Source organism: Microcystis sp. LE19-131.1A (assembly GCF_027532015.1).
Lineage (GTDB): Bacteria > Cyanobacteriota > Cyanobacteriia > Cyanobacteriales > Microcystaceae > Microcystis > Microcystis ichthyoblabe_A.
Window position 1 is genome coordinate 1 of the sequence record NZ_JAPZSS010000195.1, and the last position, 46,217, is coordinate 46,217.

At 40.5% G+C, this 46,217-nt stretch carries 42 protein-coding genes and 1 pseudogene; 25 read left to right on the forward strand and 18 right to left on the reverse strand.

Going from position 1 to position 46,217, the window contains the following annotated elements; all coding sequences use genetic code 11:
• Positions 1-394: 394 nt before the first annotated feature.
• The 3 genes from O9323_RS14790 to purC form a co-directional block, all read right to left on the reverse strand.
• Positions 395-1,486: an ISAs1-like element ISMae8 family transposase gene (locus tag O9323_RS14790; RefSeq protein WP_012267222.1), complete on the reverse strand. Its 1,092-nt coding sequence runs from the start codon at positions 1,484-1,486 to the stop codon at positions 395-397.
• Positions 1,487-1,598: 112 nt separating this feature from the next.
• On the reverse strand, positions 1,599-2,198 hold the full coding sequence (coaE, locus tag O9323_RS14795; RefSeq protein ID WP_002750201.1) for a dephospho-CoA kinase: 600 nt from the start codon (positions 2,196-2,198) through the stop codon (positions 1,599-1,601).
• Positions 2,199-2,259: 61 nt separating this feature from the next.
• Entirely contained in the window at positions 2,260-2,985 is a 726-nt protein-coding gene (gene purC, locus O9323_RS14800) for a phosphoribosylaminoimidazolesuccinocarboxamide synthase (RefSeq protein WP_002750199.1), read from the reverse strand.
• 337 nt (positions 2,986-3,322) lie between these two features.
• Between purC and O9323_RS14805 the strand changes: the two genes are divergently transcribed.
• Complete coding sequence (locus tag O9323_RS14805) at positions 3,323-3,619, forward strand: DUF7219 family protein (protein ID WP_002776576.1); 297 nt, start codon at positions 3,323-3,325, stop codon at positions 3,617-3,619.
• Positions 3,620-3,880: 261 nt separating this feature from the next.
• Here O9323_RS14805 and thrS read toward each other — a convergent pair whose 3' ends face one another.
• Positions 3,881-5,680: a threonine--tRNA ligase gene (gene thrS, locus O9323_RS14810; protein WP_002740114.1), complete on the reverse strand. Its 1,800-nt coding sequence runs from the start codon at positions 5,678-5,680 to the stop codon at positions 3,881-3,883.
• A gap of 134 nt (positions 5,681-5,814) precedes the next feature.
• On the opposite strand from thrS, the gene O9323_RS14815 reads away from it, so the two are divergent.
• Positions 5,815-6,735, forward strand: coding sequence for a metal ABC transporter solute-binding protein, Zn/Mn family (locus tag O9323_RS14815; RefSeq protein ID WP_002750195.1), 921 nt, complete (start codon positions 5,815-5,817; stop codon positions 6,733-6,735).
• Between the two features lie 270 nt (positions 6,736-7,005).
• Here the strand turns inward: O9323_RS14815 and O9323_RS14820 are convergent, their stop codons facing one another.
• Both O9323_RS14820 and O9323_RS14825 read right to left on the reverse strand, forming a co-directional pair.
• Complete coding sequence (locus tag O9323_RS14820) at positions 7,006-8,115, reverse strand: CobW family GTP-binding protein (protein ID WP_002750193.1); 1,110 nt, start codon at positions 8,113-8,115, stop codon at positions 7,006-7,008.
• A 102-nt stretch (positions 8,116-8,217) separates the two neighbouring features.
• Positions 8,218-8,655, reverse strand: a complete 438-nt coding sequence (locus tag O9323_RS14825) for a DUF4079 domain-containing protein (protein WP_002739965.1) — start codon at positions 8,653-8,655, stop codon at positions 8,218-8,220.
• A gap of 4 nt (positions 8,656-8,659) precedes the next feature.
• Between O9323_RS14825 and O9323_RS14830 the strand changes: the two genes are divergently transcribed.
• A complete protein-coding gene (locus O9323_RS14830; RefSeq protein ID WP_288125355.1) occupies positions 8,660-11,296 on the forward strand; it encodes a M1 family metallopeptidase in 2,637 nt (878 codons plus the stop codon).
• Between the two features lie 31 nt (positions 11,297-11,327).
• Here O9323_RS14830 and O9323_RS14835 read toward each other — a convergent pair whose 3' ends face one another.
• Positions 11,328-11,945, reverse strand: a complete 618-nt coding sequence (locus tag O9323_RS14835) for a 7-carboxy-7-deazaguanine synthase QueE (protein ID WP_024968899.1) — start codon at positions 11,943-11,945, stop codon at positions 11,328-11,330.
• Between O9323_RS14835 and O9323_RS14840 the strand changes: the two genes are divergently transcribed.
• The 7 genes from O9323_RS14840 to O9323_RS14870 all read left to right on the forward strand — a co-directional run bounded on the left by O9323_RS14840 (position 11,922) and on the right by O9323_RS14870 (position 17,171).
• Positions 11,922-12,479: a Ycf51 family protein gene (locus O9323_RS14840; RefSeq protein WP_002789277.1), complete on the forward strand. Its 558-nt coding sequence runs from the start codon at positions 11,922-11,924 to the stop codon at positions 12,477-12,479. The genes O9323_RS14835 and O9323_RS14840 overlap by 24 nt on opposite strands.
• A 19-nt stretch (positions 12,480-12,498) precedes the next feature.
• Positions 12,499-13,608, forward strand: a complete 1,110-nt coding sequence (locus O9323_RS14845) for an iron-containing alcohol dehydrogenase family protein (RefSeq protein WP_002750186.1) — start codon at positions 12,499-12,501, stop codon at positions 13,606-13,608.
• Positions 13,609-13,779: 171 nt separating this feature from the next.
• Positions 13,780-13,989 carry a type II toxin-antitoxin system HicB family antitoxin gene (locus O9323_RS14850; RefSeq protein WP_002739801.1) on the forward strand — a complete coding sequence of 70 codons (210 nt, stop codon included), beginning with the start codon at positions 13,780-13,782 and terminating at the stop codon, positions 13,987-13,989.
• Positions 13,990-14,029: 40 nt separating this feature from the next.
• Positions 14,030-14,110 carry a type II toxin-antitoxin system HigB family toxin gene (locus tag O9323_RS14855; RefSeq protein WP_370445040.1) on the forward strand — a complete coding sequence of 27 codons (81 nt, stop codon included), beginning with the start codon at positions 14,030-14,032 and terminating at the stop codon, positions 14,108-14,110.
• Between the two features lie 4 nt (positions 14,111-14,114).
• The gene (locus O9323_RS14860) at positions 14,115-14,336 is read left to right on the forward strand and encodes a hypothetical protein (protein ID WP_002802456.1); all 222 of its coding nucleotides are present in this window, start codon (positions 14,115-14,117) and stop codon (positions 14,334-14,336) included.
• A gap of 91 nt (positions 14,337-14,427) precedes the next feature.
• Entirely contained in the window at positions 14,428-14,727 is a 300-nt protein-coding gene (locus O9323_RS14865) for a hypothetical protein (protein ID WP_002740048.1), read from the forward strand.
• A gap of 1,526 nt (positions 14,728-16,253) precedes the next feature.
• The gene (locus O9323_RS14870) at positions 16,254-17,171 is read left to right on the forward strand and encodes a hypothetical protein (RefSeq protein ID WP_002740064.1); all 918 of its coding nucleotides are present in this window, start codon (positions 16,254-16,256) and stop codon (positions 17,169-17,171) included.
• A gap of 67 nt (positions 17,172-17,238) precedes the next feature.
• Here O9323_RS14870 and O9323_RS14875 read toward each other — a convergent pair whose 3' ends face one another.
• The 4 genes from O9323_RS14875 to O9323_RS14890 all read right to left on the reverse strand — a co-directional run bounded on the left by O9323_RS14875 (position 17,239) and on the right by O9323_RS14890 (position 21,082).
• The gene (locus tag O9323_RS14875; protein WP_002739646.1) at positions 17,239-18,105 is read right to left on the reverse strand and encodes a hypothetical protein; all 867 of its coding nucleotides are present in this window, start codon (positions 18,103-18,105) and stop codon (positions 17,239-17,241) included.
• Positions 18,106-18,123: 18 nt separating this feature from the next.
• The gene (locus O9323_RS14880; RefSeq protein WP_002739853.1) at positions 18,124-18,768 is read right to left on the reverse strand and encodes a hypothetical protein; all 645 of its coding nucleotides are present in this window, start codon (positions 18,766-18,768) and stop codon (positions 18,124-18,126) included.
• A 3-nt stretch (positions 18,769-18,771) separates the two neighbouring features.
• On the reverse strand, positions 18,772-19,800 hold the full coding sequence (locus O9323_RS14885; RefSeq protein ID WP_002750179.1) for a GUN4 domain-containing protein: 1,029 nt from the start codon (positions 19,798-19,800) through the stop codon (positions 18,772-18,774).
• A gap of 73 nt (positions 19,801-19,873) precedes the next feature.
• Positions 19,874-21,082 (reverse strand): hypothetical protein, encoded by a 1,209-nt coding sequence (locus O9323_RS14890; protein WP_002739520.1) that lies wholly within the window; start codon positions 21,080-21,082, stop codon positions 19,874-19,876.
• A 373-nt stretch (positions 21,083-21,455) separates the two neighbouring features.
• Here O9323_RS14890 and O9323_RS14895 point away from each other — a divergent pair, with 373 nt between their 5' ends.
• The 6 genes from O9323_RS14895 (at position 21,456) to O9323_RS14920 (ending at position 25,788) form a co-directional block, all read left to right on the forward strand.
• Positions 21,456-21,596 (forward strand): hypothetical protein, encoded by a 141-nt coding sequence (locus O9323_RS14895; RefSeq protein WP_002740097.1) that lies wholly within the window; start codon positions 21,456-21,458, stop codon positions 21,594-21,596.
• Positions 21,597-21,948: 352 nt separating this feature from the next.
• Positions 21,949-23,082: a HetZ-related protein 2 gene (locus O9323_RS14900; RefSeq protein ID WP_288125356.1), complete on the forward strand. Its 1,134-nt coding sequence runs from the start codon at positions 21,949-21,951 to the stop codon at positions 23,080-23,082.
• A 103-nt stretch (positions 23,083-23,185) separates the two neighbouring features.
• Complete coding sequence (locus tag O9323_RS14905; protein WP_172963128.1) at positions 23,186-23,344, forward strand: hypothetical protein; 159 nt, start codon at positions 23,186-23,188, stop codon at positions 23,342-23,344.
• Between the two features lie 2 nt (positions 23,345-23,346).
• The gene (locus O9323_RS14910) at positions 23,347-24,861 is read left to right on the forward strand and encodes a cryptochrome/photolyase family protein (RefSeq protein WP_149107089.1); all 1,515 of its coding nucleotides are present in this window, start codon (positions 23,347-23,349) and stop codon (positions 24,859-24,861) included.
• Between the two features lie 108 nt (positions 24,862-24,969).
• Complete coding sequence (locus O9323_RS14915) at positions 24,970-25,311, forward strand: translation initiation factor (RefSeq protein ID WP_002750167.1); 342 nt, start codon at positions 24,970-24,972, stop codon at positions 25,309-25,311.
• 9 nt (positions 25,312-25,320) lie between these two features.
• Positions 25,321-25,788: a TspO/MBR family protein gene (locus tag O9323_RS14920; RefSeq protein ID WP_002750165.1), complete on the forward strand. Its 468-nt coding sequence runs from the start codon at positions 25,321-25,323 to the stop codon at positions 25,786-25,788.
• Positions 25,789-26,153: 365 nt separating this feature from the next.
• Here the strand turns inward: O9323_RS14920 and cobM are convergent, their stop codons facing one another.
• Complete coding sequence (gene cobM, locus O9323_RS14925; RefSeq protein ID WP_002750163.1) at positions 26,154-26,942, reverse strand: precorrin-4 C(11)-methyltransferase; 789 nt, start codon at positions 26,940-26,942, stop codon at positions 26,154-26,156.
• A gap of 206 nt (positions 26,943-27,148) precedes the next feature.
• On the opposite strand from cobM, the gene dnaB reads away from it, so the two are divergent.
• The 3 genes from dnaB (at position 27,149) to O9323_RS14940 (ending at position 31,894) form a co-directional block, all read left to right on the forward strand.
• Entirely contained in the window at positions 27,149-28,906 is a 1,758-nt protein-coding gene (gene dnaB, locus O9323_RS14930) for a replicative DNA helicase (RefSeq protein WP_043997371.1), read from the forward strand.
• 1 nt (position 28,907) lies between these two features.
• The gene (locus O9323_RS14935; protein ID WP_002776552.1) at positions 28,908-30,485 is read left to right on the forward strand and encodes a glycosyltransferase family 39 protein; all 1,578 of its coding nucleotides are present in this window, start codon (positions 28,908-28,910) and stop codon (positions 30,483-30,485) included.
• Between the two features lie 92 nt (positions 30,486-30,577).
• Positions 30,578-31,894: a family 10 glycosylhydrolase gene (locus tag O9323_RS14940; RefSeq protein ID WP_288125357.1), complete on the forward strand. Its 1,317-nt coding sequence runs from the start codon at positions 30,578-30,580 to the stop codon at positions 31,892-31,894.
• Positions 31,895-32,266: 372 nt separating this feature from the next.
• Here the strand turns inward: O9323_RS14940 and O9323_RS14945 are convergent, their stop codons facing one another.
• Entirely contained in the window at positions 32,267-34,687 is a 2,421-nt protein-coding gene (locus O9323_RS14945) for a phosphoketolase family protein (protein ID WP_002739607.1), read from the reverse strand.
• Positions 34,688-35,241: 554 nt separating this feature from the next.
• Between O9323_RS14945 and gap the strand changes: the two genes are divergently transcribed.
• From gap to ygfZ, 3 genes are read left to right on the forward strand one after another with little or no spacing between them, the layout of a single operon-like run.
• A complete protein-coding gene (gene gap, locus O9323_RS14950; protein WP_002739710.1) occupies positions 35,242-36,276 on the forward strand; it encodes a type I glyceraldehyde-3-phosphate dehydrogenase in 1,035 nt (344 codons plus the stop codon).
• Between the two features lie 59 nt (positions 36,277-36,335).
• Positions 36,336-36,704, forward strand: coding sequence for a hypothetical protein (locus O9323_RS14955; RefSeq protein WP_002776549.1), 369 nt, complete (start codon positions 36,336-36,338; stop codon positions 36,702-36,704).
• Positions 36,701-37,714 (forward strand): CAF17-like 4Fe-4S cluster assembly/insertion protein YgfZ, encoded by a 1,014-nt coding sequence (gene ygfZ, locus O9323_RS14960; protein WP_288125358.1) that lies wholly within the window; start codon positions 36,701-36,703, stop codon positions 37,712-37,714. The genes O9323_RS14955 and ygfZ overlap by 4 nt, the downstream gene beginning before the upstream one ends.
• 255 nt (positions 37,715-37,969) lie before the next feature.
• Here ygfZ and O9323_RS14965 read toward each other — a convergent pair whose 3' ends face one another.
• The 5 genes from O9323_RS14965 to O9323_RS14985 all read right to left on the reverse strand — a co-directional run bounded on the left by O9323_RS14965 (position 37,970) and on the right by O9323_RS14985 (position 42,375).
• Positions 37,970-39,628, reverse strand: coding sequence for an NAD+ synthase (locus tag O9323_RS14965; RefSeq protein WP_149107086.1), 1,659 nt, complete (start codon positions 39,626-39,628; stop codon positions 37,970-37,972).
• Between the two features lie 12 nt (positions 39,629-39,640).
• Positions 39,641-40,369: an NUDIX hydrolase gene (locus O9323_RS14970; RefSeq protein WP_002750150.1), complete on the reverse strand. Its 729-nt coding sequence runs from the start codon at positions 40,367-40,369 to the stop codon at positions 39,641-39,643.
• On the reverse strand, positions 40,366-40,932 hold the full coding sequence (locus tag O9323_RS14975; protein ID WP_002743664.1) for a nicotinate-nucleotide adenylyltransferase: 567 nt from the start codon (positions 40,930-40,932) through the stop codon (positions 40,366-40,368). Before O9323_RS14975 ends, O9323_RS14970 begins: the two co-directional genes overlap by 4 nt.
• A 580-nt stretch (positions 40,933-41,512) precedes the next feature.
• Positions 41,513-41,953 carry a hypothetical protein gene (locus O9323_RS14980; protein ID WP_288125359.1) on the reverse strand — a complete coding sequence of 147 codons (441 nt, stop codon included), beginning with the start codon at positions 41,951-41,953 and terminating at the stop codon, positions 41,513-41,515.
• Positions 41,954-42,141: 188 nt separating this feature from the next.
• The gene (locus O9323_RS14985) at positions 42,142-42,375 is read right to left on the reverse strand and encodes a DUF1830 domain-containing protein (RefSeq protein WP_002776540.1); all 234 of its coding nucleotides are present in this window, start codon (positions 42,373-42,375) and stop codon (positions 42,142-42,144) included.
• A gap of 858 nt (positions 42,376-43,233) precedes the next feature.
• Here O9323_RS14985 and O9323_RS14990 point away from each other — a divergent pair.
• The 3 genes and pseudogenes from O9323_RS14990 to O9323_RS15000 all read left to right on the forward strand — a co-directional run.
• Positions 43,234-43,659 carry a hypothetical protein gene (locus O9323_RS14990; protein WP_288125360.1) on the forward strand — a complete coding sequence of 142 codons (426 nt, stop codon included), beginning with the start codon at positions 43,234-43,236 and terminating at the stop codon, positions 43,657-43,659.
• A 41-nt stretch (positions 43,660-43,700) separates the two neighbouring features.
• Positions 43,701-45,815 (forward strand): pentapeptide repeat-containing protein, encoded by a 2,115-nt coding sequence (locus tag O9323_RS14995; RefSeq protein WP_288125361.1) that lies wholly within the window; start codon positions 43,701-43,703, stop codon positions 45,813-45,815.
• A 142-nt stretch (positions 45,816-45,957) separates the two neighbouring features.
• Positions 45,958-46,092: pseudogene (locus O9323_RS15000) on the forward strand (Uma2 family endonuclease); the annotation flags it as partial.
• Positions 46,093-46,217 lie beyond the last annotated feature (125 nt).

Below are 46,217 nucleotides of genomic sequence, written 5' to 3' on the forward strand. Positions count from 1 at the left end.
CTTTCAAGACTCGGTTAACAATTTGTAATATTCCTTGTTGACACCCTTACTGACAAAGAAAAAACTGAAATCAAGTCAGGATAAGGGTTGGAGTGCTTACTGCAAAAATTGTTAAGAAAGATCCCTATAAGGGATAGCTTATTAAGGGGGGATTAAGGTAGGGTTGATTCATTTAAATTAAGTATAGCTGATTTTGAGTCAATAAATTTGATCGAGGATTCTCAAGTTTATCTTTTTCTAATCAAAAGAGTTAGTCATAATAACTAATCTTTAATCTTCTGCCAATATTTATTATGAATAGATTGATAAAGCCTGTTCCCAAGCCACTAAAAGCCTATCTCTCTTGAAATTGTCTGAGAGTACATCCTGTTAATTTAGCTAATTTTTCTGCTTCTTACGTCGATAAAACTATCAGTTTTTCCCAACGTTCAGCTAACCACCTCTGTCCCTCTGTTATTGAGAGAAAACCCAAACCTCTGAAAAGATTCAATCCTATAGTTGTGAGAATTGACCAATTGCTGGCCGCTTGAAAATCACTTATCTCGCTTTTATCTTCCTCAAAAATTACATCTTTTACCCAATGTAACTGATTTTCTATTTTCCAATGTCCTCGAATAATTTTAGCAAATACTTGAGCGGATTCGGTTAGGCTACTGATATAGTAAGCTGTTTCTTCATAGGTTTTATCCCCGCGACTACCCTTTCTTTCTACTTTAATAACTCTTCGCAGATTTTCAAACCCTTGTCTTTCATTTTTTCTCACTTTAAAAACTTCTATTTTTCTTGATATTTTTCGTCCATGACTATTATCTTGTTCAAGAAAGCAACTTTCTGGCTTTGAGGAATTACTCAGGTCTTGTATTCGCTTATAAAGATTTTTCTGATTTCCTTTAACGGTGATAACATAATCATTTTTAGTCTTGGCTATTAAGCTGATTGTTTTTTTCTGACAGTGTAAAGCATCGCCAGTAAAAACTTTATTTTGGAGAGAGCAATCCTCAATTATAGCTTGCCCTTCGTCGATTTCAGACCCTTTTTTGTTTTCGATTCTTTTTAAGTGTAATACTAATCCACTTTCTTGACTAAACAATGAGACAAACATGATAAAATTTTGTTGTTCATTATTAGGATTCTTTAGGGTGTTTTTGAGACTTTTTCCATCCATACCTAGCCAATTTATATCATCTCTTTGTCCATATTCTTCTAATGCCCATTCATTAAACATTTTTAACAAACTCTGCCAGTCAACTCCCATCATTACCCTTCTAATTGTTGAATAGGATGGGACTCTTTCTGGAATTATGTTAAATTCTTTACTCAGCCTGTGCCGATTATTTTTAGCAAACTCTCCTAGCTCTCTATAACCTGAGTATCCTAGCATCGTTCCCAGTATTATTACTACTAATACTATCCATAAAGGGTGTCTTTTTCCTTTATCTTTCCGAAAGTCCTTGACTTGTTTTAGTTTTTCTATTAAGCTCAACATATATTTGAAAGGTTGGCGGTCACTCCTCATTTTACCTGATAGTGATCGCTTTTACTTTTGATATTCTGATGGGAGAATGAAACAGCCCTAGGGATTAAGGGGGGATCTATCTTCAATTTAATTCTAACCAGCTACTTATAGCTCGATCGATCTGGGTATATAAAGCTTCTAAATCCCCGGAATTGTCCAAAACAATATCAGCTAAGGCAATTTTTTCGGCTAAAGGCATTTGATTATCAATCCGAGCGATCGCTTGTTCCCTAGTTAAGTTATTTCTAGTCATTAAGCGTTGAATTTGTTGCTCGAAACTGCAAGAAATCACCCAAATCTCTGTGACTAAATGGGTTAATTTGGCTTCAAACAATAAAGGGATAGAAAAAACAACTATCGGGGCTTCTAACTGCTCTAAATGCCGATTAAAACATTCTCTAACGTAGGGATGAATCTGACTTTCTAACCAGATTTTTTCCTGGGGATTATTAAAAATAATCTCTCCTAACTGTTGGCGATTAAGGGAATTATCCTCAGTTTTAACTTTTCTGCCATAACGCGCCAAAATTCTCTCTAAAATTGCCGAACCTTTTTCCACTGCTTCCCGGGCATAAATATCCGCATCAAGGACAGGAATTTTGTAGATATTTTCTAAATAATTGGAAACCGTGGATTTACCACAGGCTATTCCCCCTGTTAACCCGATAATTCTTCTTGACATAAATTATTAAATTGCTAATCTCAATTAAGGTGCGTTACGCGCTCGCTAACACACCCCACAGTTATAAACTCTCTATCTGTTGTAAAACTCTTGCTTGTACTTGTTGATAGGCAGTTTCCACATCTCCTAAATCGCGACGAAAACGATCCTTATCGAGAATACGCGCTTGGGCATCCTCTTGGGTTTTATCCCAGAGACGACAGGTATCGGGGCTAATTTCATCACCTAGATAAATTTTGCCCGTTTTATCAACTCCAAATTCTAACTTGAAATCGACGAGAATAATCTGGCACTTATCAAAAAATTCCTGTAGATATTGATTGATTTGCAGAGCTAAATCTCGTAACTGATTGACTTGCTCCTCGCTGGCAATATCAATCACTTTTATGCGATCGGTTGTTAACAAAGGATCGCCTAAAGCATCATCCTTGAGGTAAAATTCTACAAGAGGAAAAGGTAAAATTTTCCCCTCCTTTAATCCCGTTTGCTTGCACAAACTCCCGGCGGCGATATTTCTGACTACTACCTCCAAGGGAATGATTTTAATCGCCTTGACGCGCATTTCCCTAGAACTAGGGCGATCAATATAATGGGTAGGTATTCCTAGGGATTCTAACCATTGAAATAGGGCAGTGGAGACAGTACAGTTAATTTCCCCTTTACCGACAATTTGCCCGCGTTTTTGGGCATTAAAAGCGGTGGCATCGTCTTTGTAATAAGTAAGGAGAATATCGGGATCATCGGTTTGATAGAGAATTTTGGCCTTGCCTTCATAGAGTTTTTCCATAGTTATCATCCTCGGCAATTGATAAACGAAAATCGATGGTTAATCAGATAGCGGCGGCAGCAAATTTTGGCGATCAACCTAGATAAAAAATTTAGATCATCAGGGAGATGATTGTTGAGAAAAAATAATGTATAATTGCTGCTTAAAGATAACTGTCAACATTTTGCGACCGAATCTTAACCTATAACCAAAAAGTGTCACGATTTAAGTGTCAATTTTTGGCAAATCAGCCAAGTTTTTACTTAAATCCTCAATCATAGCCAACAACTGATATTATCTCCCATTACCATTACCGAAAAATCTAAAGAAATTCCGCAAAATTACCCGCCATCGCCCTATGAACCAGAATCCTCCTAACGATGATAACCCGAATCTCCCCGATCGCCGCAAGGAGAATTTTCTCTATCCTCGCGCCCCCTATTATGGAGAATTTAAGCCAGAAAACTTGCTATTTAACGCCAATTTACAGGAATTTGCCCAAAAAGTCAGTTTTATTTGTAATCTGGAAACCGGGGGCAAAATCAGTTCTCTAGAAGCCTACCAAAAAATTAAAGCCCTCTGGAAAGACTTAAAAGAGAGCAAAAAAGGCCTAGGCATTGGGGAAAACCCCTTTAAAAAAGATGATGATACCTAAAGGATAATCAGGAAAAATCGGGTGCATCTCAATTTTGTAGAAATATCTATATTACAGGGCGCACGCGGTGCGCCCCTACTATTGGCGCAATAATATTATTGTAGGGGCGAATTGCATTCGCCCTCTTTGAATAACTGCTGCTGCTCACCATAAGTGAGAGAAAGTCACAAATATCAGATGCACCCGAAAAATCTCCTGGGTTGATCAAAAATACTGGGACAGAAATATTTTCTGTCCCCATAGAATTAGATAAGCAAACGCTTAAAAATTACCGTGATTTTGGATGGCACTTTCTAATTTTGCCACCACTTCCTCGACGCTAATTACTCCTAAATCGCCCGTGGCACGGGTGCGAATACTTAAACTATTACCTTCCATTTCTTTTGCCCCCACCACTGCCATCACGGGAATTTTTGCGGTTTCAGCATTGCGAATCATTTTACCCAAACGTTCGCCACTGGTATCGGTTTCGGCCCGAATTCCTAACAACTGCATTTTCGCTGTCACCTCTTTAGCGTAATCCAATTGACTATCACTAACCGGTAATAATCGTATCTGGACAGGGGCTAACCAAAGAGGAAAATCCCCCGCGTATTCTTCGATTAAAATACCGATTAAACGTTCCAAAGAACCAAAAGGTGCGCGATGAATCATCACCGGACGTTTACGATTACCATCTTCGGCAACGTATTCTAATTCAAAACGTTCGGGTAAATTATAATCTACCTGTACCGTTCCTAACTGCCATTCTCTTTCGAGGGCATCTTGGAAAATAAAGTCTAATTTTGGACCATAAAAAGCCGCTTCTCCGGGGGCTTCAAAATAATCCATCCCCAAAGTTTGCACCGCTTTTCTAATCGCTGATTGTGCCTTTTCCCAAGCTTCATCGGAACCGATATACTTATCCGATTCGGGGTCACGAAAACTCAATCGCGCCTTAAAATTCTTTAATTGTAAACTCTTAAACACCGTCAAAATTAAATCAACAACGCTTAAAAATTCCTTGTCTAATTGTTCGGGAGTGACAAACAAATGGGAATCATCGACGGTAAAACCGCGAACTCTAGTTAACCCTCCCAATTCTCCCGATTGTTCGTAACGATAAACTGTCCCGAATTCAGCCAAACGCATCGGCAATTCCCGATAGGATCTCAAATCACTTTTATAGATTTGAATATGAAAAGGACAGTTCATCGGTTTGAGGACAAATCCTATTTCCTTACTAGCAGATTCCTCATCGTCCGCCATCATGGGAAACATATCTTCTTTGTACTTTTGCCAGTGACCGGAAATTTTAAACAAATCGACGCGAGCAATATGGGGAGTAACTACGGGTAAATAACCGCGTTTTAACTGTTCTTTTTTGAGAAAATCTTCTAACAAAGAACGAATTAAAGTTCCTTTCGGTGTCCATAAAGGCAATCCAGGACCGACAGAATCAGAGAAAATAAATAAACCTAATTCTTTGCCTAATTTGCGATGGTCCCGTTTCAGTGCTTCTTCCTTGCGGCGCTTGTATTCGGCTAATTGTTGGGGATTTTCCCATGCCGTGCCGTAAATGCGCTGTAATTGGGCTTTATTCTCATCCCCGCGCCAATAAGCACCCGCTACCGTCTCTAATTCGATCGCTTTCGGGTCTAGTTCACTTGTATTACTTAGGTGCGGACCGGCGCACAAATCCCACCAAGCGTCACCAAGATGATAAAGGGTGATGGGTTCTTGAATTCCCGCCAGAATTTCCAGCTTATAGGGTTCATTAATCGCTTTAATGCGCTTTTCCGCCTCTTCCCGAGAAACTTGCTCGCGAATCACCGGCAGTTTTTTATTGATAATTTTGACCATCTCTTTTTTGATGTCCTTGAGATCCTTATCGGTAAAAGGTTCCGGCACATCAAAATCGTAGTAAAATCCGGTTTCAGTCCAAGGCCCGATAGTAACTTGGGCTTTCGGGAATAATTTCTGCACCGCCATGGCCATAACATGGGAGGTGGTGTGACGAATGCGCTTGAGGTGGTCGGATTCGCTGGTTTTCGGTAGTTTAATCGGGGCTTGGTTATCCATATCTCTTCAATTTACACCTTCTCTATTCTCTATTTTAATGGTAAAAGGAGTCTTTAGTCAGGAAAAAAATCAAGATAGATATCAATGCCATTTACCCTCATCTCTAACCCCTAAACCCTCATCTCTATTTCTCGATGAAAAAACTAATTTTATCCTGTTTATTTTTGGTATTGGTTGCTTGTCATGCCTCGGTTAATACTACTGATAACCAAAAACCCAAGGTAATCTCCACTAGCACAATTATCGCCGATTTAACCGCACGAGTGGGCGGTGAAGAAATTGACCATCAAGACATTTTAAAACCCGGGGATGATCCCCACGTTTATGAACCAGTTCCCGCCGATAGTGTGGCTTTAGAAAAAGCCGATTTAATTCTCTATAACGGTTATAATCTCGAACCGGGGTTAATTAAAATGATCAATTCTACGGGAATTAAAGCTAAAAAAGTGGCTGTGGGAGAAGCAATCAAGCCTTTACAATTGGAAAAAGAGGGGCAGAAAGTCCCCGATCCCCACGTTTGGGGTTCAGCAAAAAATGGTATAATCATGGTGGAAAAAATCCGAGATCAATTGATTGAATTAAGTCCCGAAGATAAAGAGATTTTTACCCAAAATGCCGCCCAATTAATCGCAGAATTAGAAAATCTTGATCGCTGGATTACTGTGGCTATTGAAACTATCCCCCCTTCCCAAAGACAATTAGTCACCACTCATGACGCTTTTCAGTATTATGCTCATGCCTATGGTTTAAAAGTATCGGGAACTTTAATTGGTATTAGTACCGAAGAACAACCAAGCGCCCAAACGGTGAAAAATTTAGCCGATGCTATTAAAAATCTCAAGGTTGCTGCTATCTTTGCCGAGACGACTATTAATCCCGCTTTAATTACCACTGTAGCCGAAGAAGCGGGGGTGAAATTAGCACCACAACAATTATATTCTGATTCGATCGGCGCGGTGGGTACTAGGGGGGATAGTTATGTAAAAATGCTGAAAGAAAATACGCGCTCGATCGTGGAATCTTTAGGGGGAAAAGTACCTCAAGAAGGTCAATAGACCTCTTGTAAAAATCAAAAAATTGTCCTTAGAGTCAGGAGTTAGGAAGGCAGAAATACCGACAATCAGCAATTATCGGTGACTTTTAGATGATGACAAATGGATCAGCAGCTGCCTGTAAGCATCCCACCGAAAAGCTAATGCGCCGGGGGTTTGGGGGGTAGAACCCCCCAAAAGCTTGGATTGAGGGAAAAAATCGAAAGTAACGCCCGACTTTAGCAGAGAGTTTCCCCTTAAAAATCCCAACTTAGTAGATTTACAAAGCGGGGTTTATTTCCCAAATCCTTTACCGCGATTGACAGCAGGTAAACTGAGACAATTGTTAATCTGTTCTTTTAGGGTTTCATGATCGAGATTTTGACCGATAAGAACTAGCTGATTTTTGGGAGTACCTTTCCATTCGTCATCTTCGAGAGTGAAACGCTTACCACTGAGGTGGAAAATATGACGTTTAGGACTTTCATCAAACCAGAGAATACCCTTAGCGCGGAAAACGCTTTCTGGTAACTGATTATCGAGGAAATATTGGAACTTCCGAATCGAAAAAGGTTGGTCACTAGCAAAGGAAATAGAAGTAAATCCATCCACCTCTAAATGATTGGAATGGTCGTGATGATCATGATCGTGATCGTGATCGTGGTGGTGATCATGGTCGTGATCATGATCGCAATGCTCGTGATCGTGGTCGTGGTGATCATGGTCGTGGTGTTCTTCTTCTGTGTCGAAATATTTATCCGATTCAAATAGTCCGACGCTGAGAATTAAGGGTAAAGGGACTTGACTTTTGCTAGTGCGAAGAATTCTTGCTCCTTCCTTCATGTCCCGGATTCTTATTTCTAAAGAATCCACATCTGCTTCATCCACTAGATCGGTTTTATTGAGAACAATAATATCACCGTAGGTGATTTGACTTAAGGCCGCTTGCGAGTTGAATAAATCAAGACTAAAATTGGCACAATCCACCATAGTGACAATGGAATCTAAACGGGTCATTTCGCGTAATTCCGTCCCTAAAAAGGTTAAAGCTACCGGTAAAGGATCGGCTAATCCTGTGGTTTCTACGACTAAATAATCGATTTTTTCGGGACGTTCGAGAATTTTATAAACTGCTTGAATTAAATCCTCGTTAATCGTGCAGCAAATACAGCCATTATTTAATTCTACCATGCTGTCATCACTGCTGATAATCAGTTCGTTATCGATACCGATTTCACCGAATTCATTGACAAGAACAGCAGTTTTTAATCCCTGTTGATTGCTGAGAATATGATTGAGGAGAGTAGTCTTACCACTACCAAGAAACCCAGTAATAATTGTTACCGGTAGCCCTTTTTTTGGCACTGACATCGTGTTAATAGCTTGTGATTCGACGGTTTGCATAATGATTTGGGGGTGAGTATTCTGTCACTAAAAAGCGATTTTTCGGGATGAGATGGCTAGTTTTTCTTGATCAAACAGTCTCCACTCGATCGCCGACTATTTTTATTGTAGATATTTTTGGACCACATCCCATCCTGTTAGGGTAACAAAAAGAAAACCCAGAAACAATAAAAGATTAGTGCCGATGTGGAGAGACCGCGCTAGAGGTGGACGAGTTGTAATGTTCAGGCCGCTAATTGCGGAAACAAAAACCAGAAAAACCACCAATAAACCCGCTATCAGGTGGGAAGAGTGGCCTAAACTGCCATAATGACCGATTGTTCCCACTAATCCGATTCCCAGCAGAATTAAGACCAAAGCAACCATGATCAGGCCGCTGAGGAGATGAAAGGATCTTAACCATTTTGGTCGAGATTGGCCCGCGAGTCGTCGATAACCCATGTTTACCCCCGAAACCGCTAGTAAAAAATAGGCAAAGAGGGTAAATCCCATCGACCAAGCGGCAATTTTCCATAACCAGAGAAAGGAGGGGAGATTCATAGGGGTGGGATTATTGTTAGCAAGGAAAGGGACGACCGATCGTGTTAATTTAAGTTTACCGGACAAAAATCAGCAAGTTAGGGCTAATATGTCTCATCTCACCATCGACACGGAAAATAATCAGCGTCAACCCTTTGAGTTACCCGGGGCTAAACCCCATTATAACCCCGATCGACCCGGACAAGTTAATCATATTTTTCTCGATTTAATTATTGATATTCCCCGACAAAGTTTTCAGGGCAGCTGTCAGATTACCCTCACCCCCATTCGTCAGGGAATTAGCAGTTTAACTCTGGATGCGGTGGATCTAAATATTAATTCTGTGTTCATTGAAGGTATCAGTCAACCCTTTGACTATGATCGTTCTCTTCTGACCATTCATCTGCTACAACCCACCACCGATAAACCGATTATCCTGACGATTAACTATCAGGTTAAGCAACCGCAACGTGGATTATATTTTATCAGACCCGACGAATACTATCCCGATAAACCGATGCAAGTTTGGACCCAGGGAGAAGAGGAAGATTCTCGCTTTTGGTTTCCCTGTTTTGATTACCCTGGCCAATTAGTCACTTCTGAAATTCGGGTTAAAATTCCCCAACCCTATATGGCTATTTCTAACGGGGAATTAATCTCAGTGGAACCCGTTGGTGAAGACAGAATTTATCACTGGTCACAAAAGCAAATTCATCCTACCTATTTAATGACTCTTGCGGTGGGAGATTTTGCCGAATTATGCGACTCATGGAATGGTGTTCCTGTCACTTATTATGTGGAAAAAGGACGGGAAGAAGAGGGCCAAAGAAGTATGGGTAAAACTACCCGCATGATCGAGTTTTTTAGCCAAAAGTTTGGTTATCCCTATCCCTATCCCAAATACGCGCAAGTTTGTGTAGATGATTTTATTTTTGGTGGGATGGAAAATACTTCCACCACAATTTTAACTGATCGCTGTTTAATTGATCAAAGAGCCAGCATCGATCATACTTGGACAGAAAGCTTAGTTGCCCATGAATTAGCTCATCAATGGTTCGGTGATTTAGTGGTGATTAAACACTGGTCTCACGCTTGGATTAAAGAGGGAATGGCTTCCTATTCTGAGGTTTTATGGACAGAATCGGAATACGGAAAAGCTGATGCTAGTTATTATTTATTAGGGGAAGCAAGAAGTTATTTAGAAGAAGATACTTCCCGCTATCGTCGTCCGATTGTTACTCATGTTTATCGAGAAGCGATCGAACTTTATGATCGTCATCTCTACGAAAAAGGTGCTTGTGTTTATCACATGATCCGCTCTATTTTAGGGGAAGATTTATTCGCAAAAGCGATTCAGACTTTTGTGCGGGATAATGCCCATAAAACCGTAGAAACCGTGGACTTATTACGGGCGATCGAAAAAGCGACCGGGTACAATTTATTATTCCTCTTTGATCAGTACGTTTATCGCGGTGGTCATCCCGATTATAAGGTGGCCTACAGTTGGGACAATCAGAATAATTTAGCCCAATTAACTGTCACCCAAACCCAGGACGAAAAGGAACTATTCGACTTGAAAATTCCCGTCGCTTTTGCCTATCTCAACTCTGAGGATATTACCTACAATCTGCGGATTCACCAAAAAGAACAAAGTTTCTATTTTCCCCTAGCACAAAAGCCCGATTTTGTCAAGTTCGATCGGGGTAATAATTTCCTCAAAACCGTCACTCTTGAGTATCCCATAGGCGAATTAAAAGCGCAATTACAACAGGATCCCGATCCAATTTCCCGTATCTATGCAGCGACGGCCATTGCTAAAAAAGGCAGTTTAGAAGCGATCGAAGCTTTAGGGACATCCCTAGAAAATGAGCCTTTTTGGGGGGTGCGTGTGGAGGTTGCCAAACAGTTAGCAACTCTTGGTTTAGATCAGGCAGTTACTGCTTTAATTAAAGGTTTAAACGACGAAAAAGCACAAGTACGTCGGGCAGTTGTCGAGGGATTAAGTGAAATTAAAACCTTAGATAGTTATAACGCGCTTAAATCCCGATTAGAAGCTGGAGACGCTAGTTATTATGTGGAAGCGGCCACAGCGCGAGGATTAGGCTGCATGGCCGTGGGACAATTGCAAAATCAAGAAGGGGAAATTATTGACCTGCTCAATCATATTTTACAGTCAAGAAAGGGGTGGAATGAGGTAGTAAGAGCGGGTGCAATTGGCGGTTTAAGCCAGTTAAAAACCTCGCCGGCGGCTTTAGAGTCAATTTTGACCTACACGGCTTTAGGCACACCTCAACCCCTGAGATTAGGCGCTATCCGCGCTCTAGGAGCGATTTCTTCGGGACAAACCACGGATAAATTAACCGTAATTTTGGAACGTTTAGAAACCATTGCCAAGGAAACTTTTTTCTTGACACAAGTGGCAGTGTGTAACGCTTTAGGACAGATAGAAAATGCCAAAGCTATCGCTATTTTACAAGCTTTGAGCGATCGAACTCCCGATGGTCGCGTTCGTCGTGTAGCGGAGGAAGCAGTACAAAAAGTCCAGAAAAAATTAGGTTCCGACAAAGCAATTCAGGAAATTCGCGAGGAATTAGAAAAAATGAAACAGGAAAATCAGGAACTTAAAAGTCGTTTGACCAAATTAGAGGCGAAAAATAGTTAGTTAACCTGAGTTATCAGTTATCAGTTATCAGTTAGCGGACTCCTAAAAACTTATGGGTTTGGAGACTGAGACGCCATTGGGGATGCCGAAGAACATAATTAAAGACTAACTCTTTGCTTTCTGCTGTATTCCATTCGGGTTGTAGATATTTAATCACCCCTTCCGATAACTTACTTTCCTGCATAGCTGCCCAGTCTAAATCCTCTGGATGAGCCACGACAATTTTTAACTCATTTACCCGTGCATAAATACTAGGATCGGGCATTTTATAAGTTTTAGGAGAAAAAGTCACCCAATCGAAAACCCCAGTAAAAGGATGAGCGCCAGAAGTTTCTAAATGTACCCGTAAACCCTGATTTTTTAATTCCCTGGTTAAAGGATCAAGATTGTGCATCAAAGGTTCACCCCCGGTAATCACCACCATAGCGGGGTTAGCCCCTTTTGCCATCTCAACCAATTCCCCCAGGGATTTTTGGGGATAACGGTGGGCATTCCAAGACTCTTTTTGGTCGCACCAAGGACAATAGACATCGCAACCTCCCAAACGGAGGAAAAAAGCATTGCTTCCCGTCCAAAAGCCTTCGCCCTGCACAGAATGGAAAGTTTCGACAACAGGATAGGTACAATGGTTTATGCTAACCGTTTTCATAGAATTAGTATTATAGAAAATATGGACATTCCCCTGAACTTCGCCAAATACATCCAATGGTCTGGTATTGCCACGCTGGTTTTTTTGGTACTCACGATTATCGCTTTTCTCGTCGGTTGGGGAATCCGCTTTCGTCTCGTCGGTGTCACTAGCTTTATGGCTGTGTTGACGGTGGGAATTTTCGGTCTTGGGTTGGGACTGTTTACCCGCACAGAAATTCCGGGAGCGGTGAGATTCTCCCTTGTCTATGATAACGGAGCTAATCAAGCTGTTATCTCCCTGCCCAATACTGTTACTCCCGAGCAGGTGGAAGCAACCCTAAAACAAGCCGCTAGTGACTTGTTTTCCTCCGGTCGCGCCGGTGCTGGCGGTAATAATCAATTTATCATTAGCGCTCGCACTCTCGTTCATCCTCAGCCCGGTTTATCCGCTCCTTTGTACCTGGGACAGATTAAAAAATCCTTCTCCGCCCCGGGGGATAATACCCCTGAACTACAGCTTTTTCCCGAAAGTTTCGCTAAAATTAGCCAATAATCCTTGAGGTTGTCAAAAAATGTCCAATGCTGTCGCTGTTTTGCCCCTGTTAATCGCCCCCGCACAAGTGATTCGGGGTGACAATGCCCTAGAAGAATCCACCGGCAAGTTAGCGGATTTGGGCAAACGTCCCCTGGTGGTGGGCGGCGATCGCAATTTAGCTTTTTTGTCATCTCCCCTGAAAAATCTCACTCCTAGCTATCACAGTTACGCCCCCGATTGTTCGGAAAATTCCCTAGCATATTTAAAGGCATCTGTCAAGAGTCATGAGGCAGATTTTATCATCGGTGTGGGTGGCGGCAAGGCCCTCGATACGGCCAAATTACTCGCCCATCAGTGCCATTTGCCGATCGCCACGATTCCCACCTCCGCCGCTACCTGTGCCGCTTGGACAGCCCTATCTAACGTCTATTCCGACGCGGGGGCGTTTCTTTACGATCTGTCCCTAGCCCGTTGTCCGGATTTATTAATTCTCGATTACGGTATTATCCAAACTGCCCCGAAAAGAACCTTAATCGCCGGTATTGGCGATGCGATCGCTAAATGGTACGAGGCCTCCGTCAGTAGCGGTCATTCCACAGAAACCCTGATCATTGCCGCTGTCCAACAGGCCCGGGTTTTGCGGGATATTCTTTTCCAAAAATCCCCGGCAGCCCTGGAAAATATCGGCGGGGAGGACTGGAAACAGGTAGTGGATGCCACCGTTTTATTAGCCGGAGTAATTGGTGGTTTAGGGGGCGCTAATTGTCGTACCGTGGCCGCCCATGCAATTCATAATGGTTTAACCCATATTCCCGCTTGCCATCATGCCCTGCACGGGGAAAAAGTCGCCTACGGAATTCTCGCCCAATTGCGTCTAGAGGAAATAGTTTTGGGTAATCAATTGGCAGTATCGGCCCGGGGGCAACTAATCCAGTTTTATGAACAAATTGGTTTACCGAAATCCCTAGAGGATTTAGGATTAAGAGATGTTTCCCTTGCCCAATTGCGCCACGCGGCGGCAATTGCCTGTCAGCCTAATTCGGACATTCATCGTCTGCCTTTTACGGTTTCCCCCGAACAAGTTATGGCGGCCATGGTTTCCACTACCACTGCCGATACAATCGGGCAGAAAGTTAAGGCTAATTAAGGGCAATATTTTCGGGATTTATGGCTTTATCTGCTGCGGGTGAGTAGTGATTTTATTGTAGTGGTGATAGCTCAAATCTTTGCTTTGTTGGTCGAAATCCAGCGTTGATGTTCCTATTGGGACTCTTAAAAATATATGGCGACAAGCTCAAATTGAGGAGGACAAAATATAATGCGATATGCAGTTGTTATTGAAAAAGGAGAAAATAGCTACGGTGCTTATGTTCCCGATCTTCCCGGTTGTGTTGCGGTTGCAGAAACATTAGAAGAAGTTAAACAATTAATTGCTGAGGCAATAATTTTTCATTTGGAAGGCTTAAAAGAAGATGGATTAACTGTTCCTGAATCATTGTCGATCTGTGAGTATGTAGATGTAGCTTAGGGGGTTCCAAGGTGGAAATAAGATTAGACTAATAGCAGCGATTCATTACAATCGACAAAAAATTTATATTCGAGAAGTTTTAACTCATTCTGAATACGACAAAAACAAATGGAAGGAGTAAAAAAATGCCGACGATAGATATAGAGAAAACACGGCAAGCCTGGACAAACTTAAAGCCAATACTCTTTATACCCCGTAGCGAATCAGAATATGAACAATTAGTAATTATGTTAGATAATTTGATAGATGAAATAGGAGAAAATGAAAATCATCCTCTTGCTTCTTTAATGGAAATTTTGGGAATATTAATAGAAAATTATGAACAGGAAAATGTTCCCCAATTATAAATGGTAGGGGTGGTGCATTCCCAAATATTGGTTAACCTTGAAATTGTCATGTTTTCAGGGAACACACCCTAGGAAAGAATGCGATCGCCCTGTGAGAAAATATCTTACCCTCCTGATCGCCTACGAAACCGCCGGCGATCGAGAACGGGCGATATCAGCCCAACTGTCCAATCATGACCTCTTGACCAGGATTACCGAGATAGATTACCGTCTGGGCGGTTCATCCACCGAAACCTATCTAACAAGAATCGCCCAACGAGAACAGTTAGAGATTCAGTTGAACCGTTACCGTCTCGAACGGGAAACCGCTAAACGACAGCTTCTATCCCTGACGGGGTTTTCCACTCCCCAACCCGCCGGAGAAACTTCTAACGAGTCGATAGCTCTATAGACAGTCCATTAATTGCGTCGAATAATTGTAAATTTTTGTGGAGAAGTGCGGTCAGAACTAGAAATCTTAGCTAGTCTTTTAGAAGAGTTCCGTTATTTCAGCTTACTGTCATAAATTTAGTTAATGGGGTGATATACCGAAAGTTTCTACATATAGCAGTTTTCATCAGAATAAGGTATGGGCAAGGGTCTTAAACCCTTTGTTGGCAAAACTTGTCGATACCTCAGTAACGTGAAAAGTGCTATATCGTTACTCTGGAGAGTGTTGTACAGATATTCTCTCGTAAACCCCTGAACATTTACGCATTAAGGAGACTCTCGTGATTCCATATAAACCAAAACAACTGCCCCACGCGCTCAAGGTTTTGCGGCAGGCATTTCTAAGATGGATCGCAGTCGGTTTTAGCAGTGCAATTCTTGCTTCCTGTGGACTCCAAAATCAGACCAGCGGGTTGAGGTTGCTGGATACAGCGAAAAATCGAGTGACGAACGATTTGCAATCCAACGATTTGCAATCCGAACGAGGGGTGGACTACACCCGCCTGCGCGACCTGCTGAAGGAAGCGTACGTTGTAACTGTAACTAACATCGAGACGGGATCTCTGACGAGAGAGAGGAGTGAAAAAATCTTAAACGATTATCATTATCCAGCTCTTGACGAAACTCAAAAGGTAATTGCCCAGTCCGTGGGATTAGAATCGAGCTGCTACGAATCGAATCGAGCCAGAAAAGATCCGACGTGGTCTGCCCTTTGCCCGCGAGATAAATTACTGAACATACCCTGTACTGACCTCAATACCATAGAACGTCTGTGGACAAGCGGCAATCCGGAGCGCTCGCGCTCGGTGAGGGAAAGATGGATAGGCCCGCTACCGGAGCTAACGAGGGCTGCTATCTTCCACTCCTTGAAAACATGTAAACTATAGATTGCCATCGCCGTAGGGTGCGTTCCCTAATAGACATCTTCAAAAATTATAACCCAGTCACAGCTTGCTTTTAGCCTATATACTAATTAAGTAGTTCGATAGCTGAAATGTATATCTATCGTTGCTAATTCAATTTCACTGAAAAAATATGAGGCAATTAAAATAATTTTTATTCGGGTAGATTCCTTAACTAGAAAGACTTTTGGTCTTGAGATAATATTAGGTCGAGGTCTAATGCAAGTCCTACTGCTCCACCGATCGATTTTGGGTAACGCACCACGCACATTCTATCTCCCGATAGCGATCGCTAAGGGTCGAATAATTGTAAATTTTTGTCAAGAGGTGCGGTCAGATTGACGAATAGTTGTTATAACACCAGAAAACTCGTGTTATTTCAGCCTATTGTCAGGAATTTAGTTAAACAAGGTTTTTGGCAATGTGCTATGGCTAACACGCTTTTGGGTATGATATGGGGAAATTTTTCTTGCGATTGCACTAAAATAGATGGATATACAGAAAGTTGACCCATATCGTTACCGTAGAAAGTGTTATACAGAATAATGACAGACATTTATTTTTATTACAATTTAGGGTAAAACTTATGGTTTTGAAGGATGGTTTAAGTGATGATGAGTTTAAAAAATTGATTGAACGACTTTCCTATAGAAAACAGTATAATCAAGAGGTTATCACTCTTGATGCTGTTAAAGAGAGTCTTCAAGAACTAGGATTATCTGACTTGTTAATGGATAATGACATTGAGGAGGTTCGCAGACAAGTGAATAAAGAATTTAAAAAACAACAAAGAAAAAATTACCTAATATTTGCTTCTGTTTTATTAGTTTTAACTATTCCCTTATCTGCTTTTGGCGGCTATAAATTTAAGGAATGGATTTCCAGTTTTTTTCAGCAATCTAGCAATTCCGATTTAGTTCAGTTATCAGAAAAATTAAATACACTTGAGTCGGAAAACAAAGATTTGCAAAGAAAAATAAAAGAGCTTGAAGATGAAAATCAATCTTTAAAAGGTTCAAATGTACCCAGTCCCTCGGCTTCATTCGCACCTGATAATGAAACTGTGTCAGAGCCGTCTTCTTTTAATACGGATAAGATTGTTAAAGTCCAATCTTTAATTTTTCAGTTCAAAGAATGCCAAAGATCAGCAATTTCTTCAACACTTCAAAATATTAAGTGTTCTCTTTTGGTGACAAGTACACAAGATAAAAACAAGCTCTATATACACGGAAATTATAATTCTAACAATAGAAGTCGAATCATTGAGGATGGCAAAGAACTAATTGCAACCAAAGTGGATTTTGGCAGTAATTCTGGCACTTATCAAGCCGACAATATTTTGATTAAAGATACTCCTATTGAGGTTATTATTACTTTTGAAAACGTTCCACAAAGTATTAATAAAGTTGGGGTAATTGAAGTTAGTTCTTATCTAGAAAGTCCTGAATTTAATGATAATGTTAAGGCCGAATTTTATAATAAAACGTTATCAAGTTCTCAATAAGTTTACTGGAGGCCATCGTGCCAGTGAAACTCCAGTTCTCTACCTGATTATGGTTTAACTGTTTATCTCAGTCACTTAAAGTTTGTTTGATAATTTTCCTGAGTTCTTTCCATACTATTTCACCTCTGAAAAACTCCCAAGGTTTAGACTCTAACACTTCTTCGTAAAAATAAACTTGCTTTTCATTAAGAGTGTAAACAATTGGTACAATATACCATAGAAGATCTACCGTTTCTTCAAAGGGATTTGTCTCTGTAATTTGTTGTTTTGTTTTCTCATCTATGAAGTTTGTCATAGAGATAGAAAAACAAATATTTGTAGGTATCTTCAAGTTAAAAACAGTTTGTAAAATACTAGAAAAGTTAGAGTTTTTTTTGGCGTAATTGAAACAATTCGTTGCAAACTCTCTTAATGAGTTATCATTAACAGAAGAAAAATAGGAAAAGATAAAAAAAGCTTCTCCTCTCATTGGCAGACCACCAATTGATGTTTTAAAACTAGCTGCCTTAGCTACTTGTTTAAAAACTTTGCCATCATAGATAATATCATTGTAAATGGATGAGCAACCTTGACTGATAAGTTTTGGTTTGACTTTTACTAAGTATTTAGTGATGCAATCTTCGTTGCTATTGACGTAATCAAAGTTTTGATAAAGTGAATTCCTCGCTTTTCTTAGTGATTCACAGCCTGGATTTTCTTCACATAATTTGGTGAATACTTGTCGTAATTGCAGAATATTAAGAGAATTACATTGACAAATAAAGTCTTGAATGATAATCCGTAAAGTTTGTTCATTCCTCAAATTTGCTGTAGAAAATCCCCCTTCCCAAATGATAGCAATAAAAAGAGAAGGGTTAGATTCATAGAGAGAAATTAAATCTCTAATAATTTGATTTTTGAGAGAGCCTAAATAAGATTCAAAAGGAGTATTCATAAATTAAATGTTTAACTGCTATATTTGGTTTGAGGATTTTTCTTGTAGCAAAGCACTCACCAATTGCAAAACTTTACTATTTGGATTTTCTTTATGTAGTGCTTTAAATATTTTAAACTGATCGTTAAGTTTCAAAGTATAACAACGATTAATAAATTGAAAGACAATAACTTTGGGTGCTTGATTTTGAGGAATTGTTGCTAAAGGAAACCCTGCTGACCCAACAGTTGCTTTAAATAGTTCGCTATCTGCTCCGTAAAGTTCTGACAATTCCTTTACCAAAACATCTTTGGTCAAAAAACCAGCTTCCTCAAGTTTTTCCTTTTGTCGATCAAGTAAAAGTGAAAACTTATCTTCAAAATTTTCAGAATTTTGCAATAATTCTTGATTTTGCATAAGAATAGTAAAACAAAATTGTATTCCTAAAATAAATTGTTCTCGTAATTCTTTTATTTCAGTTTTTGTCTCAAAGATAGCATCAAGAGACTTACGAGTAAGGCTTTGACCTTCGGCAATCATTGCATCTAGTTTGGCCTCACGGGAGTTCTCTATTTGATCATCATAAAGACTCAAGACAAACTCAACAGGAACTCCAAATGGGCCTACTACGGAAGCAAGAGATTTGGCGATCGCTCGAAGGTAATTAGGTATTTTTTGAGACATAATTTAAAATTGTAATAAAGGAATACTGATTACTTTTTGCTGGAGAACTGAAATAAAAGTATCTTCGGCAAAATGTTTGTCACCTAAATTCAATGTCCAAGCACTAAAATGGAAGTCTCTCATTTGCTTTTCTGTGGGATATGCTTTTTTCCCCTGTAGCCAAGGTAAATGACCGATTGGAGCGTCCAAATGCCAAGTCAGATCATTGTAACCTAACCACCGTCCATTTTTTCGCCATCCGACACGATTCGCAAAAGCATAGTAATCTTCCCCTTCTTGTTCATAGATACGAGCTTGAGTGGACAAACCAAATTTGTTGTGGCTATACTTTTTCCAAAGATTATCAAGAATAATTAAGTCATTATCAGATATTCTTTTAAGTTCAGTTGATGATAAGGCCTCATTGGGAATTTTTACAACAGAAAAATGAGAGGTTGATGTAAATTCTGGTTTATCGGTAGCTTTATAAAGAAGCCTGATCGTTTCCTGATCAGCTTCTAGCCAACTTTGTGCTTCTAGGAGTTGGCGAAGTTTGCTATAGCTAACCCCTTTATCAGAAATCAACTTATCTCTGTTTAAAAAATCATTTACGCTTTTTTGATCTTTAAATTTAAGCGTTGTTTTTTCTGACAAGTGAGGTAAAAGAGCTTCAATAATTGTATCTGCATTGCCGTTCCAAGTTTGGTATAGTTTATCATTGAGTAACGGTAAACTTTCTAATACCTTTTGTTTTTGTTTATTATCTGAAAATAAGGGAAGTACCTTAGTTTGGTCGGAATAAATTTCCTGATTGAGGACGGCAAAAAGCTCTCGCTTAGGAAAATTTTTGTTTAGAAAAGCTTCGCTCAAGACAACGATCACAAAACGAGAGATTCTTAAACCCTCATTTACTTTGGCTGTAATACTATCTCCCCATTTAATTTCAGCCCGATCATACCAAAAAGTAATGTCAGCTTTTTCTAAGCCTGAAACTAAAGGTTCCACAATCAGGAGTTTGTCTTCACTGGTATGACAAATAAATACGTCTTTCATAGTCTCTTTTACAAATGATTCTGGATTATTCAATTAGAAAAAAAATTGTTAACAGATAACGAATTAGATTGCTTTAAGCTTCTGATTCAGCCTCCTGTTTTATGTCAGAGTTTGATAGGTTTTTTGAGAAAATCCATAATAAACCTAAGATTATTGCCAAACTTATCAAGAAAATGACGACTCCCATTATTAGTTGTGAGCTTAGATAATTATTCGATACAAAAGCAATACTTGATGGTATGTTATAACTTCTATGATGAGAGAGACTATCCTCAACAGGAACCTCAATTAAAACAGACTTTGATGAGCCATCAAAAGCTGATTGATTAATTTGGAAAAATTTAGAATATCGCAATACCCAAAAAAGTGAATTCTTATTATTAGTCATACTGGTTACACCAGTCCCATATTTAGGCTCAGCAATCATTGATGGATTTTGTCCATCAAAATCAGAACGAACAATTCCGTCGCCATAATTAGGATTAAGTAAACCAATAGTAAAGTATAAAAACTTACCATCTGTTAATAAAGTATCCTCATAATTATTAATGGACAAAACTCCTTCACCTGTCCAGTTTCGTAAAATCGACAGTGCATCAATGGCTAATAAAACGGGATTGCTTATTTCTATTTTTAATAGAAGTTCGGTTGGCTTCCCGAAGCCGCCAGATTGATTACGAAGATTGCCGTCAATATGTGTATAAATAAATTTTCCATCTGTTGTTAAATGTTTTATCTGAGGCTTAAATGTTGTAGATTCATAGGGAAATTCAAAAAGCATGGAAAAATTATCCCCGTTGATATCTGATCTATAAATAAAAGGCTTTCCCTCTAAATTTTGTCCTAACCAAAAAAGAAACTTCCCGTCTGTCGTTAAAGAACTAGGAAGCCATCGTACTATTTGAGACCCGGCTTTTTGAGAAAGATCAACAACAACAGATGGTTTAGAACTATCAATGTCCATCTTATAAACATACATGGAAATGTTATTGTCATTACCTTCTTTAAACTCATAATCATAATCCAGCCAAAAAATAGATTTCCCACTACTAACCAGATTGATTCCTGTCTCATATTTCTCCTCAATATTAAATGTTTTTGGAATATCAAGAAATATAGATGGTTCAGTGTTATTACTTCTTAAAATATAAAATATGTCTTCTTTTTTCGTCGTCCAAATTAAATTACCTTCCTTTAGTTGTCCAAAAGCAGGGTACGCAGTTATAACTAGCGACAGTATGAAGATGAATAAAATAGTCAGTAATCTTAGTGTTTTTTTCATATTTAAGCCAGATGCGAATCAATTTAGCTTTCTTGGGTTTCTTGTGATCTATAGCTTTTCAAATGGAGTCTGGACAAGGCTTTCATGGCTTAGTTACCCAAGAAACTGTTCACAATACCCTTTGTCACAAATCGCCGAGAAGAACGTTACTGAGCGTTCGGTCGAACCGTAATCAAACTTAAGGACTTAACCTCCGCATCCGCATGAATGGCTCACTGAAAAAACCTATCCTTATAATATTCCATCACCCCCTAAGCGATCAAGTCCTTACACCGAAGATTGTGTTCTATAGTCATTTCAATTAAGATTGAGAATATTAATGCCAGAGTTCATAAGGGTTTAACTGGTCTAGAGTGTATCAGACTTATCTGAAATGACTATAATTCGCTTCTTATATAACACTTGCCGATTCCTCGCCGAACATTTCTCAGGCAACTTCGCCAGTTGGCTGCTGAAAGAGACTGTCATGATGGCGAAACTCAAACCATCGGAACTTTCCCTCGATCCGATTTGAGCCGATGCGATGATTGTACTCTAATCCGAGGATTCTATTCTTCACATCCAGTTCCAAACGTTGCCAAAGGAGGAAATCCCATTTCGGATGTTAGATTGCCGAGTTCGAGGTTTGCAGGGCTTGCTTTAGGGTGGCTCTTCGTTACTTGGTATGGTTTGATCGGGGGGCATAAATCGACTAAATCCTTATCTGGCAAAAGACTTAATTGATTAGTTCGTTCTAGTCGGGTGTTGGGTAAAATCGGTGCGATCGGCTTTCTCCATGGCTCAGGTTTTAGCATATATCGTGTAAATGCGCTAATATTCAAACTAAAGCCGTCCTAAAAAGACGGGGTTTGGAACTCAATTTTTCGATGACGACAATAATCGACGAGTTAAGGCAACAATGGCAAGATCGCCTCTCTCAAACAGAGGATTCCTTAACCGATCGCCAACGGGATACCATTATCAATTGGTTACTCGGTGAAGATAGCCAACGTTGGGAAACTTTAGACGAGAGAGATTTAGAAATCGCTAAACGGGGATTAGTCTATCTTTGGCAAATTCTGCGGCAACGCTATCTGAAAGTTAATCCCACCCGCGCCTATCGTAACCTGATCGATCGTCTCGGTGCTTGTGTCACTCTCCGGCAAAAAATTCGCACTTGGGTTTCCTTAAGTCGCGATCGTCGGCAAGCGGTGGCCGATGTCTTGCAAGAAATTATTCAAGAAATGTTAAATAGCGATCGCTATCTGCAATCCCAGTTAGCATGGATCGCTCGTTGTACCAACGATCAAGCTACTCGTGATCAGCTGCTGTTAGCCACCCTAGAGGAATACGCTCTGCGTCCGATCCGCAATCAACCCCTGTTAGCCTATCGTTTTGTTAATTATCTCCGTCGTCAATCGAGAAGCGGTATTACTAACGTGCCGCAGCAAGAAATGATCCGGATTCTCTCCGATGAAATTAGTGGCGATGAGGGGGAAACTAGCTTAAGTTTACTGGATCAAAATGCGATCGCCACCTACGAAGATCAACGCACTTGTCAAGAAGCGCAAATTCAACGGGCAAAAGTTCAAGAGAGTTTTGCCAAGTATCTAGGGGAAAATGTTAGTCGGGAGGCGGTGACTTGGTTTAACCTCTATCTAGGAGGCGAAAGCCAAGATGAGATCGCCTTGGCGATGAATATTCCCGTCCAACGGATCTATCGTCTCCGGGAAAAAGTTGGCTATCATGCGATTAAGGTTTTTGCCCTCAAGGAAGGGACAGAATTAATCGCTGAATGGTTAGAAATCAGCCCGAAAGAGCATAATTTTGGCTTAACTCTCAGTCAATGGCAAAGTTACTATGCTGGCCTTTCTCCCACGGGTAAAAGCGTTATCGATGGCTTAAAAGCGGGTAAAACCCTTGAGGAAATCGCTGGCGAATTAAACTGTAAACGCACGCAAGTGGTCAAAGAATGGACGAAACTTTATCTAAGCGCCCAAAGTCTCAGGACAAAAACCTAATCAGTTATCAGTTATCAGTTATCAGTTATCAGTTCACTGAGAAAACACCCCACACCCCACACCCCACTTCCCATCCCCTTTTTGATTTTTGACTTCAAGAAATATGTGGATTATTAGCAAAAAAGTCGGGGTATTTACCCATTATTTAACCTCTGCGGGTACATTTACCCCCAGCATCGACAAAGCCAGTAAATTTTCTGCTCGGGAAATGGCGGATATTATGGCTAAAAAATACGGGGGAATAGTCGAGGCAATGAAATAATTATGACCATTGGTATTTGGATTTTAGGTGATCAATTATGGACAGGACAAGCGGCCTTAGCTAATCGTCAAGCCTATGCACAGGAAACGCCGGTTATTTTAATTGAATCCCACAATCATATTCGACAAAGACCCTATCATCAGCAAAAATTAGTTTTAATCTGGTCGGCGATGCGTCATTTTGCCGAAGAATTAAAAACTTTAGGATGGTCTGTAACCTACGAAGTTACTGAAGATTTTGAGCTGATTTTATCTGCTTGGATTAAACGATTAGGTATTAAAGAATTACAGATTATGATGCCTAATAATTTGCCTTTTCTTAGATTAATTAAAAATCTCAATTTAGACTGTGTTATAACCCTAATTGATAATAATCACTTTCTCTGGACTAGGACAGATTTTAATAATTGGGCTAAATCTCGTAAAAGACTATTACTAGAGGATTTCTATCGAGAAAGTCGCAAAAAATGGCAGATTTTAATCGAGGATAATCAACCCATAGGAGGACAATGGAACTTTGATAAACAAAACCGCAAACCGCCCAAGGATGGATTAAAAACTGCTGCTCCTCTTTGGTTTGAACCCGATGAAATTACCCTTCAGGTTATCGCTGATGTGGAAGCTTTAGATATTCCTAAATATGGAAAAATCAAACCTTTTCCCTGGGCAGTAAACCGCAGACAAGCTTTACAGGTTTTGGAGCATTTTATTACTAATTGTCTGCCCAACTTTGGACCCTACCAAGATGCGATGGTAACGGGAGAAGAAACCCTCTGGCATTCCCTATTATCTCCCTATCTTAATCTAGGATTACTAACGCCGTTGGAAGTGATTCAAGGGGCAGAAATTGCCTATAAAAAAGATAATTTAGCCCTAAATAGCATCGAAGGATTTATCCGTCAGGTGTTGGGATGGCGGGAATATATGCAGGGGATTTATCATTATTTGGGAGAAGATTACGCTAATCATAATTGGTTTGAGCATCAACAACCCTTACCGGCTTTCTTTTGGGATAGTAACCAAACCGAGATGAATTGCCTCAAACAAGTATTATCACAGGTGGAAAATACTGGTTATGCCCATCATATTCAAAGATTAATGATTTTGAGCAATTTTGCCTTAATTTTTGGTTGCTCTCCCCAAGAGATTGAAAACTGGTTTCATAGTGTTTTTATCGATGCCTACGATTGGGTAATGCAGACTAATGTACTGGGAATGGGACAATTTGCCGATGGGGGAATTCTCGCTTCTAAACCCTACGCTTCCTCGGCCAACTATATTGATAAAATGAGTGATTATTGTCGGGGTTGTCTGTATAAAAAAAATGAACGAGTCGGGGATTTAGCCTGTCCTTTTAACTTTCTTTACTGGGATTTTTTGGCACGACATCGAGAAAAATTAAAATCCCAAGGTCGAGTTAATATGATTTTAGGTCATCTCGATCGAATGTCGGCAGCTGAACTTAATCAAATGCGCTGCCAGTCCAACCAATTAAGAGCTATCAGCAGTCAGCTTTGAATCAGTTATCAGTTATCAGTTATCAGATGCTGGTTTTCAGTTCACTGATTACTGTTTACTGTTTACTGGTCACTGAAAAACCCCCAAACCCAGTATGATAATTGCTATATGAGTAAATCTAAGGAAAAAAACCGGATTGCCTATCAGGAATTTGGAGATAAAAGCAATTCTCAAGCTTTTGAGCGTTCCATCCCTGAATTACCCCCAAATCAGCAGAATTTGCGAGTACAAACCTCCCGCTCTGGTCGTGCGGGAAAAACCGTTACCATGGTTACAGGTTTTCAATGCCAAACCGAAACTCTGACGAAATTATTAAAACAGTTAAAAACTGCTTGCGGAACGGGTGGTACAGTGAAAGAAAATGCCATTGAGATCCAAGGAGATCATCGCCAAAAAATTCTACAAATTCTCATTGAATCGGGTTACAAAGCCAAAATTAGCGGAGGATAGCTTAAAATCATGATTCCCTCTTGGTTGCTTATCGGTGTCGTGGGGTTTTTGGTAGCGTTAGCTGGGGGATTACTCAATTCTCGCGATGTGCGTTGGTTTGCGCGTTTGCGTCGTCCCGATTGGTTAAGCTTTGAAAGATTAATCCCTCTTATCTGGACAATTATCTATATTTGTGGCGCAATTTCTGCTTATTTAGTCTGGGAAGCTCAACCGGCTAATCGCTGGTTTTTGATGGCTTTTTATCTGTTGGTGGAATTGACTATTAGTGCCTATACTCCCGTCACCTGTAAACTACGCAGTCTCAAAGCGGGAACGATTATCGGAGGTACGGGTTTTTTCTTGGGTTGTCTTCTGGCGCTCTTGGTTTTCCCTGTTTCTTCTTGGGCGGGCATCCTACTCCTACCCTACCTGATTTGGAGTCCGATCGGTACCTATGTGACTTGGGAAATGATCCATCTCAATCCTCGGGATGTATAGATAGGTAAAGTGGGATGTGTTAATTTTTAACACATCCCACAGGTCTTATTGCCATCTACCAACTTAAAAATCTAGACTGTTTTTTTCGCTCTAACTCGCTCTACCCTGGCAGGACTGGAGCAATCAAGGAAGTTAGGAACCTCCTGACGACAGTGAGGACAATACCAGTAGGCACGACTAGCTACAAGGTGACGAAGGGTAATTCCCGAACAAATCGGGCAGCTGTGCATGGATTGTTAGAGGAATTTTAAACGTTTTTAAAATTGTCCTACCTCTCACTGCGATTTTAAACAAAATCGCCGCTCTTTAAATCTATCTTTAGGTAGAAACCCAGTGTTTCTTTCGATAGATTCCCCAGAAAATACTTAAGGATGAGGACGGAAAAGATGGGAATGTTGCGGGTGATAAAGTTGCGATCGAGTTCCTGTAATCTGGTTTAAAGCGGGACTAATGAGATAAAGGGTAGTTCTAGTTAAATTTTCCCGATGGGTTAGTTTGGCCATCTCTGACAGAGGGACAACCCAGATTTTTTCGTCGGGCCAACCGAGACGGAAACAAACGGCCACCTGTTGCTCTGCCGGATAGTATCTTAGGAGTTTTTCCTGGGCTTTGTCAACATGACGGGCGGCTAAATATAGGCATAAACTGGCTTTATGAGCGGCTAAAGAGGCTAATTCTTCACTTTCTGGCATGGGAGAGGCTTTTCCTTCCACCCGGGTTAGAATAATTGTCTGGACTAATTCCGGAATCGTTAATTCTAGGGCCAATTTAGCCGCTAATCCTTGAAAGGCACTAATTCCGGGGATTAGCTGAAAGGGTATATCTGCTGCTGTCAAAAGCTCAATTTGTTCTTGGATGGCACTATAGAGACTTAAATCCCCCGATTGCAGTCGCACCACCGCTAAACCCCGACGCACGCGATCGATCATTAAAGGGATAATTTCCTCTAGGGTGATGCTACTGGTGGGAATTAACTCGGCATCTTTAGGAGTGTCCTCAAGAATCTGTTTGGGGACGAGGGAATCAGCAAAGACGATAACATCGGCTTTTTGGAGAATTTTATAGGCTTTTACCGTCAATAATTCTGGATCTCCAGGGCCCGCACCAATAAAATAGACGGCCGGGGAGAGCGCCGAGGAGTCAATTAAAGTCATACTAAATCCTGTTTAAAAGGGGTGTGGGGTGTGGGGTGTGGGGTGTGGGGATGTGGGGATGTGGGGAGAATAAATAAAAACAATCTCCTGACTCCTGAATACTGAATACTGTCTCCTGAATACTGAATCCTATCATTAACCTGAACATTTGTATTTAATTAGGGTGAATGACTATAATTAATGATAAAGCACAGTCAGCATTGACAATGATTAGCGATCAATCCCTCCCCCCCCAAAATATTGAAGCGGAAGAATCTATCTTAGGTGGTATTTTACTAGATCCAAAAGCGTTAGGTAGAATCAGTGATTTTTTAATTCCAGAAGCTTTCTATGTAAAAACCCATCAAGATATTTATCGTGCGGCGCTTGCTTTACAAGGGAAGGGAAAACCGACGGATTTAATGACGGTTAGCAGTTGGTTACAGGATAATCATCTGCTGGAAGGAATCGGGGGAATGCCGCGATTGTTACAATTAATTGAGCGCACTGTCTCGGCTGCCAACATCGATCGCTATGCTGAATTAGTGATGGATAAATATATGCGTCGTCAGTTAATTTCCACCGGGGGAGAAATTATTGAGTTAGCCAGGGATACGACGCTAGAATTAGAAAATGTTTTCGATGAATCGGAACAAAAGATTTTTCGTCTCACCCAAAAACGACCCCAGGAGGGTTTAATTTTTCTGGGGGATACTTTAATCGAAACTTTTAACGAAATTGAGAAGATGCAGGAGACCACCACTCTACCCGGTATCGAAACTCAATTTTATGATCTCGATGCGATGACCAGTGGTTTACAACCCTCGGATTTAGTTATTATCGCGGGTAGGCCTTCCATGGGAAAAACTTCTTTTGCTCTTAATATTGCCTATAATATCGCTCAACAGAATTTACCCGTGGCTGTCTTTAGTTTGGAGATGTCTAAGGAACAATTAGCCCAACGTTTGTTATCGAATGAGGCTAAAATCGAAAGTAATCGGATTCGATCGGGCCGTTTGGGACAAAATGATTTAGAGAAGGTTCTTGGGGGACTAGAAAAGTTATTAAATTTGCCCATATATATCGATGACAGTGCCAATTTAAGTGTGATTCAAATGCGTTCCCAAGTGCGGCGTTTACAGGCAGAAAAAAAAGGACAAATGGGATTAGTTCTAATCGATTATCTGCAATTAATGGAAGGTGGAGGTGATAATCGCGTTCAGGAAATTTCTAAAATTACCCGCAGTCTTAAGGGTTTAGCCAGAGAAATTCATGCTCCAGTAATTGCTCTTTCTCAGTTAAGTCGCGCTGTGGAATCTCGCAATAATAAAAGACCGATGATGTCCGATTTACGCGAGTCGGGATGTTTAGCGGGTGATAGTTTAGTTGAGTTAGCCGATCCTCGTGCTAAAGTGCCAATTTGTGAGTTAGTGAATTGCTCTAATTTTACGGTTTTTGCTCTTAATGAGGAAACAATGAAATTAGAAAAAGCACTGGTAACTAAGGTCTTTTCCACAGGATTTAAGCCAGTTTTTCGATTAACAACTCGTTTAGGTCGCACGATTAGAGCTACAGCCAATCATAAGTTTTTGACTGTCCACGGTTGGCAAAGATTAGATGAATTAAATATTGGTAATTATATCGCTTTACCTCGCTCTCTGAGTAATTCAGACCTAACTTTTAATTGGGATGAAGTTATGGCAATTCAAGCGGATGGAGAGACAGAAGTGTATGATTTAACAGTAGATAAATTGCATAACTTTATTGCCAATAATATCATCGTCCATAATAGTATCGAACAGGATGCGGATTTAATTATGATGTTATACCGAGATGAATATTATAACCCCGATAGTCCCGATCGAGGTGTGGCCGAAGTAATTATTACTAAACACCGTAACGGTCCCACCGGCACAATTAAGCTACTTTTTCAACCAGAATTTACCAAGTTTCTCAATCTTAAACAAAGTCGCTCTAATTATTAAAATGAAAGCAAATATTAATTATAAAACTCCCAATTGGCTCTTAATACTTTTGGCAATTATCCTAACTCTCGGTGTGGTTTTTCGTTTCGCAAATATCGATAAAAAAATCTATTGGCATGATGAATCCTACACCACCATTAGAACCACTGGTTATCAAGCAAAGGAAATCGCTGATACTATTTTTCAAAACCGTCTTTTATCTACCACAGAATTAGGAAAATTTCAACAACTGAAACCAGAAAGTAATGTTTTTGATACGATTCAATCTCTCGCTAAAGAAGACCCTCAACACCCACCTTTATACTTTATGATCTCTCGCTATTGGGAAAAAATATTCGGTTTTTCTCCCGTTTCTTCCCGCAGTTTAGCGATTGTTTTTAGTCTTCTCTCCCTGCCATTTATTTACTATCTATCCCTAGAATTATTTACATCAAAGTTAACGGCAATTTTAGCGGTAATTTTATTGGCACTGTCCCCAGTTGATATAATATTTGCTCAAATGTCCCGTCAGTATAGTCTTTTAGTTTTGTTAACGATAATCAGTCAATTAATGCTGTTAAAATGCCTCAAAAAAAGAACTCTTGTTAATTGGTCTTTATACACCTTATCTAATACTCTCGGACTCTACACCCATCTCTTTTTTATTCTCAACTTATTTGCTCAAGCAACCTTGATAATTTGGTATCTTGTTATGAAACCAGAGCGAAAAAATAACTTGATATTTTTCCTGTTATCTGGGTTAACAATGATAATTTTATATATACCCTGGTTACAGGTTTTTTTAACTAACTCTCAAAGAGCCTTTAACTCCACCAGTTGGGCTGCCGTTAACTATCTCGATTGGGGATTGTTCGGTAAATTATGGCTCTTAACTTTTACTTCTCTATTTAGCGATAGCGATTTTGGTTTTAATAACATCTTCACCTATATATATAGACTGATTTTTTTAATCTTAATTATCTATGCTTTTGAGCGAGTTTATCGCTACAATAACCCGATAGTTTTTACTTTTCTGATTACCTCAACCCTAGTACCTTTCCTAGCTTTAGTCATTCCCGATCTAATTTTGACCACCACTAGATCAACTGTCACCCGTTATCTAATTGCCTCCTTTCCCACTATCTATATAACTGTGGCTTTTTTCTTGTCACAATTGCTTAATCAAGGTAAATTTTCAGGTAAAATTATCTTGACTTTTTTGTTAACTGCTAGTATAATATCGAACTTTAATAATGCTCTTTCCGAAACCAGTTGGGCAAAAGTTCCTAGTTATTGGAATGGCGAAGTTGCCAGAAAAATTAATGCTGTACCCAATGCCATTATTATCAGCGACGAAGGTAATGACTGGACTAACTTAGGTGATTTGCTTTCCCTTAATTATCGTCTTAATGCTGATGTACAATACTTCCTGACTACCACTAACCCCGATACCGATAAGTTAAAAGAAGTCCTAGAAATTCCCCAGGCCAACTTATTTCTTTTTCGTCCTTCCAATAGGTTATTAGTGGCCTTAGATCAATTCGATATTCGTCTTGATTATTTCTATCCTCAAGGCCAATTGTCGCGAGTGAAGAAATAGGTAAATATATATTTTGGGTCAATCTAGCCTCAAAGAGTTGAGCAAAGCTGTTATTATAACCAGTTAAAACCGTTAATCTTCACCCTAAAGAAATGACTTTTCTAATTCCGACTAGCGTTTGGCGGCAAATTCTTAAAAAGTTCCCTATACTACTATTCTTAGCATCTTTTCTGATAGTCGTATTCTTAGGCTATTTTTCTACCGCTTTCTCTCAAAGTCGGGATACCGATATTCGCGGTGTTTGGATTACCACCAACGATACTGCGATGCTGATGGACAGGGATAAACGACAACAGGCGATCGAGCAATTAGTTAATCTTAATTTTAATGCTATCTATCCCGTGGTCTGGAATTCCGGTTATGCTCTCTATCCTAGCGCGATCGCGAAACGGGAAGGAATACAGCCTTTTGTGCCTACGGGAGCGCAGGGACAAGATATCTTGGCAGAATTGGTGGAACAAACCCGTGGCAGGGGATTATTGGTCATTCCTTGGTTTGAATTCGGATTTATGGCCCCTCCCACCTCAGAATTAGCCTTAAAACATCAGAACTGGTTAACTCAAAAACGCGACGGGGGGACCACTTGGGTGGGGGCAGCCGGTGAGGTGGTGTGGTTGAATCCTTTCCGTCCCGAGGTGCAGAATTTTCTGCGGGAGTTAGTCTTGGAAGTGGTGGGACAATACGATATTAACGGCATCCAATTCGACGATCATCTGAGTTTACCGAATGAATTCGGCTATGATCCCTATACTATCGCTCTTTATCAACAGGAAACGGAAAAAACACCTCCGGCTAACCCCCGGGATCCCGAATGGACAAAATGGCGGGCCGATAAAATCACCGCTTTTCTGGCTAATCTCAAAGAATCAATTCAGGCAGTTAAACCGAATATACTGCTTTCGATCGCCCCTAATCCCTACGAATTCGCCTATAATGGTCATTTACAGGATTGGCTCGCTTGGGTGCGGCAAGGATTAGTCGATGAGTTAATCGTACAGGTTTATCGTCCCGATCTGCCCAGTTTTCTCAAACAATTAGAGCGTCCCGAAATTCAAGAAACCCAGCAAACTATCCCCACCGGTGTGGGGGTTTTAACCGGTTTACGCAATCGACCGATTGCCCTACCCTTGATTGAAGAAAAGGTATTGGCTGCTCGTCAACGGGGTTTAGGGGTGATTTTCTTCTTTTATGAAAGTCTCTGGCAGCAAGCTTTGGAACCTCCAGAAACCAGAAAAGCGGCAATTCAAGCAATGTTTTCGCAACCCATTACTCCCCGTCTTCCCGTGGTGGACAATCTCCCCTTAGTTAGTACACCTGAACCTGTTGACCAGCCAGAACTAACCCCCACACCTCCCCCCTTAGCGCCGGACGGTATCGAAATTCCTGTAATTCCCCCTCCGGGTAGTTAATAGCAATTTTTGCCCAGAGAAATTACAGATCAAATCATCGAATTTAAGTCCCCCTTTTTCCCTTTTTTTTAACAGGGATGGAGATGCTGGGGGGATGAAAATTTTTTTAGTCAGATTTTGGAGAATTGGTATGAGTTAGACTTACTCATTCTCCGCATTGACATCTCAAACTGAACTGCTATGGTAAATCCCTTGATAGATAGGCATTTCAGTGTTTCAATCGGGACTCACTTCTGTGAAAACCGCTATATACAAACTCTATTAATTGCACCATAATTAAACTCAAATAATATTTTATTTAGGTGGAATAGGAAGATGAAATTTATCGATAAACTAATAAATTATCATCACCTAAACCACTTTCTAGCCTAATTAATAGGGCCATTTCCAGTTAGTAATCTCGTCCTTATCGATGCCATTGGTAAAAGCATAATCGAGATTATCGATAATGGCATTTTTCATCCGTTCTTTCACATGACCGGCAGCAGAACCTAATTTTGGCACGCGATCAATCACATCAATTACTAGATGAAAACGATCAACTTGGTTACGAATCGCTAATTCTAGGGGAGTATTAATATTCCCTTCTTCTTTGTAACCACGCACATGAATACGTTCCTGATTACTGCGACGGTAGGTAAGTTTATGAATCAGCCAAGGATAACCGTGGAAATTAAAGATAATTGGCTTATCAGTGGTAAATAAACTATCAAAATCCCGTTCCGATAAACCATGGGGGTGTTCACTTTCCGACTGTAATTTAAACAGATCAACCACATTGATAAAGCGAACTTTTAAGTAAGGGAATTCCTCCCGTAGAATTGCCGTTGCTGCTAAAGATTCTTTAGTGATAATATCCCCACAGCAAGCCATAATCACATCCGGTTCATCGGGATTAGTTCCATCATCATCGTTACTGGCCCAATCCCAAATACCGATACCTTTAGTGCAGTGTTTAATTGCTTCTTCAATGGTCAAGTATTGCAGGTGTTTCTGTTTATCAGCAACGATAATATTAGTGTAATCCTTGCTCTTGAGGCAGTGATTAGTCACACTTAATAAACAATTCCCATCGGGGGGAAGATAAACCCGCACCACGTCGGCACTTTTATTGGTTACTAAATCGATAAAACCGGGGTCTTGGTGACTAAAACCATTGTGATCCTGCCGCCAAACCACCGAGGATAATAACAGATTCCAAGAGGAAACAGAAGCACGCCAAGGCACATGATTTTTGCAGATATCGAGCCATTTAGCGTGTTGGTTGAACATGGAATCGATAACGTGAGCAAAAGCCTCGTAGGAGTGAAATAAACCGTGACGACCGGATAATAAATAACCCTCTAACCAACCGACTAAAGTATGTTCACTCAGCATCTCCATCACCCGACCATCGGCAGATAATTGGCTACCATCTAAATCCTCCGGATAGGTATCAGCTAACCAAGCTTTTTTAGTCACTTCATAGAGAGCCGCTAAACGATTAGAAGCAGTTTCATCGGGACCAAAAACGCGAAAATTAGTCATATTATTTCGCATTACATCCCGCAAAAATACCCCCATCACTCCCGTGTTTTCCGCTTCCACTTGGCCCGGGTGGGTGACATCTACGGCATATTGACGAAAATCGGGCATTTTTAGGTCTTTACGCAGCAATCCGCCATTAGCGTGCGGATTAGCACTCATGCGACGATGACCAATAGGAGCGAGTTCTTTAAATTCCGGCTTAAATTGACCCGTGGCATAGTCAAATAATTCCTCCGGGTTATAGCTTTTCATCCACTCCTCTAATTTTCTCAAGTGGTCCGGGTTTTCGTGCATGGCACCCATGGGGACTTGGTGAGCGCGCCAGAATCCTTCTACTTTATGACCATCAACCTTTTTTGGACCTGTCCAACCCTTGGGAGACCGGAGGATAATCATCGGCCAGGGGTAACGTTTAGCCACTCCTGTGCTGCGAGCTTCCTGTTGATAGGAGCGAATCTGATTGATACAGTGTTCTAGGGTAGCGGCCATTTTTTGATGGCAGTGCATGAGGTCTTCATCCTCCTTACATTCGACGATGTAGGGAGTGTAACCGTAACCGACAAAGAGACTTTCTAACTCGTGGGTCGAAATACGGGAGAGAATGGTGGGATTAGCGATTTTATAACCGTTTAAGTTTAAAATTGGCAGTACCGCACCATCGCGAATCGGGTTAAGGAATTTATTCGAGTGCCATGCGGTGGCAAGGGGGCCGGTTTCTGCTTCCCCATCACCCACCACCACGGCCGTAATTAGGTCGGGATTGTCAAAAACAGAACCGTAGGCATGGGAAACACTATAACCCAGTTCGCCGCCCTCATGGATAGAACCGGGGGTTTCGGGGGTGACGTGACTACCGATGTGACCGGGAAAAGAAAATTGTTTAAAGAATTTTTGTAATCCTTCCTCGTCTTCACTTTTATCGGGGTAAATTTCCGAATAGGTTCCTTCTAGATAAACCGGACCGAGTACCCCCGGCGCCCCATGGCCGGGACCGGCCATAAAAATCATATCGAGGTCGTATTTTTTGATTAAACGGTTGAGGTGAACGTAGGTAAAACTTAAGGCCGGACTCGCTCCCCAGTGACCAAGTAAGCGATACTTAACGTGTTCGGGTTTAAGATGTTCTTTGAGCAGGGGATTATCGCGCAGATAAATCATACCTACAGCTAAATAGTTACAAGCGCGCCAATAGGCATGGGTTTTATAGAGTTCGTCTTGAGAAAGGGGATTTTGCTCTGTTAAGGGTCTTTCTGGTGCGGATACCATGAATATTTCTCCGATATCTATGAAGGATGAGATTAAGAGAGTTGATAGACAATTTCTCCAGATTATCGAGAGGGTTAACCCTCGGTCAGTTTTCAAACTGTAATCAAGAGTCTAACCTTTCGGAGCGTAAAAAACTATTAAAATAAGCTATATTTTGCCAATCCGGCCAGGGGAATTTATGTCAGTCGGGCGGGGTTTTTAAATAGCTTTTAAAGGAAAATTAATATCTTCTTAACTTAGGGAGCAATAATTCTCAAAAAACTTTTAATTATTTTTTAATGTCAGCTTGTCCTAAAAGGCTATAAAATTGCGTTCTCGTTTGTCGGGAAGAGCCTAATCAGGTTTTCTCGATGCCGGTGGTAGGGATGAGTAGGATAGCAAATTGATGATTTTTTATCTTGGAAGGACTGAAACTTAAAATCTTTCTATACTTCATCTAGCGATCAACAAAAGCTGATTAGCATATATAGTGATTCTCTACAGGCTAATCAATTCTCAAATTATTTTTTCTTGATCGTGCCTAAGCTTATCGCAGCTGCAAAGGAGTTTTTTTCATGACAAAAGTAAGAGTCGCCATCAACGGATTCGGTCGTATCGGTCGCCTCGTTTTTAGGGCGGGTATCCAAAATCCTGATTTCGAGTTTGTTGGTATAAATGATCTGGTTCCCTCCGATAATATTGCCTATCTGCTCAAATACGACTCCACCCACGGACGTTTTCAGGGTACGGTAGAAGCGAAAGAAGATGGCATCGTCGTGGATGGTAAGTTTATCCCCTGTTACTCGATTAAAGACCCTGCTCAACTGCCCTGGGGTGCAACCGGGGCCGATTATGTGGTCGAGTCCACCGGTTTATTTACCACCGCCGAAGGAGCAGGAAAACACCTAGAAGCCGGGGCCAAACGGGTAGTTATCTCCGCACCCACCAAAGATCCCGACAAGATTCGTACTATTGTACTGGGCGTTAACGACAATGAGTACGATCCCGCTAAGGATCTGATCGTCTCTAACGCTAGTTGTACCACCAATTGTTTAGCCCCGATCACCAAAGTTATTAACGATAACTTCGGACTGGCGGAAGGATTAATGACCACGGTACACTCGATGACCGCCACTCAACCCACCGTGGATGGTCCATCGAAAAAAGATTGGCGCGGTGGTCGCGGCGCTGGTCAAAATATTATCCCCTCCTCCACGGGGGCAGCCAAAGCAGTAACCCTAGTTATTCCTTCCCTAAAAGGCAAATTAACCGGTATGGCCTTCCGTGTACCAACTCCCAACGTTTCGGCGGTGGATTTAACCTTTAAAACCGAAAAAGCCACCAGTTACGAGGAAATCTGCGCCGCTATGAAAGCCGCCAGCGAAGGTCCGATGAAAGGTATCCTCGGTTATACCGATGAGGAAGTGGTATCGAGTGACTTTATCACTGACCCCCGTTCCAGTATCTTTGATGCTAAAGCTGGCATTCAACTTAATGCTAATTTCTTTAAGGTCGTCTCTTGGTACGATAACGAATGGGGTTACTCCTGCCGGATGTTAGACCTGATGAAAATGATGGCAGCTAAGGAAGCAACCCTCGTAACAGCCTAAATCAGTTATCAGTTATCAGTTTACTGTTTACTGATAACTGATAACTGATAACTGATAAGATGAATCCAAAATTTAAAGATATTATCGCTTGGGAACAGGCACAATTATTAATGCAGCCGGCATTTATTCGGGTGCTGGATAATCTGCGTAAACAGTTAGAAAATTCCCTCTGGAAAGGAACTTATACAGAAATTCAAGATCCCTATCCCAGTTATCTGCTCTGTTTGACTTATCTCGATCGCTCCGTTACTGTAAATATTTGGGAACTTTGTTTTCAAGTCTGTTTTCTCGATTATCCCACCGATGAGGGAGAGAGCGTCACCATCGATACCAGTCTCCTCGACCCCACCGGTGAACTAGATTGGCAGAGTTTGGAAACGAAAACCGAGCGCATTATTAACCGATTATTCGCTAATTTACCTCCATGAAAGCAGATTTAGAAACGATCAAGGCAGAGTATGCCGCTAGTTTTCTCAAAGATTACAGCAATGATCCCCAAAATTTAGCATCCCAAACAATTTTAATCGATCGCTCCGATTGGGGTTTATTAGAATTAAAAGGCCAGGATCGACTGCGTTTTCTCCACAATCAAACCAGTAACGCGATTGATCGCCTGAAACCGGGTCAGGGTTGTGAGACAATTTTCCTTAACTCTACCGGTCGTACTCTCGATTTTGTCACAGTTTACTCTGGCGATGACTCCCTCCTCATCCTCGTTTCTCCCCAACGTCGTCAATTTTTACTGGAATTGATCGATCGCTATATTTTCCCCTTCGATAAAGTGGAAATTAGCGACTTAACCGATAATTTTGCCATTGTCACCCTAATTGGTACTGAAAGCGGGCAATACCTGCAAAAAATCGCCATTCCAGAGCAGATTTTAACGGGGGTGCAGCATAGTCATTATCTCCTTTCTGACCCCCCTCTGAGAGTGGCCGTCGGTACCGGCTTAGATCTGCCCGGATATACTTTAATCGTTGCCGCCGCCGAAGCCGGTCTCCTCTGGGAAAATTTAATTAAAAATGGCGTTACTCCCGCAGATGAGCAGGTGTGGGAATACCTGAGAATCCATCAGGGCCGACCGGCAGTCGATCGAGAATTAACCGAAGACTATAACCCTTTAGAGGCCGGTTTATGGCGAGCGATCGTCTTTGATAAGGGCTGTTATATTGGTCAAGAAACTATCGCCCGTCTCAACACCTATAAAGGCGTAAAACAAAGACTTTGGGGCATAAAACTCAGCCAACCCGTCCCCAGCAATACCCCGATTATTTTAGAAGCGCAAAAAGTCGGTTTACTCACCAGTGTGCTGGAGGATTTTGGCTTGGGTTATGTGAAAACAAAAGCGGGAGGAGAGGGTTTAAAAGTACAAATCGGCGAGGCAACAGGAGAATTAATCCCTTTACCCTTCCTCTCTCACGAATACCCCTTTCAGTGAACAGTAATCAGTAAACAGTAATCAGTAATCAGTGACCAATCACTAATCAATGATAACTGATAACTCACATCTTATAAGTAGTTGTGCAAAATTAATTTATTGGTTAGGATAGGCAAAAGGCAGGAGGCAAAAGGCAAAAGCTTTATCGAAATGTGTAATTAATTTTGCTTAGATACTTAACTAATAACTAATAACTAATAACTAATAACTAATAACTGATAACTGATAACTGATAACTGATAACTGATAACCCCCCTAACCCCAACGACTAGCGATAGGCATTCGCCAACCAGTGCCAAAAGCGCGATCGCTAATTTTTAGGCCCGGGGGGGCTTGTTTGCGCTTAAATTCGGCATTTTTAACCAATTTAATCACTTTCTGCACAATTTCAGGCTCAAAGCCGGCGGCGATAATTTGTTCGGCGGATTGATGGCGATCGATTAATAGTGCTAAAATAGCATCTAAAATCTCGTAGGGAGGTAAAGAATCTTGATCCTTCTGATTGGGTTTTAATTCAGCACTAGGAGCTTTATTAATCACATTAAGGGGAATAATTTCCCCGTGCCGATTTAACCAGCGACAGAGGGAATAAACCCTCGTTTTCGGCACATCAGCAATCACTGCTAAACCACCATTCATATCACCGTAAAGGGTGCAATATCCCACCGCCATTTCTGATTTATTGCCAGTGGATAATAGTAAATGACCGAATTTATTAGAGAGAGCCATTAATAAATTACCGCGAATGCGTGACTGAAGATTTTCTTCAGCAATACCGAAATCAGTACCAGCGAAAAGCCGCTCTAAAAGTTGATCATAAGCGGTCATAATTTCTTTAATTGCTAACTTCTCACTTTTGATACCTAAATTATTAACTAAAGCCACTGCATCGCTAATGGAATGGTCGGAACTATAGGGAGAAGGCATCATCACAGCGAGAACATTTTCTTTACCCAATGCGTCGCTGGCAATAGCGGCAACTAAACTGGAATCAATGCCACCACTCAAGCCGAAAATTACCCGTTTAAAACCGCATTTCTGCACATAATCTCGTACTCCTAAGACTAAGGCTCGATAAATTTCCTCATCTTCATCGACAGGTAAAGGATGAATAACCGCAGGTAACAAATCTTGATTAAACTCGATCAACTCTAGGCTAGAAGTAAATGCCTGAGCGCGATAAATCACTTCTCCTTGTCGGTTAAAAGCCACGCTGTCACCATCAAAAATTAAATCATCATTTCCTCCCACTTGATTGACATAAACTATCGGTAAATTATATCTAGTGGCACTATGGGATAATAAAGATTCTCGCAATTTTTGCTTACCGACACTGTAGGGAGAAGCGGAAAGATTAACGATTAAATCCACTCCCAAATTAGCTAAATCGGCGATGGGATTAACCGCGTATTGACGCTGACCCCAAAATTGTTCATCATTCCAAACATCTTCACAGATAGTTACACCGATTTTTACATTATTTTCTGTTAGTTGAAAATATTGACTTTCTTTCCCAGAAGCAAAGTAACGATCCTCATCAAAAACATCGTAGGTAGGCAATAAACGTTTAGTAAAAATTTGTTTAATCTCTTGACTTTTTAACAAAGCTATGCTATTAAATAACGGCTTTTCTCCCCTGACCGTTGCCGAGGGATTTTTTTCGACAAAACCGACTAAGACAGCTAACTTTTCTGGTAATTGTTGGGACAATAATTGCAATTGTTGAGACATTTTCTCCACAAAACCCAGATTTAATAACAAGTCTCTGGGAGGATAACCACAGAGGGATAATTCCGGGGTTAAAAGTAATTCTGCTCCCTGATTAAATGCCGTTTGAGCAGCCTCTAAAATTCTTTGGGCATTTCCTTCGATATCTCCAACAATGGGATTTAATTGAGCGATAGCAATTCTCATATTTTTTCCTATTTAAACAAAAACTAACGGTTGCTCTTTAAAGGGAGCAAAAGCTTTTTCATCAAAGCGATATAAACTAGCCGGACGACCGGCACCACGAGAGACTTTTAAACCCATATCCTTGAGAAATCCTAATTTCAATAGCCGATTTCTGAAGTTAGAATAATCACTAAAATTTTTACCTAAAATTGTCTCATAAAATTGATAAAGATCATTTAAAGTAAATAATTCTGGTAAAACCTCAAAAGCGACGGGACTATATTCTACTTTATTGCGTAATCTTCGCCAGCCATATTCCAAAATTTGACCGTGATTAAAGGCTAAATTTGGCACTTTATCAATCATATACCAAGTGATATTATGATCCTGTTCAGTGATTAACTTTGCTTCCTCAAACCGCACTAAAGCGAAGTAACTCACCGATAGATAACGTTTCCCAAAACTCTCGGCCGCTGCTGGGGAATCTTCCTCTGGACTGCCAAAAGTATATAACTGTTCTAGATAGAGATTATTGACGCTAATTTTCTCGGCTAAAATTCGATAGGCTGCCGTTTCAAGTGATTCCCCATTTCTCACTAAAGTCCTGGGTAAACTCCAGTAATTACTAAAGGGTTCTTCCCGTCGTTTAATCAGAAGCACCAGCAGCCGATTTAATTGGGTATCAACGGAAAAGATCACGTTATCAACTCCCACTTTAAAATCAGCTAGAGATTTATTAGCTAGGGTATTTGGCGATTTCATGCGTAAAGTTTTTGACCTTCGATATAATCTTTAATCGGTGCAGGAACAGCCTGTTTATCGCCTTTTTCTCGATAATCTGTTGAGGATACAGCCGGAGCAAATACATCGGCAATCAGACAATCACCCCCTAATGTTTGCAGTTGTTCAATATCATCTTGGTTAATAGGATAGCCTGGACGAGGAATCACGAGAATTTTGACTTTTTCTAGTAATTCTTGGCTGCGATACCAGTGCCTAATTTGTCCAGCTAAATCAGAACCAATGACTAGGGTATATTCCTCCTGTTCTCCCCAAATTGCTTGCGCTTTTTCCACACTAATTAAGCTCCGTCGATCGCTTAATTCTCGTCGCAGTTGTATATTATCTCTTGGGGGTTGAATATCCCGGATGAGCAAATTTAACATCCTCAGACGATGTTCGAGACTGGTTTGATGATTTTTAAAGGGATTATCGGCAGCCCAAACTGCAACAATATCGTACTGTTCCGATAACCATTTTAGTATGGCTTGATGACCGGCAGTAGGAGGATCGGCACTGGTTCCAAAAAGGGCAATTTTAAGCATAGGATTCAATTGCTTGCTCACTGAGGGATTAGTTTAAGTCTGCTCAAGCTTGGCAAAGATTAACTTCTCCCCATTATAGTTGATTTTACCAAAATAGGGCAAGAGGATCAGTCATCTCCTGCAAAAGTAAGTTATCGAGCCGCTATCGGGTGAAAATATCTAAAACCCCGGATAAATTCGACATAATTTTAGGTTTTATGAATAGGATAGTTAGGGACTTGCGCTTTGATAATGTACCTTTTGGGCGAACGCAGTTCGCCCCTACATTGTGGACAAAATCCGTTACTGTAGGGGCGCAATGCTTGCGCCCTCCGATCGATCAGGTTTGCTGATCACCCTAAGTAGGGGGAGAGCCTTCGAGGTGTTAGGGACTTGCGCTTTGATAATGTGCCATCTGGCTGGTCTGGTTCTTCTACAGAGCGATTTTCTGGCTGGGATATTATTCCTACGCAAGTCCCTTATCTCTTATCTTTTGTCTGCTACTGAAGATTTTTGATTCTTGCAGGAGATATTATTTTTTATAAAATTGGTGAACTAATTCTCAAACGTACTAACCCACAAACAGAAGGAGGCAAACCCATTACGCTGCGCTATGACTCCCGTAGCACTTAGCGGCCAAAACCACTGGCTCGATTTCTCCCTTTTGGAGTTTTTCTAGCGGGGTTGCTCCCTCTAAACGAATATCACCCGTAAGCAGAAAGAGCATTTGTGTCCAAGCACCATCTTCTTTTAGGACGGCTAACACTTGGTCTAAACCGGACAAAACTTTGCCATCAATAAATTGCCAAGCGGGATAAACTAATTCCTCGTTGACAGATAAACCTAAGACCCGATGATTGAGACTCATAGTTTCTAATTCCAAAGAACTACAGGCTAAAACACCACAAACCTCGGCGCTGGTTAAGGTTCCTCCTTGCTTAGATAGGAACCGTTTCTTCGCTTCTTCGCCTCGTTTAATGGCAGCTGCCAACGGAGAGGCCAAAGCTAAAGGAGATTGTGTTTTTTGCATAGATTCTAACATTTTTAACAGCAATTCTCATTTTAAGGTTTCATGACATTGAAACCCTTACAGCAAGAGGAGTTTACAATTCGCAACAAATCTGGGGATCGCTGAAACGGCGCAAAATCGTTTCAAAATGAGAATTGCTGCATTTTTAAGCTAATAAGAAATAATAATTTTGGCAAGACCTTAATCAGACGATCCTTTCCTTATATCGCCAATTCTCGACACGGAATTCTATCTTCCAGCATCATCGTAGCCATCTCATAGGTAAAAATATCTAAGTATCCCCCTTCAGGAGCTTTAAAACAAAAATCTTGGCCCACCTCAACGACTCGCTCTAGCCATTGTCCCATAAAGTCAATTTTGAGAATAGCTGTTTTTTCTGTGCGGTTTACATATACACAGTTGATAATTGCTTGATTAACAGTTGTATTCGACATAACATTCCCCTCCATTTCAGCAATATGGATTTGTTTTTGTCTAGTAGTGTTTCGCTCCTCGTGTCAGGAATCCCTAACATTATTAGCTTGACTCAATCTACTAAAATGGGCTAAGATGCGGGGATGATAATGATGAGTAAAGAGCCAGAACCCGTGAGGATACTGGCTCTCTCCTAGCTTCGCATCATCGGGATTAACCCTCTCAATTAGCCCACCAGGAGACTTAAAACCTTAGTAGTGGACTCAAGAAGCCAGGAGGTCAATCAATATGAAGAACTTACTCACTGTCATCCTGTTAAGCTCGCTTGCTTACGGCGTAGCTCTGGGAAAAATACATCCGTACGACTACGTTTTTATCTACACCATCAACGAACTAGCAAAACGTCAGGGTGGAGATAATCAAGACGGGAAGCGGTAGGCAGAACGTTTACTTAATTCAAGCTGGGCAGTGCGGCAACACTCGACCAGCTTTTTTGTACTGTTTCTTACTATCGCTCTATCTTCTTTAATATTATCCATAATATAATCACTTACTGTAAGGATATCAACCAATAAATATTGCAAAGTTAAGCCAACAAATATTGCAAAGTTAAACCAACAAATATTGCTATTATTAAACAATAATTGTTGGTACTCCATTTCAAAATATGCTAACTAGCCCATCAATATATGATGCCCAAAAGCTGGCAAGAAACTGTGGTTTGGATATTTCCAAGCACTGTAAGAATCTCAACCAACAAATATTGCAAAGTTAAACCAACAATTGTTGCAAAGCTAAACCAACAATTGTTGCTATCATTAAACAATAATTGTTGGTACTCCATTTCAAAATATGCTAACTAGCTCGAAAATACAGCCATGAAGAGAACCTTGTCAACTCCCCCATCACTATCCGATGCCGAAAGGCAAGCAAGCAACTGTGGTTTGGATATCCGCAAGCTAGAAGCTTTGTTGGAAGAAATCGAACCCCTGTCTGAAAAATACAAAATTATTTTCTATCTGGCGGCTACAGGTCTTTTCTCTGCGGATGACCTGGCTGAAATGTTCAATCATAGTAGCGGCAAAAATCTAAACTCAGATTTCAACAGATATCTAGGAGCCAATCTTAAACTTTACCTTGAGTTAGATGACAGTGAGCGTGTGGGAATTACCTCTCTAAGAAGGATTCTCTTTAAAAAGGGCTATTGTGTTGACATTAATGACGATGAATCAGTGAGAGTTTTGCCAACACGCTACGCTGAAAATTCTCAATCAGAGCAGTCTTTTACTGTCAGACAAAATTAGTGCGGATGAGAAAACCACCAATCAAGGAGATTAATTTAAAAATGGAAAACACAGAGTCATTGTGTGAGGTAACAACATCCGCCAGTTGCCGTGCTGACATTATTAATGGGTTGTTAGCTCAACTAGACAATAAACAGGACAGCGATCACCGTGCTGAAATCATAAGGAAATTAGGAGAATATCCTGATCCTCAAGTGATTAAAACACTTTGGGATTTGAGAAATAATCTGGAAAACGAATCCGATGATTTTGTGCAGTACGAAATCAAGCTTAGTCTGCATAAGGTAACTACTCATCCTAGGATAAATATTGATTTTTTTCTGGATAACTTAGAGGTATTCCAATCAAAAGATAACAATTCTCAAGCTCCGAAAGTATTAATTGATGCTGATCTAATTGAAGAGTTTTTATTACGAAATCAAACGACTCTTAACGGTGAAGCTACTAGGGTTATGGGACTTGTTTTAGAGGGAAAAATTAATCCTTACATCGGCGAAATGGGATTAATAGAAATTTGGCATAATATCAAAAATCTGAAATCTCAAGAATATGCCAATCGTTTGATCATTGAACTTCTGAGTAAAATTAACGTCGGCCAAGTTAACTTGAAAGAAATTGACCTAGAAAAATATCCCAACGTTAATTTAAAAACGGCAATTCAAGTTGAGATTGCCAAGAAATATAACCGAGCGGGTATTATCACCATCGCAGATCGAGAATTCATTGCCAGTGGGTATCCTTTTGTGGGTTCCCCTTCCCTATTCTTACAGTTTTTAGGGGAAGATACCTCGCCGGCATCTATCGAAAGAACTCTCAAAAATCTCGGTAAAGCGGCAATGGAAAATGAAAAAGTAAAACTCAATCAGCTTTTAGAAAACGAGCCTCAACAAAACTTATTCTTTGAGGATAATCTTTTGCTTTTTCAAGGCTGGAAAATTGAGCACTTTGAAATTCTCTGTGCTAACAACAATTTAACTTCTGCGACAGTTATCTTATGTAATACAAAAACCCAAGAGCGTTACACTGAATCGGCCTTTAAAAAAAGTCCAGTAGATGCACTTTTTACTGCTTTTGATGAGGCTCTAGCTCATTTAGTTGAAATTAAACATCACCTTAAATCTATCTATGTGGCTAACTTGACACCGGGTAAACAAGGAGCCACAACTGTCAAGGCGGTGGTTGAGTATGATGGTAAAGAAGTGATTACTATCCACACCCATGAAAATATTCTCAAGGCTTATTTTTTCGCCTACGTCAAAGCGATGATTGCCGTTTATGCACCTGATGAATATCACCCCGATATTCATAGCACAAAAGAATTGACATATTTGTACAAAATTGGCGAACGAGATTTTCATGGACTGAATTTCAGCCAAGTCAATTTAATGGATGGTGAGGCCAATCTTTCCGATGCAAAATTGATGGGATGTAACTTCAGTCAGGCTAATCTTTCGGGGGTTAATTTAACTAATGCTGATTTAACAGGAGCCGATTTAAGTCATGCCAATTTGAGCAAAGCTACTCTAACGGGAGCTAATTTGACCGATGTTAAATTAGATGAAAATAATCTAACCCTTCTTGATGGCACAATTTTGACTAACACAATTATGCCTGAAATTAACATTGAAATTAGCGGCGAATCCCGTTTAGAAAAGGTTGCTCAACTACTCAAACACATTGATCCTCAAAGTCAATCTCGAATCTTGGCTATTCACTCCATGACAGATTGCATCTGGTGGGATAATCCCCTTGGTCAAAAATTCTGGGAAGTTAACGAAGAACTAATCAAAAGGGGGATTTCTATTCAACGAGTCTTTATTCTTCCTGAAGTTCCGACTCCAAAGCATTTACAAGTGATTCAGGAACAACTTAACTCTGGCATAGAAGTTGCTTGTATTTGTCATGAAAAAGCCAAAGATGTTGAAGGCTATTGTTGGGATGATACCAACCTATTGATTAGCGAAAACTTATCTGTTCCCAGAAATTCTTTTACAGCGAGAAGAACTATGAATGGTCAAACAGAATCAGGTTATATTTCCTATCAAACAAGAGTTGTCGAGACAGATAAAAGTATCTTCAAGGATCTATGGGAAAAATCCGAAAAACTCTCTACTCAAGCTAATATTCAGGAACAATTAGCAAACCTAAGCACCTGACCCCGAATTTTATTGTTTTATTAACTGATGCTCACAAGGCGATCGCTCTTTCTATTCTATTTTGATAAAAAGCGATCGCTTCCCCACAATCCCTAAAAAATAACCATAAAATTAATTAATAGAATATCGGAGAAAGACAAAGATGATTATCGCTCAAGAAAAACCGACTATTGCGACAGTCACCAAAACCCCTGTCACTTTGGAAGCGTATCGGGCGATCGCTGAAACTTCTCAGGAACGTTATGAATATTGCCATGGAGAATTGACATCCTCACCGCCGTAAACGGACGGTGATTCCCAAACCTCACGATTTAGGTTTCTGCTTCTTTCCCTTGCGGGGTTCCGCACCTGCCTTAACAGATTTACTCTGTTCTGGTCTTATGGTCGCTCTACAGACTGACA

What these genes read in the sequence shown, in the direction of transcription:
- O9323_RS14875 (WP_002739646.1), bottom strand. Translation starts at nt 18,105, where the DNA reads ATGAATACTCCTTTTGAATCTTATTTAGGCTCTCTCAAAAATCAAATT.
- O9323_RS14985 (WP_002776540.1), bottom strand. Translation starts at nt 42,375, where the DNA reads ATGTCGAATACAACTGTTAATCAAGCAATTATCAACTGTGTATATGTA.
- O9323_RS14945 (WP_002739607.1), bottom strand. Translation starts at nt 34,687, where the DNA reads ATGGTATCCGCACCAGAAAGACCCTTAACAGAGCAAAATCCCCTTTCT.
- O9323_RS14955 (WP_002776549.1), top strand. Translation starts at nt 36,336, where the DNA reads ATGAATCCAAAATTTAAAGATATTATCGCTTGGGAACAGGCACAATTA.
- O9323_RS14835 (WP_024968899.1), bottom strand. Translation starts at nt 11,945, where the DNA reads ATGAAAACGGTTAGCATAAACCATTGTACCTATCCTGTTGTCGAAACT.
- O9323_RS14850 (WP_002739801.1), top strand. Translation starts at nt 13,780, where the DNA reads ATGCGATATGCAGTTGTTATTGAAAAAGGAGAAAATAGCTACGGTGCT.
- O9323_RS14905 (WP_172963128.1), top strand. Translation starts at nt 23,186, where the DNA reads ATGTGGATTATTAGCAAAAAAGTCGGGGTATTTACCCATTATTTAACC.
- O9323_RS14900 (WP_288125356.1), top strand. Translation starts at nt 21,949, where the DNA reads ATGACGACAATAATCGACGAGTTAAGGCAACAATGGCAAGATCGCCTC.
- O9323_RS14820 (WP_002750193.1), bottom strand. Translation starts at nt 8,115, where the DNA reads ATGCAAACCGTCGAATCACAAGCTATTAACACGATGTCAGTGCCAAAA.
- gap (WP_002739710.1), top strand. Translation starts at nt 35,242, where the DNA reads ATGACAAAAGTAAGAGTCGCCATCAACGGATTCGGTCGTATCGGTCGC.
- O9323_RS14965 (WP_149107086.1), bottom strand. Translation starts at nt 39,628, where the DNA reads ATGAGAATTGCTATCGCTCAATTAAATCCCATTGTTGGAGATATCGAA.
- O9323_RS14885 (WP_002750179.1), bottom strand. Translation starts at nt 19,800, where the DNA reads ATGAAAGACGTATTTATTTGTCATACCAGTGAAGACAAACTCCTGATT.
- O9323_RS14970 (WP_002750150.1), bottom strand. Translation starts at nt 40,369, where the DNA reads ATGAAATCGCCAAATACCCTAGCTAATAAATCTCTAGCTGATTTTAAA.
- O9323_RS14920 (WP_002750165.1), top strand. Translation starts at nt 25,321, where the DNA reads ATGATTCCCTCTTGGTTGCTTATCGGTGTCGTGGGGTTTTTGGTAGCG.
- O9323_RS14845 (WP_002750186.1), top strand. Translation starts at nt 12,499, where the DNA reads ATGTCCAATGCTGTCGCTGTTTTGCCCCTGTTAATCGCCCCCGCACAA.
- O9323_RS14805 (WP_002776576.1), top strand. Translation starts at nt 3,323, where the DNA reads ATGAACCAGAATCCTCCTAACGATGATAACCCGAATCTCCCCGATCGC.
- O9323_RS14940 (WP_288125357.1), top strand. Translation starts at nt 30,578, where the DNA reads ATGACTTTTCTAATTCCGACTAGCGTTTGGCGGCAAATTCTTAAAAAG.
- O9323_RS14910 (WP_149107089.1), top strand. Translation starts at nt 23,347, where the DNA reads ATGACCATTGGTATTTGGATTTTAGGTGATCAATTATGGACAGGACAA.
- O9323_RS14935 (WP_002776552.1), top strand. Translation starts at nt 28,908, where the DNA reads ATGAAAGCAAATATTAATTATAAAACTCCCAATTGGCTCTTAATACTT.
- cobM (WP_002750163.1), bottom strand. Translation starts at nt 26,942, where the DNA reads ATGACTTTAATTGACTCCTCGGCGCTCTCCCCGGCCGTCTATTTTATT.
- O9323_RS14815 (WP_002750195.1), top strand. Translation starts at nt 5,815, where the DNA reads ATGAAAAAACTAATTTTATCCTGTTTATTTTTGGTATTGGTTGCTTGT.
- O9323_RS14895 (WP_002740097.1), top strand. Translation starts at nt 21,456, where the DNA reads ATGACTATAATTCGCTTCTTATATAACACTTGCCGATTCCTCGCCGAA.
- O9323_RS14980 (WP_288125359.1), bottom strand. Translation starts at nt 41,953, where the DNA reads ATGTTAGAATCTATGCAAAAAACACAATCTCCTTTAGCTTTGGCCTCT.
- O9323_RS14990 (WP_288125360.1), top strand. Translation starts at nt 43,234, where the DNA reads ATGAAGAGAACCTTGTCAACTCCCCCATCACTATCCGATGCCGAAAGG.
- O9323_RS14790 (WP_012267222.1), bottom strand. Translation starts at nt 1,486, where the DNA reads ATGTTGAGCTTAATAGAAAAACTAAAACAAGTCAAGGACTTTCGGAAA.
- O9323_RS14880 (WP_002739853.1), bottom strand. Translation starts at nt 18,768, where the DNA reads ATGTCTCAAAAAATACCTAATTACCTTCGAGCGATCGCCAAATCTCTT.
- O9323_RS14995 (WP_288125361.1), top strand. Translation starts at nt 43,701, where the DNA reads ATGGAAAACACAGAGTCATTGTGTGAGGTAACAACATCCGCCAGTTGC.
- O9323_RS14825 (WP_002739965.1), bottom strand. Translation starts at nt 8,655, where the DNA reads ATGAATCTCCCCTCCTTTCTCTGGTTATGGAAAATTGCCGCTTGGTCG.
- O9323_RS14975 (WP_002743664.1), bottom strand. Translation starts at nt 40,932, where the DNA reads ATGCTTAAAATTGCCCTTTTTGGAACCAGTGCCGATCCTCCTACTGCC.
- O9323_RS14870 (WP_002740064.1), top strand. Translation starts at nt 16,254, where the DNA reads ATGGTTTTGAAGGATGGTTTAAGTGATGATGAGTTTAAAAAATTGATT.
- ygfZ (WP_288125358.1), top strand. Translation starts at nt 36,701, where the DNA reads ATGAAAGCAGATTTAGAAACGATCAAGGCAGAGTATGCCGCTAGTTTT.
- purC (WP_002750199.1), bottom strand. Translation starts at nt 2,985, where the DNA reads ATGGAAAAACTCTATGAAGGCAAGGCCAAAATTCTCTATCAAACCGAT.
- O9323_RS14840 (WP_002789277.1), top strand. Translation starts at nt 11,922, where the DNA reads ATGGTTTATGCTAACCGTTTTCATAGAATTAGTATTATAGAAAATATG.
- thrS (WP_002740114.1), bottom strand. Translation starts at nt 5,680, where the DNA reads ATGGATAACCAAGCCCCGATTAAACTACCGAAAACCAGCGAATCCGAC.
- O9323_RS14890 (WP_002739520.1), bottom strand. Translation starts at nt 21,082, where the DNA reads ATGAAAAAAACACTAAGATTACTGACTATTTTATTCATCTTCATACTG.
- O9323_RS14915 (WP_002750167.1), top strand. Translation starts at nt 24,970, where the DNA reads ATGAGTAAATCTAAGGAAAAAAACCGGATTGCCTATCAGGAATTTGGA.
- dnaB (WP_043997371.1), top strand. Translation starts at nt 27,149, where the DNA reads ATGATTAGCGATCAATCCCTCCCCCCCCAAAATATTGAAGCGGAAGAA.
- coaE (WP_002750201.1), bottom strand. Translation starts at nt 2,198, where the DNA reads ATGTCAAGAAGAATTATCGGGTTAACAGGGGGAATAGCCTGTGGTAAA.
- O9323_RS14860 (WP_002802456.1), top strand. Translation starts at nt 14,115, where the DNA reads ATGCCGACGATAGATATAGAGAAAACACGGCAAGCCTGGACAAACTTA.